This is a genomic window from Nitrobacter sp. Nb-311A, from assembly GCF_000152905.1.
Lineage (GTDB): Bacteria > Pseudomonadota > Alphaproteobacteria > Rhizobiales > Xanthobacteraceae > Nitrobacter.
In genome coordinates this window covers 96,776-153,899 of sequence record NZ_CH672418.1, presented here as the reverse complement: position 1 = coordinate 153,899, position 57,124 = coordinate 96,776, and the positions used below count along the sequence as shown (strand labels likewise).

53 protein-coding genes and 1 pseudogene (1 of these 54 only partly in view) are annotated in these 57,124 nt (G+C 60.1%); 14 read left to right on the top strand and 40 right to left on the bottom strand.

What is annotated here, in order from left to right:
- From ftsZ to ftsW, 8 genes are all read right to left on the bottom strand, one after another.
- Window positions 1-1,683, bottom strand: the 5' portion of a protein-coding gene (gene ftsZ, locus NB311A_RS14020; RefSeq protein WP_009799267.1) for a cell division protein FtsZ. The gene continues 132 nt to the left of window position 1, outside the view; the window shows 1,683 of its 1,815 coding nt (coding positions 1-1,683); it begins with the start codon at window positions 1,681-1,683; its stop codon lies off the left edge, out of view.
- Window positions 1,684-1,773: 90 nt separating this feature from the next.
- Window positions 1,774-3,096, bottom strand: a complete 1,323-nt coding sequence (gene ftsA, locus NB311A_RS14015) for a cell division protein FtsA (RefSeq protein ID WP_009799266.1) — start codon at window positions 3,094-3,096, stop codon at window positions 1,774-1,776.
- A complete protein-coding gene (locus NB311A_RS14010; protein ID WP_040675318.1) occupies window positions 3,093-4,115 on the bottom strand; it encodes a cell division protein FtsQ/DivIB in 1,023 nt (340 codons plus the stop codon). Before NB311A_RS14010 ends, ftsA begins: the two co-directional genes overlap by 4 nt.
- 364 nt (window positions 4,116-4,479) lie before the next feature.
- Window positions 4,480-5,469: an ATP-grasp domain-containing protein gene (locus NB311A_RS14005; RefSeq protein ID WP_009799264.1), complete on the bottom strand. Its 990-nt coding sequence runs from the start codon at window positions 5,467-5,469 to the stop codon at window positions 4,480-4,482.
- A gap of 101 nt (window positions 5,470-5,570) precedes the next feature.
- On the bottom strand, window positions 5,571-6,491 hold the full coding sequence (gene murB / locus NB311A_RS14000; RefSeq protein WP_040675426.1) for a UDP-N-acetylmuramate dehydrogenase: 921 nt from the start codon (window positions 6,489-6,491) through the stop codon (window positions 5,571-5,573).
- A 196-nt stretch (window positions 6,492-6,687) separates the two neighbouring features.
- Complete coding sequence (murC, locus tag NB311A_RS13995; protein WP_009799262.1) at window positions 6,688-8,091, bottom strand: UDP-N-acetylmuramate--L-alanine ligase; 1,404 nt, start codon at window positions 8,089-8,091, stop codon at window positions 6,688-6,690.
- A gap of 109 nt (window positions 8,092-8,200) precedes the next feature.
- Window positions 8,201-9,307: a UDP-N-acetylglucosamine--N-acetylmuramyl-(pentapeptide) pyrophosphoryl-undecaprenol N-acetylglucosamine transferase gene (locus tag NB311A_RS13990; protein WP_009799261.1), complete on the bottom strand. Its 1,107-nt coding sequence runs from the start codon at window positions 9,305-9,307 to the stop codon at window positions 8,201-8,203.
- Window positions 9,308-9,448: 141 nt separating this feature from the next.
- Entirely contained in the window at window positions 9,449-10,600 is a 1,152-nt protein-coding gene (ftsW, locus tag NB311A_RS13985; RefSeq protein ID WP_009799260.1) for a putative lipid II flippase FtsW, read from the bottom strand.
- Window positions 10,601-11,007: 407 nt separating this feature from the next.
- Between ftsW and NB311A_RS13980 the strand changes: the two genes are divergently transcribed.
- The 3 genes from NB311A_RS13980 (at window position 11,008) to NB311A_RS13970 (ending at window position 15,194) form a co-directional block, all read left to right on the top strand.
- On the top strand, window positions 11,008-11,505 hold the full coding sequence (locus NB311A_RS13980; protein WP_040675423.1) for a sigma-70 family RNA polymerase sigma factor: 498 nt from the start codon (window positions 11,008-11,010) through the stop codon (window positions 11,503-11,505).
- Between the two features lie 106 nt (window positions 11,506-11,611).
- The gene (locus NB311A_RS13975) at window positions 11,612-12,574 is read left to right on the top strand and encodes a FecR domain-containing protein (RefSeq protein WP_009799258.1); all 963 of its coding nucleotides are present in this window, start codon (window positions 11,612-11,614) and stop codon (window positions 12,572-12,574) included.
- A 121-nt stretch (window positions 12,575-12,695) separates the two neighbouring features.
- Window positions 12,696-15,194 (top strand): TonB-dependent receptor, encoded by a 2,499-nt coding sequence (locus NB311A_RS13970; RefSeq protein ID WP_009799257.1) that lies wholly within the window; start codon window positions 12,696-12,698, stop codon window positions 15,192-15,194.
- Between the two features lie 124 nt (window positions 15,195-15,318).
- Here the strand turns inward: NB311A_RS13970 and murD are convergent, their stop codons facing one another.
- From murD to rsmH, 7 genes are all read right to left on the bottom strand, one after another.
- Window positions 15,319-16,719 (bottom strand): UDP-N-acetylmuramoyl-L-alanine--D-glutamate ligase, encoded by a 1,401-nt coding sequence (gene murD / locus NB311A_RS13965; protein WP_009799256.1) that lies wholly within the window; start codon window positions 16,717-16,719, stop codon window positions 15,319-15,321.
- Window positions 16,720-16,729: 10 nt separating this feature from the next.
- Window positions 16,730-17,836 (bottom strand): phospho-N-acetylmuramoyl-pentapeptide-transferase, encoded by a 1,107-nt coding sequence (gene mraY / locus NB311A_RS13960; RefSeq protein WP_009799255.1) that lies wholly within the window; start codon window positions 17,834-17,836, stop codon window positions 16,730-16,732.
- 81 nt (window positions 17,837-17,917) lie between these two features.
- On the bottom strand, window positions 17,918-19,348 hold the full coding sequence (locus tag NB311A_RS13955) for a UDP-N-acetylmuramoylalanyl-D-glutamyl-2,6-diaminopimelate--D-alanyl-D-alanine ligase (protein ID WP_040675315.1): 1,431 nt from the start codon (window positions 19,346-19,348) through the stop codon (window positions 17,918-17,920).
- On the bottom strand, window positions 19,345-20,802 hold the full coding sequence (locus tag NB311A_RS13950; RefSeq protein ID WP_009799253.1) for a UDP-N-acetylmuramoyl-L-alanyl-D-glutamate--2,6-diaminopimelate ligase: 1,458 nt from the start codon (window positions 20,800-20,802) through the stop codon (window positions 19,345-19,347). Before NB311A_RS13950 ends, NB311A_RS13955 begins: the two co-directional genes overlap by 4 nt.
- Window positions 20,803-20,828: 26 nt before the next feature.
- Window positions 20,829-22,568 (bottom strand): penicillin-binding protein 2, encoded by a 1,740-nt coding sequence (locus tag NB311A_RS13945; protein WP_009799252.1) that lies wholly within the window; start codon window positions 22,566-22,568, stop codon window positions 20,829-20,831.
- The gene (locus NB311A_RS13940; RefSeq protein ID WP_009799251.1) at window positions 22,565-22,945 is read right to left on the bottom strand and encodes a hypothetical protein; all 381 of its coding nucleotides are present in this window, start codon (window positions 22,943-22,945) and stop codon (window positions 22,565-22,567) included. The genes NB311A_RS13945 and NB311A_RS13940 overlap by 4 nt, the downstream gene beginning before the upstream one ends.
- A gap of 3 nt (window positions 22,946-22,948) precedes the next feature.
- A complete protein-coding gene (gene rsmH / locus NB311A_RS13935) occupies window positions 22,949-23,947 on the bottom strand; it encodes a 16S rRNA (cytosine(1402)-N(4))-methyltransferase RsmH (RefSeq protein WP_040675417.1) in 999 nt (332 codons plus the stop codon).
- Between the two features lie 520 nt (window positions 23,948-24,467).
- Between rsmH and NB311A_RS13930 the strand changes: the two genes are divergently transcribed.
- Complete coding sequence (locus NB311A_RS13930; protein ID WP_009799249.1) at window positions 24,468-25,325, top strand: N-acetylmuramoyl-L-alanine amidase; 858 nt, start codon at window positions 24,468-24,470, stop codon at window positions 25,323-25,325.
- A 359-nt stretch (window positions 25,326-25,684) separates the two neighbouring features.
- Here the strand turns inward: NB311A_RS13930 and NB311A_RS13925 are convergent, their stop codons facing one another.
- Window positions 25,685-26,380 (bottom strand): hypothetical protein, encoded by a 696-nt coding sequence (locus NB311A_RS13925; protein ID WP_009799247.1) that lies wholly within the window; start codon window positions 26,378-26,380, stop codon window positions 25,685-25,687.
- Window positions 26,381-26,637: 257 nt separating this feature from the next.
- Between NB311A_RS13925 and NB311A_RS13920 the strand changes: the two genes are divergently transcribed.
- Window positions 26,638-26,880 carry a CsbD family protein gene (locus tag NB311A_RS13920; protein WP_009799246.1) on the top strand — a complete coding sequence of 81 codons (243 nt, stop codon included), beginning with the start codon at window positions 26,638-26,640 and terminating at the stop codon, window positions 26,878-26,880.
- A gap of 299 nt (window positions 26,881-27,179) precedes the next feature.
- Here NB311A_RS13920 and NB311A_RS13915 read toward each other — a convergent pair whose 3' ends face one another.
- The gene (locus NB311A_RS13915) at window positions 27,180-27,380 is read right to left on the bottom strand and encodes a hypothetical protein (RefSeq protein ID WP_009799245.1); all 201 of its coding nucleotides are present in this window, start codon (window positions 27,378-27,380) and stop codon (window positions 27,180-27,182) included.
- A 389-nt stretch (window positions 27,381-27,769) separates the two neighbouring features.
- On the opposite strand from NB311A_RS13915, the gene NB311A_RS13910 reads away from it, so the two are divergent.
- Window positions 27,770-28,162 (top strand): hypothetical protein, encoded by a 393-nt coding sequence (locus NB311A_RS13910; protein ID WP_009799244.1) that lies wholly within the window; start codon window positions 27,770-27,772, stop codon window positions 28,160-28,162.
- A gap of 162 nt (window positions 28,163-28,324) precedes the next feature.
- On the opposite strand, the gene NB311A_RS13905 is transcribed toward NB311A_RS13910, so the two are convergent.
- The gene (locus NB311A_RS13905) at window positions 28,325-28,504 is read right to left on the bottom strand and encodes a hypothetical protein (RefSeq protein WP_009799243.1); all 180 of its coding nucleotides are present in this window, start codon (window positions 28,502-28,504) and stop codon (window positions 28,325-28,327) included.
- 255 nt (window positions 28,505-28,759) lie between these two features.
- Between NB311A_RS13905 and NB311A_RS21580 the strand changes: the two genes are divergently transcribed.
- Window positions 28,760-29,173, top strand: coding sequence for a hypothetical protein (locus NB311A_RS21580; RefSeq protein ID WP_131522916.1), 414 nt, complete (start codon window positions 28,760-28,762; stop codon window positions 29,171-29,173).
- Between the two features lie 236 nt (window positions 29,174-29,409).
- Here the strand turns inward: NB311A_RS21580 and NB311A_RS13900 are convergent, their stop codons facing one another.
- Window positions 29,410-29,703, bottom strand: coding sequence for a hypothetical protein (locus tag NB311A_RS13900; protein ID WP_009799242.1), 294 nt, complete (start codon window positions 29,701-29,703; stop codon window positions 29,410-29,412).
- A gap of 69 nt (window positions 29,704-29,772) precedes the next feature.
- The gene (locus tag NB311A_RS13895; protein WP_050752122.1) at window positions 29,773-30,144 is read right to left on the bottom strand and encodes a hypothetical protein; all 372 of its coding nucleotides are present in this window, start codon (window positions 30,142-30,144) and stop codon (window positions 29,773-29,775) included.
- A 401-nt stretch (window positions 30,145-30,545) separates the two neighbouring features.
- Here NB311A_RS13895 and NB311A_RS13890 point away from each other — a divergent pair, with 401 nt between their 5' ends.
- Window positions 30,546-30,725, top strand: a complete 180-nt coding sequence (locus NB311A_RS13890; protein ID WP_009799240.1) for a hypothetical protein — start codon at window positions 30,546-30,548, stop codon at window positions 30,723-30,725.
- A gap of 119 nt (window positions 30,726-30,844) precedes the next feature.
- Here NB311A_RS13890 and NB311A_RS13885 read toward each other — a convergent pair whose 3' ends face one another.
- A complete protein-coding gene (locus tag NB311A_RS13885; RefSeq protein ID WP_009799239.1) occupies window positions 30,845-31,048 on the bottom strand; it encodes a CsbD family protein in 204 nt (67 codons plus the stop codon).
- A gap of 114 nt (window positions 31,049-31,162) precedes the next feature.
- On the opposite strand from NB311A_RS13885, the gene NB311A_RS13880 reads away from it, so the two are divergent.
- Window positions 31,163-31,606, top strand: coding sequence for a PRC-barrel domain-containing protein (locus NB311A_RS13880; protein WP_009799238.1), 444 nt, complete (start codon window positions 31,163-31,165; stop codon window positions 31,604-31,606).
- A 294-nt stretch (window positions 31,607-31,900) separates the two neighbouring features.
- Here the strand turns inward: NB311A_RS13880 and NB311A_RS20680 are convergent, their stop codons facing one another.
- Complete coding sequence (locus tag NB311A_RS20680; protein ID WP_009799237.1) at window positions 31,901-32,053, bottom strand: aa3-type cytochrome c oxidase subunit IV; 153 nt, start codon at window positions 32,051-32,053, stop codon at window positions 31,901-31,903.
- A 230-nt stretch (window positions 32,054-32,283) separates the two neighbouring features.
- On the opposite strand from NB311A_RS20680, the gene NB311A_RS13875 reads away from it, so the two are divergent.
- The gene (locus NB311A_RS13875) at window positions 32,284-32,472 is read left to right on the top strand and encodes a hypothetical protein (RefSeq protein ID WP_009799236.1); all 189 of its coding nucleotides are present in this window, start codon (window positions 32,284-32,286) and stop codon (window positions 32,470-32,472) included.
- Window positions 32,473-32,612: 140 nt separating this feature from the next.
- On the opposite strand, the gene NB311A_RS20675 is transcribed toward NB311A_RS13875, so the two are convergent.
- The gene (locus NB311A_RS20675) at window positions 32,613-32,849 is read right to left on the bottom strand and encodes a PilZ domain-containing protein (RefSeq protein WP_083780470.1); all 237 of its coding nucleotides are present in this window, start codon (window positions 32,847-32,849) and stop codon (window positions 32,613-32,615) included.
- Between the two features lie 366 nt (window positions 32,850-33,215).
- Here NB311A_RS20675 and NB311A_RS20670 point away from each other — a divergent pair, with 366 nt between their 5' ends.
- Window positions 33,216-33,743 carry a WbuC family cupin fold metalloprotein gene (locus tag NB311A_RS20670; RefSeq protein ID WP_083780469.1) on the top strand — a complete coding sequence of 176 codons (528 nt, stop codon included), beginning with the start codon at window positions 33,216-33,218 and terminating at the stop codon, window positions 33,741-33,743.
- Between the two features lie 388 nt (window positions 33,744-34,131).
- Here the strand turns inward: NB311A_RS20670 and NB311A_RS13860 are convergent, their stop codons facing one another.
- Window positions 34,132-36,309: a caspase family protein gene (locus NB311A_RS13860; protein WP_009799231.1), complete on the bottom strand. Its 2,178-nt coding sequence runs from the start codon at window positions 36,307-36,309 to the stop codon at window positions 34,132-34,134.
- A 219-nt stretch (window positions 36,310-36,528) separates the two neighbouring features.
- Window positions 36,529-37,260 (bottom strand): OmpA family protein, encoded by a 732-nt coding sequence (locus tag NB311A_RS13855; protein ID WP_245257002.1) that lies wholly within the window; start codon window positions 37,258-37,260, stop codon window positions 36,529-36,531.
- 300 nt (window positions 37,261-37,560) lie between these two features.
- Between NB311A_RS13855 and NB311A_RS13850 the strand changes: the two genes are divergently transcribed.
- Window positions 37,561-39,525, top strand: coding sequence for an autotransporter domain-containing protein (locus tag NB311A_RS13850; RefSeq protein WP_009799229.1), 1,965 nt, complete (start codon window positions 37,561-37,563; stop codon window positions 39,523-39,525).
- A gap of 527 nt (window positions 39,526-40,052) precedes the next feature.
- Here the strand turns inward: NB311A_RS13850 and NB311A_RS13845 are convergent.
- The 13 genes from NB311A_RS13845 to NB311A_RS13785 form a co-directional block, all read right to left on the bottom strand.
- Window positions 40,053-40,370, bottom strand: a complete 318-nt coding sequence (locus tag NB311A_RS13845) for a P-II family nitrogen regulator (RefSeq protein ID WP_009799228.1) — start codon at window positions 40,368-40,370, stop codon at window positions 40,053-40,055.
- Entirely contained in the window at window positions 40,364-41,092 is a 729-nt protein-coding gene (locus NB311A_RS13840) for a DUF1538 domain-containing protein (RefSeq protein ID WP_040675406.1), read from the bottom strand. Before NB311A_RS13840 ends, NB311A_RS13845 begins: the two co-directional genes overlap by 7 nt.
- Window positions 41,093-41,112: 20 nt before the next feature.
- Window positions 41,113-41,808 (bottom strand): DUF1538 domain-containing protein, encoded by a 696-nt coding sequence (locus tag NB311A_RS13835; RefSeq protein ID WP_009799226.1) that lies wholly within the window; start codon window positions 41,806-41,808, stop codon window positions 41,113-41,115.
- A 3-nt stretch (window positions 41,809-41,811) separates the two neighbouring features.
- Entirely contained in the window at window positions 41,812-44,643 is a 2,832-nt protein-coding gene (locus tag NB311A_RS13830; RefSeq protein ID WP_009799225.1) for a cation-translocating P-type ATPase, read from the bottom strand.
- A 113-nt stretch (window positions 44,644-44,756) separates the two neighbouring features.
- Window positions 44,757-45,596, bottom strand: a complete 840-nt coding sequence (locus NB311A_RS13825; RefSeq protein ID WP_009799224.1) for a universal stress protein — start codon at window positions 45,594-45,596, stop codon at window positions 44,757-44,759.
- A 256-nt stretch (window positions 45,597-45,852) separates the two neighbouring features.
- Entirely contained in the window at window positions 45,853-46,566 is a 714-nt protein-coding gene (locus NB311A_RS13820; RefSeq protein WP_050752120.1) for an ABC transporter ATP-binding protein, read from the bottom strand.
- On the bottom strand, window positions 46,563-47,798 hold the full coding sequence (locus tag NB311A_RS13815) for an ABC transporter permease (protein ID WP_009799222.1): 1,236 nt from the start codon (window positions 47,796-47,798) through the stop codon (window positions 46,563-46,565). Before NB311A_RS13815 ends, NB311A_RS13820 begins: the two co-directional genes overlap by 4 nt.
- Window positions 47,795-48,868, bottom strand: coding sequence for an efflux RND transporter periplasmic adaptor subunit (locus tag NB311A_RS13810; RefSeq protein ID WP_245257001.1), 1,074 nt, complete (start codon window positions 48,866-48,868; stop codon window positions 47,795-47,797). The genes NB311A_RS13815 and NB311A_RS13810 overlap by 4 nt, the downstream gene beginning before the upstream one ends.
- A 35-nt stretch (window positions 48,869-48,903) precedes the next feature.
- The gene (locus NB311A_RS13805) at window positions 48,904-49,110 is read right to left on the bottom strand and encodes a hypothetical protein (RefSeq protein WP_009799220.1); all 207 of its coding nucleotides are present in this window, start codon (window positions 49,108-49,110) and stop codon (window positions 48,904-48,906) included.
- Window positions 49,111-49,164: 54 nt separating this feature from the next.
- Complete coding sequence (locus NB311A_RS13800; protein ID WP_009799219.1) at window positions 49,165-49,860, bottom strand: helix-turn-helix domain-containing protein; 696 nt, start codon at window positions 49,858-49,860, stop codon at window positions 49,165-49,167.
- Window positions 49,861-50,193: 333 nt separating this feature from the next.
- Window positions 50,194-51,015, bottom strand: coding sequence for a universal stress protein (locus NB311A_RS13795; RefSeq protein WP_009799217.1), 822 nt, complete (start codon window positions 51,013-51,015; stop codon window positions 50,194-50,196).
- Window positions 51,016-51,063: 48 nt separating this feature from the next.
- Entirely contained in the window at window positions 51,064-51,519 is a 456-nt protein-coding gene (locus NB311A_RS13790) for a host attachment protein (RefSeq protein WP_009799216.1), read from the bottom strand.
- A 50-nt stretch (window positions 51,520-51,569) separates the two neighbouring features.
- Window positions 51,570-53,606, bottom strand: a complete 2,037-nt coding sequence (locus NB311A_RS13785) for a protein-L-isoaspartate(D-aspartate) O-methyltransferase (protein ID WP_009799215.1) — start codon at window positions 53,604-53,606, stop codon at window positions 51,570-51,572.
- A 335-nt stretch (window positions 53,607-53,941) separates the two neighbouring features.
- Between NB311A_RS13785 and NB311A_RS23220 the strand changes: the two are divergent.
- Window positions 53,942-54,978: pseudogene (locus tag NB311A_RS23220) on the top strand (zinc-dependent alcohol dehydrogenase family protein).
- Between the two features lie 234 nt (window positions 54,979-55,212).
- Window positions 55,213-55,563: a cytochrome c gene (locus NB311A_RS20665; RefSeq protein ID WP_083780467.1), complete on the top strand. Its 351-nt coding sequence runs from the start codon at window positions 55,213-55,215 to the stop codon at window positions 55,561-55,563.
- 202 nt (window positions 55,564-55,765) lie between these two features.
- Here NB311A_RS20665 and NB311A_RS13770 read toward each other — a convergent pair whose 3' ends face one another.
- Both NB311A_RS13770 and NB311A_RS22665 read right to left on the bottom strand, forming a co-directional pair.
- Window positions 55,766-56,221: a hypothetical protein gene (locus NB311A_RS13770; protein ID WP_009799212.1), complete on the bottom strand. Its 456-nt coding sequence runs from the start codon at window positions 56,219-56,221 to the stop codon at window positions 55,766-55,768.
- Window positions 56,222-56,411: 190 nt separating this feature from the next.
- Window positions 56,412-57,124 (bottom strand): ABC-type transport auxiliary lipoprotein family protein (locus tag NB311A_RS22665; protein ID WP_009799211.1); only part of this gene is annotated, 713 nt, incomplete at its 5' end.

The following is a 57,124-nucleotide window of genomic DNA, read 5'->3' as shown; positions in this document are numbered from 1 at the left end:
CGGCTCATGGCCCATCTGCTCGGCAACGCTGCGCTGCGGCCGGCGTTCCGGCAACGGCGGCATCTGCGCCATGGCCGGCCCGGCGTCCCGACCCGCGATAGGAGGCTCGGCTTCCTGATCGCGCCGGCCTAGGCCAACATTGGCCAAGCGCTGCAACAATGACAGCCTGCTCTTCTGCGGATGCTCTTCATCGACCTCGCCCCGGGCCTGGCGGATTTCATTCTGCGCCGGCATCGGCAGTTCCTCCATCCTCGGCATCCGCGGCACGCGGACCGGGGCACGTTCGGCCGGCTGCGGGATGAAGTTTTCCGGCGGCGGCGACTCCTGCTGCTCGCGCGGCGCAGGGTCGTGATCCGGGAATAGCGTCGGCTTCTGCGCAATCGGCCGAACGGTGACGTCGCCGTACGAGGCCGGTTGCATGGAAGCCGGAGCGGTCGGCGGCGCCGGCTCGGCGACCGCCGCGGCAATCGCCTCCAACGCCGCACGCTCTACGCTGGCAGCGGCGGGTTGGGCAGGCTGGGCTGGGACCGGAGCTGGAGCCGACTGCGCCGGCTGGGCGGCTGGACGGGGCTCGGCGGGTTTCTGGGCCAGACTGGCCGAAGCCCGCTTGTTGTCCTCGCGAAGCTTCGCGGTCAGTTCGGCTACACGCGGATCGGGAGCAGCCGGCGGGGCCGATACGGTCTTCGCTGGCGGGGTGGCCGCAGTGCGCGCGATCGTGCTCTGGTCGATGCCGGTCGCAACCACCGACACCCTGATGATACCATCGAGACTCTCGTCAAAGGTTGCACCGACGATGATGTTCGCGTCCTGATCGACTTCCTCACGGATCCGCGTGGCGGCTTCGTCGACCTCGAACAGGGTAAGGTCCTTGCCGCCGGTAATCGAAATCAGCAATCCCTTGGCGCCCTTCATCGAACTGTCGTCGATCAGCGGGTTGGCGATCGCGGCTTCGGCGGCGGTGAGCGCGCGCTTCTCGCCCGATGCCTCGCCAGTGCCCATCATCGCCTTGCCCATCTCACGCATCACGGCGCGGACGTCAGCGAAGTCGAGGTTGATCAAACCTTCCTTCACCATGAGGTCTGTGATGCAGGCCACGCCCGAATAAAGCACCTGATCGGCCATCGCGAAGGCGTCGGCGAAGGTGGTCTTCTCATTAGCGACCCGGAACAGGTTTTGATTGGGAATGATCAGCAGCGTATCGACCACTTTGTGCAGTTCGCCTATCCCTGAATCGGCGGTGCGCATGCGGCGCTGGCCCTCGAAGTGGAACGGCTTGGTGACGACGCCGACGGTCAGGATCCCCATTTCGCGCGCGGCCTTGGCGATAACGGGCGCCGCACCGGTGCCGGTGCCGCCGCCCATTCCGGCGGTGACGAACACCATGTTCGCGCCCGACAGGTGATCGCGAATTTCGTCGATGACCTCCTGTGCCGCGGCGGCGCCGACATCCGGTTGCGAACCCGCGCCGAGACCCTGGGTGACCTGCGTGCCCATCTGAATGATGCGCTGCGCCTTGGACATGGTCAGCGCCTGAGCATCGGTGTTGGCAACCACGAAATCGACTCCGACCAGTCCGGCCGTAATCATATTGTTGACCGCGTTGCCGCCAGCGCCGCCGACGCCGAATACAGTGATCCGCGGCTTCAGCTCGTGAATGTCGGGAACGTTGAGATTGATGGTCATGGTTGCCTCTCGATTACACGCGCGGTGTCGCTATGCCGGCGGTCGTCACCCCCGGAAGTTGATGGAAATCTGCAGTCAGCGGAAAATTCATCAGAAGCCCTCCCGGAGCCATCGTCCGACCTTTCCGAAATAGCCGTCGGTCCCTGTCCGGACCTGCCGCGTGCGCCGCGGTTCAACGTGTTCCAGATGTGCGTATTGCGGATACACCAGCAGCCCGGTGGGAACGGCGAACGAAGCGCCTTTGGCCTCACTGGGCAGGCGTCCGAAGCCGAGCGGACGGCCGATGCGGATCTGGCGGCCGAGGATGCGTCCGGCGAGTTCGGGAATGCCGGTCAGCTGCGACGCACCTCCGCTCAGCACAACCCGCGCACGCGGCTCGGCGGCAAATGGGGAATCCGCAAGCCGGTCCCGGACCATCTCAAAAATCTCCTCGACACGCTGACGAACGATGTTGGCGATGGTTGCACGCGACACGACCTGAGGCGCGTCACTATCGCTGTCTCCGGCTGCCGGAACAGTCATCAGCTCGCGGACATCCGAGCCACCCGTGAGCACCGTGCCATATAAAGTCTTGATTCGCTCGGCATCCGCAATGCACACACCCAATCCGCGAGCGAGATCCATCGTGACGTGATGTCCTCCGATGGCAAAACCGCTTGCATGGATAAAGCGCCCGGCCGAATAGATCGCGATGGTCGTGGTTCCCGCTCCCATCTCCACGACTGCGGCGCCGAGATCGACCTCATCGTCGGTCAGCACCGACAAGCCAGCGACATAGGGGCTGGCAGCCATGGCTTCGACGGTGAGATGGCAGCGCTCCACCGCCAGCATCAGGTTTTTCGCGACCGTCGCCTCCGAGGTCACGACGTTCATATCGACGCCAAACCGGCGCGCCACCATTCCGCGGGGATCGCGGATGCCCTTAACGCCGTCGAGCGAATAGCCGACCGGCAGCGCATGAAGCACGGTGCGCCCGGGGGCAGTAGCGTGATGCATTCCGGTCGATGTGACGCGGCTGACGTCGGACGGCGTGACCGCGCCGCCCTGGATGTGGGACGCCGCTTCAATCAACTGTCCTTGCAGCCGTCCGGCCGACACCGGCAGCAGCACGGATTCGACCCTAACCTTTGCCATTTGCTCGGCCAAAGATACGGCCTGGCGAACCGCCTGCTCGCATTGAGCGAGATCGGTCACGGCGCCGGCCTTCATACCGCGCGACTGAATCTGGCTGTAGCCGATCAGCTCCACCGCGTGAGTCCGTCCGCGCAGCGCATCGTTCGGCGCGCTCGGCCGGAGCCTTGCGATCATGCAGGCGATCTTGCTGGTGCCGATGTCCAGCGACGCCACCAGAGCGCCGCGATTGCGCTGCATCGGCCGCGTTTTCGGGACCTGGTTGCGATCGAGGCTGCTCATGCGCTGCCGGCCTTTTTGCTGGACTTCTTGGCCTGCTCTTCGCGCGCCTTCGCGGCCCCTTCCGAAAGCCGCACGGTCAGGCGACCGGGCAGCCGCATGTCGATTGCGGTAATGTCGCGCGACAGCAGCTTGTTTTCCTTGTCATATTTTACGAGCGCGGTGAGCGCGCGGCCGACGTCGTTCTCCGGAAGCCTGATGTCGAGTCCGTCCTTGAAACGCAGGTTCCAGCGCCGCTCGCCGACGAAGATCGCGGCCTTGAGCTGACTATTCAAAACCGGATAGTTCGCGACCAGCGCGAGGAAATCCTTGGCGCGGGTTTCCGCCCCTCTGCCGACCACGAGCGGCAGCGACGCAAAGCGCTGCGCGACGTATGGCGCGAGCACCATTCCGTCGTCGGCGATCACCGCAAGCCTGCCGTTCTCCTGCCACAACGCGAAGGGAAGACGTTCGGTGATGTCGATCCGGAGCGAGCCAGGATAAAGCTTCAACACGGTGGCATCCGCGATCCACGGATTGGCCTTCAGCCTGTCGCGCACCCCGGCGGCATCAAGGAACAGAAGGGATGAACGGCCGTTGACGCCGCCTGCGGCCAACACCTCATCCTGCGTCAATTGCGCACGACCGTTGACGGTGATGGACGTGATCCGGAAGCCCGCGGCGTTGGCAAGCGCATTGCGGGTGTCGTCCAAGGCCGCGATGGCTTCATCAACGTGACCGCCCGCGACCAACCCCAGCGCGGCGCTGCCGCCGATGACGACAATGGTCATGGCGGCGCCAAGCCGGCGCGGAGCGTGGCGTTCGATAAAGGCAATCGCGCGGTTGGGATTCCTGGCGCGCGCATCCAGACGTTCCGCCCGTGCGCGCTTCAGCTTGTCGATCTGTTCGCGCAGCAAGATGGCGGCGCCGCTGGCGGCCCACCTGAGCAGGTTGGCCCGCTTCAGCAGGTCAGACGCCTTCAACTGGACAGATGTGTACCTCGGCAATCTCAACGACCGATCGAGGCGTCCTCCACCATTCATTGCGCGCGCTCGTCATTTCGCCCCGCCCCGCTTGAACGCGGCGCTGAACGCAGGAACCTCGAAAACCAGGGAGCGCGCGCAACATCCCGGCGAATACCGGGCGGGGCGCCGACCTCCGGCAGGTCCGCTATTCCCTCGATGCGGTCGGAAGCGGAAGTTCCGCAACAGTTCGCGCCCCGGCAGCCAAACGCCACACGCGCCGCCAGTGTTAACCTTGGGACGTCCTGGTAAACAAAAGGTAAATGCGGGGCGGACAGGCCGCCTTTTGGCGCGATAAATGAATACCTTGCAGCTTTTCGGACTCACACGGTCCCGATCAACCGTACATCTCTCGCGGTTCCCCGAACCGCGGCGTGCCAGACCCTCAAATCGGACGTACCGCCTTTTGAGCCAGCATAATCTGGTCGCGCAGGAAATCCGCAAACCCGATATTCTGCGCATGAAGCGCCTTGGGATAGAGCGAAGCCGCGGTCAGGCCTGGCAGGGTGTTGGTCTCCAGATAGATCGGTCCCTTGCCGGTCACAATGAAGTCGGTGCGGGAATAGCCGCGGCAGGACAGGGCAAGGTGCGCCCGTAGCGAGTAATCCATGATCTGCTCGGCTATCTCCGGCGAGAAGCGCCCCGGGCAGATCTCCTGCGTCGTCTTTGCGAGATACTTCGCGGCGTAGTCGAACGCGCCCTCGGCCGGCACGATCTCGACCGGCGGAAGCGCGACGACCGAGCCGTCGGAATGCTCCAGCACGCCGCAGGTCGCTTCAACGCCCGACACGAAGGGTTCGATCACATAGTCTTCGGTCTTCGCCGCCTCGCGGACGGTGACGATATCCTGCGGCGCATCGACGAAGATCAGGCCATAGCTCGATCCGTCGCAGGCGGGCTTGGCGACCAGCCGGCCGTGTTCGGCGAGCGCGCGATCGATGGACTGCAGCGGAATATGCGCCGGCGTGGGGACCCCGGCCGAGGCCACGAACCGCTTGGCCGCAACCTTGTCGAACGCAAGATGCGAGGCGGCCGAGCCTGATCCCGTAAAAGGAATGCGGCGGAGTTCGCACATCGCCTGCAGTTCGCCGTTTTCAGCGCGGCCTCCGTGCAGGCCGAGCACCAGCACGCGGCCTTCGGCCTTTGCCTTGTCCAATGCTCGTTCAAGTGGCGCGCCCTCACCGGCAGGGACAAACTCGTCCTCGAACGGCCGCGCATGATTCCGCAGGGCTTCGGGCCGCACGTCGATGACTTCGTCGCGATGGTTCCAGAACCACAGATCGGCCTCCGGCAAAGCGTGATGCAGCGCCTGCGCGCTCGCGACCGAAACGAGACGCTCTTTGTTGCTGCCACCGAACAGAATGGTAATGCGCATCGACCTTCTCGAGAGTCTGATCAACTCGTTGAATCAGCCGCTCGCCTTATCTTTATGAGAGATGATGATCTTATCCGAAAGCGAGGCACCCTTTGCCGGGGTCATGCTCCAACCCCGATCCTCTTGATTTCCCATTGCAGTTCGATTCCGGAATGCCGTTTTACCCGCTCGCGCACGGTCTCGCCCAGGGTTTCGATGTCGCGCGCCGTGGCCTCTCCGGTGTTGATCAGGAAATTGCAGTGCATGTCCGATACCTGCGCGCCACCGACGCGATGGCCACGCATCCCGGCGGCATCGATCAGTTTCCACGCACTTTGACCCGGCGGATTCTTGAACGTCGAACCACCTGTCTTTTCGCGGATCGGCTGCACCGTCTCGCGGTGAGCCTGCACCTCGTTCATGCGCGCGCGGATCGTCTGCGGCTCGGCGATACGGCCGCGAAAGGTGGCGCCGGTGAAGATGACGGAGGGGTCGACTCCGCTCTTGCGATAGTCGAACGCCATGCCGGAATTATCAAAAGTCATTTTGTCACCGCGACGGCCGACCGCGCGGGCTTCGACGAGAACATCCCTGGTTTCGCTGCCGTTGGCGCCGGCGTTCATGCGCAGCGCGCCCCCGATGGTGCCGGGAATTCCGAAATAGAACTCAAGACCGCTGATATGAACCGCGGCCGCGACTTCCGCCACGCGCTTGTCGAGCGCAGCCGCGCCTGCGCGCACGATGTCACCATCGGTCGTAACCTCACCAAATCCGCGCGGAGAAAGACGAATTACCACACCCGGCAAACCACGGTCACGCACCACAACGTTGGAGCCAACGCCGAGGCAGCAGACCGGAATCTCCTCCGGCAGATGGCACAGGAAATAGGCGAGATCATTCTCGTCCGCGGGCGTAAACAGCACCTGCGCCGGACCGCCGACGCGAAACCATGTCAACGGCGCGAGCGGTTCGTTCGCCAGCAGCCGGCCGCGCAACTCCGGCATCTGCGATTTCAGTTTTGTCGTGATGTCGGGGAAGGTCATGGCTGTTTGAACGACGGCGTCGCCGAACGGCATGGCCGGCTCTCTCTCCCCTTGTGGGGGAGAGGTGGAGAGGGGGGTAACACAAAGTCCTGCGCTCGCGGCTTACCCTCCTCCCTGACCCTGCCCCACAAGGGGGGAAGGAACCGAAGGGACAAGCCCGGCCATGACGGCGACATCGATTGAATTCGTTGCCTATTCATCCCAGCGCCTTGAGTTCGCCAGGCAGCGCGTAGGCCCACTGCGTGATGTTGCCGGCGCCAAGGCACACGACATAGTCGCCGGGCTTGGCGAGACTCGCGATGACGCCCGCGAGCGCCGCGGACTCCTGCAGCGACACCACCTCTCGGTGACCGTGGGCGCGCAGGCCAAGCACGAAGTGATCGCGGTCGATGCCCGCGATCGGCGTCTCCCCAGCCGGATAGACCTCCGCAACGACCACGATGTCGGCGTCATTGAAGCAAGTGCAGAATTCCTCGAACAACGCTTGCAGCCGCGTATAGCGATGCGGCTGCACCACCGCAACGACCCTGCCCGCGGTGGACTCGCGCGCCGCTTTCAGCACCGCCGCGATCTCGACCGGATGATGGCCATAGTCGTCGATGATGGTGACGCCCTTCCATTCGCCGGTTTTGGTGAAACGGCGCTTGACTCCGCCGAAGGCCGCGAGCGCGTTGCGGATGGTCGCGTCGGGAATACCCAGTTCGTGCGCCACTGCGATCGCCGCCGTGGCGTTGAGCGCGTTATGGGGACCTGGCATCGGCAACACCAGGTCGGGGATTTCGTGCGCGGCGTCAGTCTTGCGGTTGCGGAACACCACCTTGAAATGCGAGCCGCCCCCGTTCGGCGCGAGATCGACCAGCCTGACGTCGGCCTGCGGATTCTGCCCATATGTAATGATACGCCGATCCTCGATCCTGCCCACCATGGTCTGAACGACCGGATGATCGATACACATCACGGCGAAGCCGTAGAACGGCACGTTCTCCACGAACGAACGGAATGCATCCTGCACGGCGTCGAAGGTCTTGAAGTGGTCGAGATGCTCGGCATCGACATTGGTGACGATAGCGATATCGGTCGGCAGTTTGAGGAACGTGCCGTCGCTCTCGTCCGCTTCCACCACCATCCAGTCACCGGCCCCCAACCGCGCGTTGGTGCCATAGGCATTGATGATCCCGCCATTGATGACCGTGGGATCGAAATCGCCCGCGTCGAGCAGCGTCGCAACCATGGAGGTCGTGGTGGTCTTGCCGTGTGTCCCGGCGATCGCGACGCAGCTTTTCAGCCGCATCAGTTCCGCCAGCATCTCCGCGCGGCGCACGACCGGAATGCGCTGCGCGCGCGCCGCCATCAGCTCGGGATTGTCGCGCTTGATCGCGGTCGAGACGACCAGCACATCCGCGCCGTTCACATTCTCGGTCTTATGGCCGACCGTGACCTTGACGCCTTTCTCGCGGAGACGCGCCACATTGGCGCCTTCGGAGGCGTCCGAGCCCTGCACGGTATAGCCGAGGTTGCACAACACTTCGGCGATGCCGCTCATGCCGATGCCGCCGATGCCGACGAAGTGGATAGGACCGATTTCGCGCGGCAGTCTCATGTTCGTTTCTCGTCAGAGTGATTCCGGCTACCTGTGCCTGGCCTTATAGCGTTTTCGAGCGAGGTGAATACCGGTTCGCGTGAAGAAAACGCGTCTTCATGTCAAGTGATCAAGCACCGGTGCGCGCCACGCGCATCACCAAATCCGCCAGCCGCTCCGCCGCATCGAGGCGGCCCACGGTGCGCGCGGCGGCGGCCATCGTGGCGAGCCGTGCCGGAGCGGCCGCCAGCGCAGACAATTCCGCCGCCAGCCGGTCGGGAGTGAAGTCGGGTTGCACGATGCGGATCGCGCCCCCGGCGTCAGCAAGCACGCCGGCGTTGGCGAACTGGTCCTGATCGATCGCGCCCGGCAGCGGCACCAGAACGGAGGGGCGGCCGATCGCACCGAGTTCCGCCACCGTACCCGCGCCGGAGCGGGATACGACGATATGATTCGACGCCAGCCGCGCCGGGAGATCGGCAAAGAACGAGGCAAGCTCGGCTTCGATCTCCAGCCGGTCATAAATCTCGCGCACCCGCGCCATGTCCTCGTCGCGTACCTGCTGCGTCAAAATCAATCGCTGCCGCAGCGCCGGTTCAAGTCTCTCAATTGCGACCGGCACGACGTCGCTCATGACACGCGCACCCTGGCTACCGCCGACCACGAGAACACGCAAAGGACCGTACACGCTTGGTGCTGCGAACGGAACGGCGGCGGCCGCGAGAATCGCAGGCCGCATCGGCGTGCCGGTCGTCATCGTCTTGCCGGTCAGCGATGTTTCCTTGTCGAGCACGCCCGGCAGCGAGGTGGCGATGGCGCTGACGCGCTTGGACAGAAAGCTGTTGGCACGACCCATCACCGCGTTGGAATCATGGATCACGGTCGGGATGCCCGTGAGTTGCGCCGCGATCAGCGGCGGCACCGTCGGATAACCACCAAATCCGACCACGGCGGCAGGCTTCAGGACGCGCATCAGATTAAGGGCGACGGCCGTGCCGGCCGCGAGCATCAGGCCGGTGCGCGCCAGCGCCCACGGCGAGCGGCCGCGCACCGTCTCGCTCGGAACCACGTCGGTCATGTCTTTCGAAAACAGCCCGCTATAGCGCAGCGCGCGCGAGTCCGTCACCAGCCGCACGCGCAGGCCACGCTTCATCAGTTCGACGCCGAGCGCCTCGGCGGGAAACAGGTGTCCCCCGGTACCGCCGGCGGCGAGCAGGATGAGAGGTGCGGTGGCCATAGATAACGCTATCCCGGAAAAACCCTCTCCGTCATGCCCGGCTTTATGCCTGGCATCCACATCTTTTAGAGCGTTACACGTCAAAGACGCGGATGGCCGGGACAAGCCCGGCCATGACGATGTTGCTAATAGATTCGGAAGTCATGCATAACTCGCGGCGGCGGTTGCGTCGCCGATCGATTCCATTTCCGTGCGCGGCCGCTCGCGTGTCAGCGCCAGCATCAAGCCGACGCCGTAAGCGAGCGAGACCATCGACGAGCCGCCATAGGAGATAAACGGCAGCGTCATGCCTTTGGCGGGAATGAGATGCAGGTTGACCGCCATATTGATGGCGGCCTGCACGCCGAACATGATCGCGAGCCCGGACGCGGCAAAACGCGAAAACAAATCCTCCGACGCATAAGCGCGCGACAGGGTGCGCATGACGATGAAGGTGAACAGCGCCAACAGTCCGAGGCACATGATGATGCCGAATTCCTCGGCGCCGACCGCGAATACAAAATCGGTGTGACTGTCCGGGAGACTCCGCTTGGCGATACCCTCGCCGGGGCCGAGCCCGAACCAGCCGCCATTGGCGAAAGCCTCCATCGCAGTGTCGACCTGGAAGGTATCGCCTGAGGCCGGATCCATGAAGCGCTGGATGCGAGCCGCGACGTGCGGCACCGTCATGTAGGCGGCGAACAAGCCGGCGATCGCCGTGCCTGCCAGACCGAAGACCCAGACGATGCGCATGCCCGCGATGAAGAACAGCGCGCCCCATACCATCAGGATCAGCATGGTCTGGCCGAAGTCTGGTTCCATCACGAACAGCGTGACGAGTCCCAGCAGCAGCGTCAGCGCCATCGAGGTCGCCGGCATCTCAGGCTTGCGCGCGGATTCCGAGAACAGCCACGCCGCCAGAACGACGAAAGCGGGTTTCGCGGATTCCGAAGCCTGGATGTTGACGCCGAGAATCGTGATCCAGCGTTTTGCGCCCTTGACCTCCGGCCCGAACGCGAGCGTGGCGACGATCAACACGACGCTAAGCGCGAATACGATCAGCGCCGAGCGGCGGACCTGGCGCGGCGACAGAAACGACACGCCGACCATCACGACGATCGACGGCAACAGGAACAGCACATGACGATGAAAGAAGTGAAATGGATCAAGCCCGATCCGGGTCGCAACCGACGGACTCGCCGCCAGCGACAGCACCACGCCGGTGAGCATGAGAAGCACCATGGCCGCCAGCAACAGCCGATCCACGGTCCACCACCATTCCGAGAGCGGGGTGCGTTGTTCGCGTGAAATCATGACGGGTCCTGCGGGCGGAGATCGTCCATTGGTCGCCCATCGTGGTTACGGGCGAGTTAAGGCTGTCGGTATATCTTCGGCGTGAATTGCCGAAAGCGCATCTTCGCGCAGAGTATTTTTTAGATTCGCGAAGCGACATGGATGCGGATCACGCTTACGATTTAAGAATCCATCGCGAGCACCTGGCCCGGCGCAATTTTCTAGAACTAATCTAAATTATTGCAGTTGCGAAAGAATTTTGGAAGCAATAACGATTGGACATCACGTGGCGGTGACGCCGCGCCTGAACGTTGGCTGTTTCGCGTTGGCATCATAGTCCTTTCTGCTTCCGGTTCTTTGCGTCTGCGACCGCTGTCACCGGCGTGATCTACGTGCCAACGATGCACAGGTTGGTCCATGAGCCGCCTATGAGCTGGGATTTCCACAACCTGTTCGTCCGGCACGCTCGCGAAATCAATCGCTTCCTGCGTCGTCGCGGCCACAATGCCGAAACGGCTGCCGATATCACGCAGGATACTTTTCTGCGGGTACTGGCCGCACCTCCTGCTGAAGTCCGCACCAATCACAATCCACGGGCCTATCTCTATCAAGTCTCGCGCAGTCTTAGCGTCAACCATCACCGTCGGGAGAGTTTGGTCCAGACGACTGATCTTGACGAGGCTGCCGCCGTGGCCGATCCCGCGCCCACAGCGGAGGCTTTGGTCTACTCACGCCAATGCCTCGAACAGACACGGCGGGCGCTGGCGGAACTTCCAGAGCGCACGCGCAAGGCCTTTGAGATGCATCGACTGGGCGGGCGCACGATTCAGGACGTTGCGGATGAACTGAACGTGTCGACCTCGCGGGCCTGGGTTCTGATCCGAAACGCCTACCGGCATATCCTGACGCGAGTGGACGAGTTCTGAGCTTTTTTCGTCCGGCGGGTGAAATTCGACGCTGCTCCTTTGTATAAGTTATGGGTAGACCCGATGCTCGGCGGGAGGCCGGCGCGCCTGTGTCGAAGGGATATCAATGAGCCAACCCGGGCCAGATCGAAATCAACTCACGGATGAAGCGATCGACCTCGTCATCCGCTTGCAAAATGACCCCGGCAATCCGGTTGCGTCCGAGATGGTGGGGATCTGGCGGGCGCGCAGCCCGGAGCATGAGCGCATCTGGGCGCGAGTGGCCAAAATCCACGGCGCCAGCGGCAAGGTTCTGACCCAACGCCGTAACGCGGAACGCCGCGAAAAACTGGGGCTGACGCGCCGAAACTTCGTGATCGGCGGGATCATCGGGCTTGGCGTTGCCGGCGCCGGCTATTCGATTCTGCCCGATATGCTGCTTCGCGGCCGGGCCGACCATATCACCGCCAAGGGTGAAATCCGTAGCGTTCCCCTTCCGGACGGAAGCGTCGCGACGCTCGGACCGGACAGCGCCATCGCGGTGGATTTCACGGCCCGACTGCGCCGTGTCGAACTGCTTGCCGGGATGTCGTTCTTCGACGTCGCGCCCGAGTCGCAACGCTCCTTCACCGTTCAGGTCGCCGGGCTTACAGCGACGGCGCTGGGGACGGCGTTCGATGTCGCCAACGATGCCGGTATGCTTTCGGTCTCGGTGGATCATGGCGTCGTCGAGGCGCAGGCGTCAGGCTCGACGATCGCGGCAGGCACGAAACTCACCGCCGGGGAGTGGGTGACGTTCGATAGCACGACCTCAGCCGTCGAGCGCGGATCGCGCGAAGCGGGTCAGATCGCATCATGGCGTGACAACCTGATCGTCGCCGAGAAGGAAGCGGTCTCGGCGCTGGTTGCGCGCATCGGCCGCTGGATTCCGGGGAAGATCGTCATGGCCGATCCCTTTATCGGCTCCCAACGGGTCAGCGGCATTTTCGATTTGAAGAATCCCGAACGAGCGCTCGAAGCCGTCGTGCATCCGGCCGGCGCTCATGTCCGGCAGGTCTCGTCCTACCTGACTGTGATCTCTCCCATCTGAAAAAATTTTTGCGAGTACGTGAAAAAACCTCGGCCTCGATTGTACCAGCTACAGGGGCTGGCGCCGTCCAGGCATTCAGGCAACCGCAGGCCCCCTTAACGATACGATTGGGGTGGCACTTATGGGGCACGGGGCTCGGACGTTTTCTGGCGGAATCAATATCAGCAAGGCGTTGGCATCAGCGCTGATGATGAGCACGGCGATCGTCGCCGGCGGCATCATGACGAACCGCGATGCCTATGCGCAAAACGCGGCGCAGACCTCGTTCAATGTGCCGGCGGGTCCGCTCAATCGCGCACTGACGGCATTCGGACGGCAGGCCGGCCTGCAAGTGACCTATCTGACCAGTATCGGCGCCGGGAAAACATCGCCAGGTATCTCCGGCCCGGCCACGCGTGAGCAGGCGCTCGCCCGTATCCTTCAGGGCACCGGGTTGAGCTACCGCTTCACCAACGCCACCACCGTTGCGATCTCGGAGCAGGCAGCGAGTGGCGGCGGCGGTGCGAGTGTGGCCGGCGCGATCGCGCTCGACACCATCGATGTGCAGGGAGCCGCAAATCCCAACTCCACGATGACGGTTCCTCCGGTCTACGCCGGCGGGCAGGTCGCAAGTGGGGGACGGGTCGGGTTTTTAGGAAATCGCAGCGTATTTGATATTCCATTCTCGCAAACCAATTACACCGAACAGTTGATGCGCGATCAGCAGGTGCGGAGCATCTATGATGTCTTTGAAAACAATCCCGCCATGCGGCCCGAATCGTCGCCTTACAATTTTCAGCAGTCCGCATCAGTGCGCGGCTTCACCCTAAACTCAAGAGACTACGCATTTGACGGACTCTATGGCCTCATCAACTTTCGTCGTCCTCAGCTTGAAGGTATCGAGCGCGTAGAGGTCCTAAGCGGACCGGCTACTTTCCTCTACGGCTTTCCGCCGAGCGGTACGAGTGCGGGTCTCGTCAATCTTATCCCGAAGCGAGCCACAGACGACCCAATAGCGCGCATCACCGCGAATTACCTTTCACGAGGGAACGGCGGGCTCGCTTTCGACGTCGGCCAACGATACGGAGACCAAAAGGAGTTTGGCGTTCGCATCAACGGGACGGGTAGCGCGGGCCAAACACCCATCGATAAGAATGAGCTTGGGATCGGTTCGCTCACGGCAGGTTTGGATTACAGAGGCCAGGATTTTCGAGCGAGTCTGGATGCAGGCATCAGCCATCAGGCCTATAAAGCGGTTGTAAACGGTCTGTCGCTAGGAGCCAACGACTTTCCCATCGGACCCGCACCAAGGCTTACAAGCAACTTTCAGCAGCCTTGGGCGGATGTCAAATACAATCAACGTTTCGCTGTTGGTCGAGCAGAATACGATATTACAAACGACTGGACCCTGTTCGGAGCTTATGGTGCGTCTTATCAAGACGAGAAGAATTTTTCGACGTTCGCCGTCTTGAACAATACGGCAGGTGACATAACCCAGACCACCGCTCCATTTCGGACAAGCGTACTGTCCCAGTCCGGTGAGGTCGGGGTTCGCGGTAAGGTCTGGACCGGCCCCATCAAACATAGCGTGTCGCTTGTCTACACTGGCTATCGCAACGACAGCCAGACTGGGGAATCCTATAATGAGGTTTTTGCCAACAACATTTACGCGCCGGTAAACTTCCCGGCCCCGGACCGGGCAGCGCAACTGGCGGCGTTGCAGCAATCGAAATTTAATAGACTACTCACGGGCATCGCATTGATTGATACTATGTCTGTCGCCGACGATCGCGTGCAGTTTTCGATCGGCGGACGCCGACAGCATCTGGAGATCAATCGCTACGACGTCAACGGGCTATTGACATCCCGCGATGACCAAGATGCGAACACGCCCATGCTCGCATTGTTGTTCAAGCCCTGGCAGCCTCTTACGCTTTACATGAGTTATGCTGAAGGATTTGGATTTGGCCCGCAGGCTCCGCTGGGAGCCGCAAACAGCATGGTTTTTCTAGGGCCTCGGCGAACGAAGCAGATTGAGACAGGAGCCAAGGTAGACTTCGGACGTTTCGGCGCAACGCTGGCGTTTTACCGTATTTCCCAACCCTCGGCATTCCTGAATCCAGTGACCAACATCTTTGGATATAACGGCGAGCAGATGAATGAGGGCATCGACTTCACGATGTTCGGCTCGCCGATCGATAATGTGCGCTTGCTAGGTGGTGTGACATTTCTTGATGGGCGGCTGACAAAGACATTAGGCGGCGTGAATGACGGGAAGAGAGCACCCGGCGTTTCAAATGTTCAACTGAGCGTCGGCGCTGAATACGATGTGCCATGGGTCCCTAATTTCACCGTAACGGGCCGCGTGGTTCACGTGTCGGATAATTACCTTGATCCCGCCAACTTTCAACGAGTGGGCGGTTGGGAGCGGCTGGATTTGGGCGCGCGTTATAAATTCCGCGCATGGGACCGTGACATGGTCGCTCGGCTCAATGTCGATAACGTCACCGGCAGAAACTACTGGTTCGCCAACCCGTCTGGGCAGCTATCTCTCGGTGTTCCTCAAACCTTCCGTCTGTCTCTGAGCGCAGACTTGCTGCCGTCGCCGACCACGCCAGTCGCGCCGATGTATCGAAAATAGTTGAATAGGCGTGTATGGCGAGCCTTCTTCACCTCGTTGCATCGATGGGGCAGGTCTTGTCCGTCATCAAATAATTCGAGACTGATCAGACGTGTTGCGAAGGGAGGCTCCGGCTCGTCAGGGATTAGATGACGGGCGTGACGCCCGGCAATGCCTGAACCAATTCGCGGAAATGATCGCCGCGCACTTCGAAATTGCGGAACTGATCGAACGACGCGCAGGCCGGCGACAACAGCACAACCGCCTCCGCAACACCGGCTCCTTCCGCGTCCCGCGCGGCCGCGGGCACGGCAACGTCCAGCGTTCCGCTGATCTCGTAAGCCACCTTGCCCTCCAGCGTCGCCGCGAACTCCTGCGCCGCCTCTCCGATCAGATAGGCTTTCCGGATGCGCGGGAAGAACGCATCGAGCGAGGCGATGCCGCCGCTCTTCGGCTTGCCGCCGGCGATCCAGAAAATGTCGGCGAAGGACGACAGCGCCTTCCCGGTGGCGTCGGCGTTGGTGCCCTTGGAGTCGTTGACGAACAGTACATGAGCCTTGCGTCCCACCTGCTCCATGCGATGCGCAAGGCCGGGGAAACTGCGCAGGTCCTGTTGCAGAATCTCTCGGCTGACGCCGAGCGCCAGCGCCGCCGCCGAAGCGCACGCGGCATTCTGCGCGTTGTGCCGCCCGCGCAGCGAGCCTATGCCGCCGATGTCCGCGATTTCGCTGCGCGCACCACCGGACGCAAGGACGATCCTCTCCTGTTCCACGTTGACGCCGTATGCCAGCGGCTGCCTCACCGACACGCGCACGACGTTGCGGCCGGCCCGCTCCTGACGATCGGCGATCGCGGCGCACCAGCGATCGTCGACGCCGACGACGGCCGTGCCCTGCGGCTGCACGCCGGCGATGAGCCGCTCCTTCACCTCCGCATAATGTTCGATGGTGCCGTGACGATCGAGATGATCGGGACTGACGTTCAGCAGAATGCCGACGGTCGGATCCAGCGACGGCGCGAGGTCGATCTGGTAAGACGACATTTCGATCACATGCACGCGTCCCCTGCGCGGAGCCTCCAGCGACAGGATCGCGGTGCCGATGTTGCCGCCCATCTGCACATCATGCCCGGCCTCGCGCATCAGATGCGCGACCAGGGCCGTGGTGGTGGACTTGCCGTTGGTGCCGGTGATGGCGACGAAAGGCGCGTCGGGCGCATGGCGCTTCCGCTCGCGGCAGAACAGCTCGATGTCGCCGATCACCTCGACGCCCGCCTGTCGCGCCGCCAGCACGCTCCAGTGCGGCGAGGGATGCGTCAGCGGCACGCCCGGCGCCAGCACCAAAGCGGCGAAATTCGTCCACGATACGTTGCGCAGATCCGCGGTGATGAAACCGGCCCGCGCCGCCTTCGCAAGATTGTCGGTGTCGTCGTCGCCCGCAATCACTTCGGCGCCGCCGGCCTTCAGCGCGCGGCAACTCGCAAGGCCCGAGCCGCCGAGACCGAACACCGCGACCGTCTTGCCGGAAAAGGAAGTGACGGGGATCATGGAAGGCCCGTCACCGCAGCTTCAGCGTCGAAAGGCCGAGCAGCGCAAGCATCACCGAGATGATCCAGAACCTGATCACGATCTGCGGCTCGGTCCAGCCGAGCTGCTCGAAGTGGTGGTGGATCGGTGCCATCTTGAAGATTCGTTTTCCCGTGAGCTTGAACGACGCCACCTGCACGATCACCGATACCGCTTCCAGCACGAACAGGCCGCCGATCACGGCCAGAACGATCTCATGCTTCACAGCGACCGCGATCGAGCCGAGCATGCCGCCCAACGCCAGCGAACCGGTATCTCCCATGAAAATCGAGGCCGGCGGGGCGTTGAACCAAAGAAACCCGAGGCCGGCCCCGAGCACCGCGCCGCACAGCACCGCCAGTTCGCCCGCACCGGCGACGTAGTTGATCTGGAGATAGTCCGCGAACACCGCGTTGCCGGCGAGATAGGCGATCATGGCGAAGCTCGCAGCCGCGATCATGACCGGCACGATGGCGAGACCGTCGAGGCCGTCGGTGAGGTTCACCGCGTTGCCTGCGCCGACGATGATGAAGGAGCCGAAGGCGAGGAAGAACCAGCCGAGGTCGAGCACCACGTCCTTGAAAAACGGGATCACCAGCGCCGTCGAGAACGGCTCGCGGCCGAGCCGGGTCAACGCATAGCACGCCGCCAGAGAGATCAGCAGTTCGAGCAGAAGGCGTGTCCGCCCGGCGAACCCGGCATGGGTCTGCTTCGTTACCTTCAGATAGTCGTCATAGAAGCCGATAAAGCCGAATCCGAGCGTCACCGCGAGCACGATCCAGACATAGGGATTGAGCGGATTGGCCCACAGCACGGTTGAGACGACAAGTCCCGACAGGATCATCAGGCCGCCCATCGTCGGCGTGCCTTTTTTGCTGACGAGGTGCGACTGCGGACCGTCGACGCGGATCGGTTGTCCTTTTCCTTGCCGCAAGCGAAGATTGTCGATGATCCAGGGTCCGAACAGGAACACGAACAACGCGCCCGTCACCACCGCGCCGCCGGTGCGGAAGGTGATGTAGCGAAAGACGTTCAAAAGCGGCTTGAAGATGCCGAGCCCCGGGACCGTATTGGAAAGATCGATCAACCAGTAAAACATCGGGTGTCCCGAATCCGAAGTTCGCCAGTTCTCGCAAGCCTCCCTTGAGCGAACTCCGGATTCAAAGGGGCGCCCCGCAACCTACAAAATTTCAGACGCGCTGCCGGAAAATCGCTTCTCGAGCGCGCTCACGATCACTTTCATTCGCGATCCCAGCGAGCCCTTGACCATGATGACATCGCCGGAACGGATCGCCGCCGTCACCTGCGATTCGAGCGCGACCGAGTCCTCTGCATAACCGCCCCGCTTACCGGAGGAAAGCGCATTCCACAGGTTGCGCATCAGCGGGCCGCAGCAAAATATCATATCGACGGCATTGGCATTGATCGCCTCGGCCAGGCCACGATGCAGGTCGGCGCTTTTGGGGCCGAGCTCCAGCATATCGCCCAGCACTGCGATGCGCCGACCCAGCTTCCCGATCCCGGCCCCGCCGAGCACACCCAGCGCCGCGGCCATCGAAGCAGGATTGGCGTTGTAGCTTTCGTCGATCAGGATCGCCTCGCCACCCGGCACGGCCAGCGCTCGGCGCACACCGCGCCCCGCGGCCGGCTGCGCCTGCGACAGCGCAAGACCCGCAAGCGCGAGATCGGCGCCGGCCAGCGACGACGACGCGAGCACCGCGAGCGAATTCATCGCTATGTGACGGCCGGGCATACCGAGCTTGTAGGTCAGCTCATGGCCGAGAATTTCGGCATGCACGGCCGAACACGTAGGATGCAGCGCCACGTCGAGCAGGCGCGCGTCGGCCTTCTCGTCCGCGCCGAACGAGACGATCCTCGCGATGCCGAGTTTCTTTGCACGGCCGTGCAGCCGCGCGAACTGAGCATTGTCGCGATTGAGCACGACGGCGCCGTTCGGCTCGACGCCCTCGAAAATTTCCGCCTTGGCGTCGGCGATCGCCTCGATGCCGGCGAAGAATTCCAGATGCACCGGCTCGACCGTGGTGATGACCGCAACATGCGGCCGCACCATCTTCACCAGCGGCGTGATCTCGCCGGCATGATTCATCCCGATCTCGAACACCGCGAAACGCGCGTCCGCCGGGCAGCGCGCCAGCGACAGCGGAACGCCCCAGTGGTTATTGAACGACGCCACCGAGGCGTGGGTCTTGCCCTGCGCATCAACGACGCTGCGTAGCGCTTCCTTGGTCGAGGTCTTGCCGACGGAGCCCGTCACCGCGATCACCTGCGCCGCGAGGCGCGCGCGCGAGGCCCGCGCCAGATCGCACAAAGCCGCGAGCACGTCGTCGACGATCAATAACGGTGCATCAGCGGCGAATTGATCGCGCTGCGCGGCCTCGACCACCGCCAGCGCCGCGCCCGCCCTCAGCGCGGCATCGACGAAAGCGTGACCGTCATGCACATCGCCCTTGATCGCGAAATAGGCCTCGCCCGGCGCAATGGTGCGGCTGTCGATCGAAATGCCGTTGATCGCAGCAGGCAAGGCCCCTCGCCTGTCCGCGCGCATCGCCGCAGCCATCGCATCCGAAGTCCACAACGGGCACGCGCTCATATCTGCCTCGAAGTCAGCGCCGCGACAGCGGCCTCGTGGTCGCTGAAGGGCAGCACGCGATCACCGACGATCTGTCCGGTCTCATGGCCCTTGCCGGCGATCAGCAACGCATCGCCCGGCTGAAGGCCGGCTATCGCGCCCCGGATCGCCTCAGCGCGATCGCCGATCTCGCACGCGCCGCGCGCGGCCGCGAGAATGGCGGCGCGGATCGCGGCGGGATCTTCGCTGCGCGGATTATCGTCGGTCACGATAACCACATCCGCGTTATCGGCGGCGATCGCGCCCATCAGCGGGCGCTTGCCTGCGTCGCGATCACCGCCCGCCCCGAACACCACGACGAGTTTGCGCTTCGCATAAGGCCTCAACGCCAGCAGCGCCTTGGCCAGCGCATCCGGTTTATGAGCGTAATCAACGAAGACCGGAGCGCCGTTGTGTTCACCGACCAGCTCGAGCCGTCCTCTCGCGCCTTCGAGATGCTCGAGCGCCGCGAATACCTGATCGGGATCGCTCCCGGTGCCGATGACGAGACCGGCCGACACAAGCGCATTCTCGATCTGGAATTCTCCGACCAGAGGCAGACGTATGACACGCTCGCGTCCGGCGTGTTCGAGAGTGACCCGCTGCGCAAAGTCCTCGATAGCCGCCTCGACCAGGCGAATGCCAGCGAGCGCGCCGTCACTGCGGCGGCCGACGCGCATCACCCGCACCTTTCGCGCGTTCGCAGCTTCGATCACCGTGTGTGAGCAGTCATGATCGGTGGAAATTACCGCGATGCCGTCCGGCTCGACCAGATCGCGGAACAGTCGCAGCTTCGTATCGAGATAGTGCGCGACCGTCGGATGATAATCCATGTGGTCGCGTGACAGGTTGGTGAAGCCCGCGGCGCGCACGCGCACGCCATCGAGTCGATATTGATCAAGACCATGCGAGGACGCTTCCAGCGCAAGATGCGTCACGCCTTCGCCCGCGAGCTGATCCAGTTCCCGATGCAATTCAATCGGATCGGGGGTCGTCACCGAACCGTAGACCGTGCGCGATGGCGTGACCACGCCGATGGTGCCGATGCTCGCCGACGGATGCCCAAGCCGCTGCCAGATCTGCCGCGTAAATGCCGCGACCGAGGTCTTGCCGCTGGTTCCGGTGACGGCGGCGATGGTCGCGGGCTGCCGCGGATAAAATCTTGCCGCCGCCAGCGCCAGCGCGCGGCGCGGGTTGGGCGTTGCGATGAACGGAACACGCCCGGTCGCAGGCGCGTGTTCGCCGACGATCGCAACAGCGCCCGATGCGATCGCGGCGTCGATGAACCGCGCGCCGTCCGTTTTCGTGCCTGCGAGCGCGAAGAAAAGGTCCCCGAGCTTCACCGCGCGGCTATCCGCCGCCAGCCCCGTGACGGCAAGCTCGCCGCCCGGCGCGTCCATGGCGGCATCGTCACCGAAAAGCTCGCGAAGTTTCATGATCTCCCCAGAAGGCCCGGTCCGTCCTATTGCGTCGCACCGGATGCCGCAAGAATGAGGCGCTCGGACGGCGGCAAATCGAATCGCGGTTGAACGCCAAGGATCGGGGCAATGCGTGCGATCACCTTGCCGCCGGTCGGAACCGCGTTCCATCCCGAGGTGATGAAGCCATGGGTTTCCTTGAGCGGCTGCGGCTCGTCCAGCATCACAAGAAGCTGGTACTGCGGATTGTCCGCGGGCAGGATCGCGGTGAAGGCATTGAGCACGCGCTTTTTGGCGTAGCGACCGTTGATCACCTTTTCGGAGGTGCCGGTCTTGCCGCCGACATAGTAGCCCTTGACGTCGGCCTTCCTGGCGGTTCCCACCTCGGCGTTCAGCCGCAGCAGAAAGCGCATCTTGTCGCTGGTTTCCTGCTTGATGACGCGCTTGGCGATCGCCATCGCCTCCTGTTCGGTGCGCTTCAGGAAGGTCGGCGGGATCAGCCAGCCGCCGTTGACCAGCGCATCGATGCCCATCACCGCCTGCAAGGGAGCCACCGCCATGCCGTGCCCGAAAGCAATGGTGACGGTGTTCAGCTCGCCCCACTTGCGCGGCAGAATCGGCGACGCGCTTTCCGGCAGTTCGGTGCGCAGCCGATCCATTTGGCCCATCTTGCGCAGAAACGCCTTGTGCGCCTCGACGCCTTGCGCCAGCGCGATGCGCGCCGCGCCAATGTTGGATGAGTAGGTGAACACTTCCTTCATGTTGATGAAGCGGCCCATCCGGTGATCGTCGTGAATCGTGAAGCGGCCGTAGCGCAGCGGAGCGCGCGCATCCCACATCGAGTTCAGACCGTACTTACCGGAATCGAGCGCCATCGCCAGCGTGAACGCCTTGAAGGTCGATCCCATTTCGTACACACCCGTCGTCAGACGGTTGATGCGATCGGGATCATGCGCTTCCTTCGGATTATTGGGATCGAAATCCGGCAAGGAGACCATCGCGATGATCTCGCCGGTCCGCACGTTGGAGACGATACCCGAGGCGGCCTTGGCCCGGTAGTGCTCCTGGGCTTTCAGAAGCTCGTCGCGCAGCGCGTGCTCGACACGCAGATCAATCGACAATTCCACCGGCTTCTGCAGGCGGTCGGTGGCGAAGCCGGCGCGGTGCAGGTCCGCGAGCCCGTTGCTGTCGAGCCACTTCTCCATCCCGGCGATGCCCTGGTTATCGATGTTGACAAGCCCGATCAGGTGCGCCACCTCCCGCCCGCTTGGATAAACGCGTTTATTCTCGCGCAGGAAGCCGATTCCAGGGATTCCGAGTCCGTGAATTTCCTTTTGCTGGGCGGGCGTGATCTCGCGTTTCAACCAGACAAAACCCTTACGGGTGCCAAGACGCTGTCGAACCTCGGCGGTCTCGAGATCCGGCAGCGTCGCCGTCAGCAATTCGACCGCCTCATCCCTGTCGATGAGGCGACGCGGCTCGCCAAACAGGCTCGGCGCCTTGATATCGGTGGCAAGAACCTGGCCATTGCGATCGATGATGTCGGGCCGCGCCGTGGCGATCGCATCCTGCGAGGCGGTGCGATGTCCTCCCCGGTCATCGGAAAATGCGGCAAACATGACGAGACGCGCCGCGATCACCGCATAGATCAGGCTGAATAAGATGATAACGAAGCCCACGCGCACCCGCGCCTTGGCGGCGCGGTCGACGTTGCGCCCGTAGAGCAGGTTGCGGATCAGGCGCTGACTCCAAGGCGTCGACGAAAGCGTGTTTGGGCCACTCATTGCGGGGCCTCCTGCGACGGCAGAGAGCCGGTGATGAGATCGGGATCGATGATCTCGATCATGGCGCCGATCGGATCGGAAGTGCCGGGCGGCACCAGGCTCGGCGGCCGCTCCGGCAGGTTCTTCAGAGAATCGAGCTGGCTAGCTTCAATCGGTTTCAATTTCAAATGCCGTTCGGCCAGAATTTGCAGGCGCCGTGGCGCATCCAATTTCGCCCATTCCGCGCGCAGGCTCGCGATGGCCTCGCGCTGCTCGCGCACCTGAGCCTGAAGCCGCGACACACGCTCGGTGCGGGCGGTCGAATCCATCTTGATGCGGTAGACATACGATGCCGCATAGACCAGGGCGCAGACGACGAGGAAATGGATGATCCGCACCTCTCAGCCTCCGCGCATCACGTTTGCGAGCGATGGCCAGGTCGGACGCTCGGCGCCGTCATCGATTGCGGCAGCATCGATGCGTTCGGCGGCGCGCAGCCTGGCGGAGCGCGCGCGCGGATTGGCATGCATTTCCTCTTCGCCCGGCGTCAGCGGACGTTTGGTCAGAATGGCAAAACTGGGTGATCCCTGTTCGATCTCCGGCCTATGGCGTGAACCGCCGCCCCTCTTGCCTCGCCTGGCCAGGAAATTCTTGACGATACGGTCCTCCAGCGAATGAAAGGACACCACGGCAAGCCGGCCACCTGGCTTCAGCACGCGTTCCGCCGCGGCCAGCGCCGCGACCAGTTCGTCGAGTTCCTCGTTGACGAAAATCCGCAGAGCCTGAAAAGTCCGCGTCGCCGGATGAATCTCGTGCGGCTTTGCTCGAACCACTTTTGAGACGACATCGGCCAGCGCTCGTGTGGTCGCGATCGGCCCGTGCCGGCGTGCCGCGACGATGGCGCGGGCGACAGCACGCGAGCGGCGCTCCTCGCCGAAGATGTAGATGATATCGGCAAGATCGGTCTCGGACGCGTGCGCCACCACGTCGGCGGCTGTCGGCCCATGCCCACTCATGCGCATGTCGAGCGGCCCGTCGAGACGAAAGGAAAAGCCCCGATCGGCCTCGTCGAGTTGCATCGACGATACGCCGACATCCATGACGACGCCATCGACCACGGCGACGTCCTGCGCCGCGCAGACCGAGGCGAGATTGGAAAAGCGATCTTCGACCAGCGTCAACCTGCCGCCCGACTCCTCCACCAGAGCGGAGCCGCCAGCAATGGCGGCGGGGTCGCGGTCAATCCCGATCACGCGGGTATCGGCAGTGGCGAGAATGGCGCGTGAATAGCCCCCGGCTCCGAACGTCGCATCGACGTAGACGCCGCCGGCCCGCAGAGCCAGCATGGCGACAGCCTCTCCTCCGAGCACGGGCACATGACGAACCGGCGGCTCGGTCATGATCGCGCCTTCATCCGCAAATGCCTCGCTCTCACCGCGCGCGCGCCCATCCGACTCCGACTGCCCGGGATTCAGCCATCTTTTCCGGACCCGTGGCCGGCTCACCCCTGCAAAGCCGCCCGAACCGGTTCCCAAACGCTCGTCAAAAGAAAGATGAGCTGACAAACCCGGGCTTCCGCATGGAATTTGAAGGGCTGCCATGAGGATTTCGAACGCAAATGGGACCTCGGCCGTCCCGGTGCCGGTTCGGCTCTTCACCACTTAGTAACGGCGTTTAGCGTTAAGAAAGCGTTGATAGCCTCCGCGGCAATCAAGCCACCGCTTCCCCGCCCCGTAGGTGGTGCAGCGCTCACACACTTCACGGAAAAGCCAGAACCGTTAACAGGAAAACGCGTAAAGACGTCTCGCGTTCGATTGCATGCCAGATGGCGTCTCCGGATAATGATCCTAATGATTCGTCGACGAATCGACTGTGCGGCCCCGTTTTCCGCACCTCCTGTTGCCTGTTTTGGATCGTTGCATGTTCGCGTCCGTCAGTCTTGACTTGAAACGTCGACGCCCTCTCCCGATCCCCAAGGCCATTGTTGGAATGCCGACCTTCGTCCCGGACTCATCCCTCGTCTCCGACACGGTGCCCTCCTTGAATTTCGGCGACCGCGCCAAAGGGCGGCAGCCGGATATGATCGTGCTGCATTATACCGGGATGCCGGACGTCGAGGGCGCGCTGGCGCGGCTGTGTACGTCTGGGACGGAAGTTTCCGCCCACTACGTCGTGCTGGAAGACGGTCGCGTTGTGCAATGCGTTCAGGAGGCCAAGCGGGCCTGGCACGCTGGTGTCGCATCATGGGCGGGCGAAGAGGACATCAATTCCTGCTCGATCGGAATCGAGATCGTCAACCGCGGCCACGACTGGGGCTACCCGGCTTTCCCGCTACGACAAATCGCCGCCGTCATCGCGCTATGTCGCGGTATTATTCATCGACGGAATATTCCGGCTCATCGCATCGTCGGCCATTCTGACGTCGCACCTGCCCGCAAGAAGGATCCTGGCGAAAAATTTCCATGGCATTCGCTGGCGGATTCGGGCGTCGGCCATTGGGTCCGGCCAGCGCCAATCGTGGCCGGCGACGTGCTGAAGACCGGCAGCGAAGGCGACAATGTCCAGGCGTTGCAGCAATCGCTGGCGCGGTACGGCTACGGCATCAAGGCAACCGGAAAATTCGATACCGCGACGACGGAAGTGGTCACAGCCTTTCAGCGTCACTTCCGGCCCGAAAAGGTCGATGGCCTCGCCGATCAATCGACGTTGACCACGCTGCAAGCGCTGCTCGAGAGCCTTCCCGCCCAAACCGCCGAGGCATCGGGCATCACCAGATAAACTGGAGCCACCGGTGGGCGCGCCGACCTCAAACCGCGCGCTTGAGAGCGCCTTCTGAATCCTGTTCGACAAGGCTGTTGAGCTGTCATCGCTTCCTGCGTTGCAGGTTCCACCTATCAACGTTTCGTGGGGCTGCATCATAGCGATGGAAAAGCCAGCGGAAGAGTCGTACCATTTCGCTCAATGGCACACGCCGGGTGACAACCGGCCGCGACGGGGATGATGGACGTAGCCTATTTTGCCGGTTTCAGGCTGCGGCACCAACGCATCGGCACGCGTTTTGTCTAACCCGTTCCCGGCGTGTGCAGCCTTCCCACCACTTTGGCGCCAACCGACCCGATGGATTGCAACGCATTGCATCAAGCCGGCAGGTCCGCGACGAATGCGGGCGCCTCGAGACCGGAATCGGCAAAGAACGACATGACAGCCGCCTTCGACCAATACTGCTCGATAAGCAATCTGGCGAAGCGCTCCTTTTCCCGCGAGAACCTTGCCATGAGCGCATCGATACTGTCCGGCTTCTTGCCGAACAGCTCATTGTTCCATGGCTGCTCGTTGAGAAAATCCTGCTCAAGGACCATTCGTTCCGATACGTTGTGGCCTTCCGCCTCACTGCGGGCGCGCACGGCTTCCGATACTTCTGTGATCAGGGTGAAAAGCCGCGCCTGTTCCATGAGTAAATCTTGCGTTGGAAAAACGTTCTCCACCCGCAGTCCGGGAACGAAGTCTCGCGCCAGCGATGTCGCAAGTTGCATCCAGGCGTCCTCGGGCGCGCGCGCGGTAATTTTGTAGAAATCGAACAGTTCCATCCATCGGGCGCGCAATTCCTCCACCTGGCAGGCATACCATCGCGACCAGAGGGAGAGCCCGCCGATCCCGTCGGCTTTTTGGGCAGCGTCAATCCGCGCCAGCAATGCCAGGTCAACCCGCATCGGACCCTTCAACCGTTCCGGAAAATCCGGCGCACTATATTCCTCAAGATCGTGGGTGAACTCCGTGGAGTCAGGATCAGGAAAAGACGTTCGGTATGTTCCGCTTCCAGCCTTCTGCACCATGCGATAGCTCCTGATTTACAGCCCGCTGATCCGAGACCCCAACGACAGTTCTCGGCAGCTTTCAACGCTCAGAACGATATCGCGAATTCGGCCAGACAGCGTTCCCGGCGCGCGCGCATTGAGGACGCGGGCGACGTATCTCATCGAGGCAAACCGTCTCCCCCGCCGGTGCGACCATTCGTCCTTCCACTTGGCGGAACAAAGTTCGAATTCGTTGATTTTCCTCTTTCGCGGTAATTAGCGAAGGAGGGATTACTATGGACTGGGACCGGATTGAACAGAACTGGGATCAGGTCAAGTACAAGGTCAGAGATCAGTGGGGTAAGTTCACGTTCGACGATCTTTGGGAAATTTCCGGCCATCGCGAACAACTCGAAAAGAAATTGATGGAGCGCTACGGGTATCAGGAAGACTTCGCCAAAAAGCAAGTCGACAACTGGTACGAAAAGGCGCAAACGTGGCCTGACATGAAAGAACCGCCGCGCTGGGCGGGATACTAGACAGAGCCTTCGCGGCCAAGTGGATTCCAGTTAGCTGTAAGAAGATGCTCTGAATAATGGCGCGCATTCCGATCCCGAGCCGGTTCGCTTTTCGGGATGCGCGTCGGGATGCGCGAGCGTTCACCCCCGTGTGCGTTCACCCGTTGTCTCTTCGATCCTTGGTGTCCCCGCCTCTTCGATCCCACTACGAGATCCCCCTACGATAAGCGGCCCTCACTGGTCCGATTGACAACGCTATGACTCCCCCGGCCCGCCTTAAGCGTAGGTCCCCTGCTGCATGTATTTACTGCTGCATGTGTTTACTTCGGCCGCTGCATTTTCGGGGAGTTCGCCCATGCATCGATTCTTGCAGCCGTCTTGGCGCTCTCGATTTTCTTGATCATTTTCTCGCGCTCCATGCCCTCGGGCGTGTGCTCGGCTTTTTGTCGCGCTTCCGCAAGGAAATCAAAAAGACGGTCCTGAAAAGGCTTGGTCTGTTTGTAACGGCGCCGATGAGGCATGGCGGTCTCCCTTCGCCCCTGGGCAAGCTAGATTTGCTTGCTCACTCTATTATCTGCTCATGGAAGCTTACGAGCGCGTGCGCTTACGAGCGCGTGCATCGACGCGCCTGCCACTCCAATGTACGGCAAGCCTTATGGTTCCAAACGCTCGTGGACCAGTTCCGGTGGCGGCCCCGCGGAAGGCAAGGCCTCCTGAGAAACAATGGTTCCGCCCGCCGCTGTTACTGGCCCCGACCTTGTGGTAGGCTTGCCGACGTGGTTGCGGATTGCGGCATTGTTCTCCGATCGATCACGCAAATCACGCACGCGGCCAGGCGGGAATCCGTGTTCAAGAAGTCAGCCAGTACAAACCCTTATTTTTCCTACGAGAACAGAGCGCTCAAGAAACAATGAACTTCATATTGACTGGCGTATTTGGCCTGATCGGACTTGTTCTGAGTTATGGATTTTTTGCTCCCTCGGAGCCCTCTGCGTTTCGACTCATAGCGCCTGTTGGAGTCATGGCGGGATATCAGGCTGGCCAGCTGATCGGCAGGCTCATCAGACCACGACCTAAGAGGTTTCTCATCTTAAGCGTGGGCGTACTGTTTTGCTTTTACTTTACGTTTGCCTATGTCCAGTTGGGAAAAGTCAACCCGTCGGATGTCGTGAACCTGGGCGTGCTGTTCGGCCTGGCTTTCTTCTGGCTGGGATTTTTCTTGCCTTTCACGCGCGCTCCGAACGAGATGACAGTCCTGTTGTCCAAGGCTGCTGACGCATTCGGAAAGCGTTCCCGAGATTAAACATGCTCGAGATTAGCATGGGCGCCTGACGCGGCCGATCAACCTCAACCCGTCCCACAAAACGATAGCATGGGCAACGATAGCATGGGCAATGACTGTTCGTCCTTAGCGAGAGCGCCAGCCCGTTAGGGCTGGCTACGCCATTCACTCACGCGCGACGCTTTAAGGCAGAACCTGATTCGTGCGGATTTTGATATTTTCATCGCCGCCGTTTTCCACCTTCTTGTCGAGTTCTTTCCGTTTCTCGTCGGTGAGTTCTTGCATCGTTTTGCCGGTCTTCTTTTTAGCGTCCTTGTCGAGCGTTCCACCCGAGATATTGTTGACGCTGGTTGCATCTGACATCAATCATTTTCCCTTTCGCTCTTCGCGTGGGGAATCAATCCATACACTCGGCATGCGTTCCGAAAGAGCCATCGTTCCTTCGTGAAGCTTCTTCCATCTTTCCATCGATTCATCGAGCCGTCGATTCATCGAGCATGCGAACGGACCGGAGGTTTCGAGCCTGTGTGATTCATCTCACGGCACCAACCAATGAAGGGGTTTCATGATGCAGGTCATGGGAGACCAAGAGGTCTCCTCTCAGAAGGAGGAACGACCATGGCCTGTGGAATGCGAGAGACCGTTACGGTTAGGTACTGGGGCGTGTGCTGGAAGTGGGGCTTTATCCCTTATCCCTGCAGGAAAACAAAAACAGAGGTCAAATACCGCTACGATTTCCTGCCCTGGCGCACCAGGTTCAGCTGGTCTCCGTTCCGCCGCAGTTACGAAGGGTGCTGCAACGGCACGCTCTTCGAATGGTCGTACTGGACCTGGTCGCCGTTCGGCACCGGCAATGGTCCCTGGATCAACCAGACGCTGACCTATTTCTCCGGCTCAACGATTGGTTCGATCGGTTCGTGCCCCTTCAACGAGAATACAGCCACTCCGCCCGTATCTATCGTAGCCAGCGGCTCCATCGTACCGGCTGAAGCTGCGGAGAAACTTAAAGAGGAGAGCTGTTCTTGCAGCTAAGGGCGTTTTCAAGCGAAGGAAGTGGACACCGGTTCACGTGAAGAGAACGCATCAAACCAAATCATAGAGCCCCGCTTCTGATTCAAACAGAAGCGGGAACGGCTCCAGGACATGCCCGACATCAGCAGCATGAATAGCTGTTCTTCGGCGGAACAAAAAACTGCGACGACCGGCCCGAAGAATAAGCTTCGTCGCCGCATCCCTTGAAGATGTCGCGAAGCGGGCCGGCCGTCGCGTCATTGTTTCGACTGTCCCAAGACGATTACCGTTCCCGTTAGAACCGGGTCGTGTGGCTTCAGGCTGCTGAACTTTCCATCGTTCCAGTTGGCGAGACTGACCACCGAACCCGTTTGAGCTTCCGCCGCGACTGCCTCAGTCGATTCCAAAACCTTTAATCCGCTCTCATCAACAAAGAAGGTGTGGTCACCAAATAACTCGCCGAGTTTACGAGCCGCCGGATGATCGTCTGGAAGAACCTGTGCGTCCATCTGTTGCAGAGTTTGCTGCACCTGCGCCGTATTAAGTTTCATGGTTACTCCTGGGCTGGTTCAAAAGCTTGTTTGTTGCCGACCTCTATGAACAACGACGTTCGTCGTTGATCAGGTGGCCTTCTTCGTAAACATGGTTAGAACCCCTTCCTTGTCGATATTGATGGCGACAACCTGTGCCGAGTTGCGGCCCTTTGCTTTTAGTGCCGATACGGCCTCCGGGATTGCCTCAATGGAAGCCCGCAAGGATCTGATTTCCTCCTGCTTCGTATTCGTAACGAGGACATCGACCTTTGAGCGCACGTCTGCCTTCAGCTCATCAAGGTCGACAACCTGGATGCTTCGAATCGCGACTCCTTGCTCGGACTTTGTCTGAGACTGGGAAGGCGTTTGAGACTGAGACGACGCAGGTGGGGTTTGCGCTGTCGCCACGGACGATCCAGCTAAAAGCAAAATGGCGACTGCTGATAATGACGTATGCATGAGTCCGCTCCGGTTTGAGTGAGGATGCATGTGAAATGTATCGTCGAACATTGTCGAATGCCGGAGGTTTGTGCGTTCATTCGGTGAATCTCATATGGCTATAATGTGCAAGTGCTCGGGCAGACCAGCGGTACTTGCCGGAAATTGCGAGGCACAACGGAACCAACCCATTTCACGAGTGATGGCGCGGCCCATCCGCCATCAGGAACGATTTCGTCGTCCTCCTTTCAGTCACTGGGAACATCGCCGTCACAACAGCCATTTGCGCTGAAGATATTTTTTGCGCGTCGATAATTTCAACTCCGAGCTTTCCTTACCGCAACGGCAAACAGCGTCCTCAAAAGGAACCAAGGGACCGGTTGGCGAATTGATCACGTCCTCACATGTGAAGGAGCGCTTTGATGAATAACGATCAGCAAAAGAACCAAGGCGGTAGCGAAACGCGTCCCGGCGGAGGAAATTCGCAAAAGACAGGACAAAAGACCGACCAGAAGTCAGAAATCAGAAAGGGTGTGGAGGAGGATAATCCGAACAACAAACCTCAGGGTCAGGAAAAAGTCGGATACAGCGGCGGCACTTGATAGAGCCGAGTCGCGTCACCCTATAAGTCTATAAGTCGCGTCACCTTATATAAAAGGCCGCCCGAAGGGCGGCCTTTTATATAATAGAAAAAGCCCCCGCCGGAGCGGGAGCTTTTTGATTACCAGTTTTGACGACCAAACCAGTCGTCGACTTCTTTCTTCGCCCGATCTTTCTGGTAGCCATAACGCTCCTGGATTCTTCCCTCAAGCTGCTCACGATTGCCATTGATGACATCGAGATCATCATCGGTGAGCTTGCCCCATTGCTCCTTGAACTTTCCTTTCATCTGCTTCCAGTTTCCTTCAACACGATTCCAGTCCATGACGTAGTTCTCCTTTATCAGAGCAGTCAGAACACCTCAGGGAGGCAAGTCGTTCCTATGCTTACGTCTGATACAGGAACCATTGCGCATGGTCGCTGTTTTCAAGGGTCATCAATGGAGGGTACTTTGAAAACATTTTCCACGACACTCGGCACCACACTTGCGCTTCTCATGATCTCGACAGCATCGTTCGCCCAAACACCTGCGCAAACGCCTTCGCAAGCCGCAGCTCCTATCGCCGCTGCCGGCGACTGGAGCGCTTCGAAAATGTCCGGTGTGAACGTCTACAACGAAGCTAACGACAAGATCGGGGAGATCTCCGATGTGATCATCACTGCGCAAGGGCAAGTTAAAGGCGTGGTCATCGAAGCCGGCGGCTTTCTTGGAATGGGAAAGCATTATGTGCTGGTCGCCATGAACAGCTTGAAGTTCTCTAACGAGGCCGGAAAGGCATCTACAGGGAAAACGTCTGCGACGAAGAGAGAATGGTATCCAGACCGCGCCGTCCTGAACGTCACGAAAGATAATTTAAAGGCGATGCCTGAATTCAAGTATTAGGTCGCGTCAAGGGTTCCAAAGCATTTGTTTTGGAGCCCTTTGCTTGCACGCACAATCGAATTCGCAGCCGAAACACTCTCGCCGCTCGATGCGCTTCCACTCATAATTGGGTGAGGTTTCGCGGCCGGGGTGCGACTAAGTTTCGTTCAGCCCGTGGTCCGCTTCTTTTCCGAATAGCCGCGCGCGACGATACATGGAAAGCCGTGGATCACGCGCGCGACCGACTAACAACTGGTTCATATTGCCAATGAACTCAAACCAGGGACGCCGACGCCGAAGAGGCGACCGGGGCACTCAGGTGAGGAAGATTGCCATCAGAATGACGATGGTGGCCACAGCCGCTGTGACGACCATTCCTATCTTGATGAACGCCTTATACTGCCGCTCGTGTGCGGGATAATCCATTCCTTCCGACGTCGAGTACACGATTTCGCTATGGTCAGACATGTCAAGTCTCCCAAGGCAGTGGGGTTAACGCGGAAAGGTTAGCGCAATCCCGATGGCTGTCGATCCTTCCGCGCGTCACGATCTTGTGACGCTGGGGCGGCCTCGGTCCCTGACCGGCCTCAACCCGTCGCTCCGTCGCATCACTGTCATGCATTGCATCGCGTTTTTTTGGAACGCGTCCCGAGCACGCCCGTTTACCCGCATCAACGGCATAAAAAGGGAGAACGAGTATGGCAGACGCAACTGGTGTCGGCAGCATTTCCGGCGGAACACTCGATGCCGACGCGAAGAAGAAAACCGGCAAGACCATGGAACAGCTCACCGAGGAGAAGCGGAAAGAGCTGGACGAGAAGATAGCGAAGGGCGGTGACGAGAATATCAAGTACGCCAAGCCAGGAAAGAGCGACATCCTGCCGTAAAGATTTTGGTGGAGAGAAAGCCGTCAGTCCCGTAGCGGAGCTGACGGCTTTCGTTCACGACCAACACGGAACGATGGTACGCCGCCCCGTTTGGGTTTCGTTATGAGACATGAGTGGCTTCGCCACGGGATCACGCCGCCCTATTCGAAGGCGACGCCAATCCGGTTCCGCTTGATCCAGACGATTCGGCAGTTGATCACGACGCGGCCATGCTCTGTTACCAACTGAAACCGATCGGGAACGTCGCGCGGATTTGGTACATCGATAGCGCCCCCATCAGCGGAAATATTTACGACGCTACAGCCGATGCTCGCCCCATCGCTACATATTTGCGCGGGATGATCGATTCCTGTCCTTGAAGACTTCCGATCAGTCATGACGAGCCTCCGTGGGGATGCAAATCGCCGACGCGGGAGTTTACCGAGGCGCGGTTTAAAGAAATCTTGTCAGGGCAAATGTTCGTCACCGTGCGATAACAGAATCAATCATGGAGCGCATATCAAGATACCCATCAGATTCGATCATTCACTCATAAGCGTCCGTCGCCAACACCGAGCACACCCAGCTCCTGAAACATTCGCTTTAACGCCGTCTTTCTCACCAGCGGCTGCCATAGCAAAGGCCGCGCAATTCGCGCGACGTCACCGGAGCGGCTATGTCAGCAGGCACACCACCATTATACTGAAGGCTAACGCACTGGATCGACGATCAGGCAGCCTCAATTATGATTTGGATCGATTTTTATGAACTTCTTTGATTGGACAACCAGAGTGGACGGTTTCGTGTCAGTGGAAGCCAGCACTTGCGACAGGCTTCTGAGCGACGCGGGAGTATCTCCGCGCAAGCGATCCCACCTGCTCCTCCATGAAAGTCATGCCGATCCCACGCAACGGTTGCTCGTTGCTTTCGAACAAAGCACCTATATCCAACCGCATCGCCATCCAGAGCAATGGGAAATGATAATTCCGATGCGGGGGGTGTTCGCCCTGTTGTTATTTTCCGATGACGGCTTTGTCGCCGATAGAATCGAACTGACCGCAGGATCGATCCCGATATCGCAGATCACCGTGGGCGCGTGGCACACCCTCGTCGCCCTGACGTCTTCAGCGCTCATGCTCGAGATCAAGCCGGGGCCGTTCCGAGTCGCGGAGTTTTCTGAACGATTTCCCGCCGAGAACTCGCCGGAGGCAGAACGAGCTGCGAGATGGCTAGCCTCCGCGAAAGTTGGAGATCGATATCGCCGACCATCATCCGCTTCGATGACGCCGTAGTGCCTCCAGAGGAGGTTTCAACTGCGGCGATAGGATCAGAAACCGATGCCAAGCATCAGCATGGCCAATGGACCGCACCACAAGCTGTTGCAGGCGTCAGGTGGCTCGCGGAAGCGCGGCGGCGCGGCAAGTGGAGCGATCCTGCGGACTGCGTGAGTGTTTGCCGTTCGGGCCGTTATCCTTGGCGACGAAGCAACGCGCGGGATCGGTCTCGATCTTGCGGCAACAGTCGTTTGTGGTGTCGAAGCTGCGCGCGCGAATAAGCCTTCGCTGCCCGCAGCGGGCGCCGCAAGCGCGATTGCCATGCCAAACGCGGCCGCGAGGTAAAGCGGGGAAAGCTGTGCTACGGTCATAGGCGGTGCCTTTCCTGATCCTTCCGGGCGGCGTGTCAAAAGCCGACGCCGATCATGGCGGGGCTCGCGCCATACGAGGAGGCTGGACGCGATGCTTCCTGACGGGCGCGCGGCGCGGGCTCACGCCGACGGCTGGTCTGTGTGCGCTCGGAGCGGCGGGCGGGCTTGCTCGCCGTTGTCTTGTCGTCGCGCTTGTGTTGCGCGGTGGCCGGCGGCTGCGGCTTGATCACGGCGACGCAAGTGTCGTCCTTGACCGCCTCGCCAGCCTTGCATTCAAGCGGACAGACCCGGCCGTTCTGCTCGCCAAGCTCCTTTATCACGTCGTCGGTGAGAGCGATGTTGCCGTTACTGCGGCCCTTATCCGATCGGCTCTTATCGGAAAGGTTTTTGGCGGCTTGGTAGCGGCCAAGCGCCGCCTTGGTGGCGGGGCCGAGCTGACCGTCAACCTTGCCGGCAAAGCAGCCGATACGGCCGAGCGCGACTTGCGCGGCCGTGACCAGGCGTTTGGCGGTTTCGTCCTCGAAGGCTTTGAGCGTGCTTGCGACCTGTGGCTGCAGGCGCTCGCAGGTCGCCTCTTTGGCAAAAGTTTTTACATTGTCGAGCCCCTTGCCCTCGCTGCCTTTGGCGATCAGCTCCTTAAAGCGGGTTTCCTCGGCCTTGCAGGCCTCCTCCTTCTGCTTCGCAAGCTCGGCCTTGCGGCGCTCTTCCTCCGCCTTCCGCCGCTCCAGTTCGGCCTGACGCGCGGCGCGCTCGCTCTCGGCCTTCTGACGCGCGGCTTCCGCCGCCTTCTTGGCGGCTGCGAGTTCTTCAGCTTTCCGCTGGGCTTCCTCGGCCTTGCGTTTGGCCTCGGCCGCTTTGCGCTCGGCCTCCGCTGCGCGGGCCTGCTGTGCCGCTTCCTCCGCCTTGGCGCGGCGTTCTTCTTCTTCGCGTTTCTTCGCGGCAGCCAGCTCCGCCTTCTTGCGCTCGGCCTCGATGCGCGCCTGTTCGGCGGCGAGCCGAGCCGCTTCGCGCTCGGCGCGTTGCTTTTCCTCACGCTCGGCGGCGGCGCTTCGTAACACCTCGAGGCGATGCTGAACCTGCAACGCCAGCGGCGAATCCGGATAGCGCTTGATGAACCGCTTCAGCGCCGCCTGGTCGGTGGAATCCTTCAACCGGTCGAATTCGAGTCGCTCGCGGGACGATGACTCGTATACCGGCGCGGGCGTATCCTGCGGCAGCGACGCCACGGAGACGTTGCCCGTATCGCGGACGACGCCGGGTGCGGTCTTACTGGTCAGGCTGGCGAGCTGCGCCCGCGCCAGATCGGCATAGAAGCCGGTCTTGTAGGTGTTGATGAACACCTCCCACGCGCGCGGCGAGTTGATCTTGGCGACGAGCTCGAAGTCGCCCTTGACGTCGGCCACCTCCGGCTCCTTCTCGACCACCGGTGGTGGAACCAACGAGATATTGCCGCCGCCGAGCGAGCCATAGACGAACGGCTCCTGCCGGGCGCCCGTCAGCTTCATCACCTCGTCGCGCACGCGGCCGAAGGCAAGGCGAATATCGAGACCGGGCACGGTAAGGTTCTTGAGCAACGCCGTGGTGAACGGGCTGTGCTTGCCCTCGCCGTCATCGGCCGTCGATCCTGCCTTCGCGGCGTAGGCGATCAGGGTATCGGTCGAGGTCGGTTCGACCTTGCCGAGGCCCGACGAAATCGCGCGCAAGGCGGCGCGACGCTCGCGGCGCATCTTCACTGTAAATGGATTGTCGCGGCAGGCATCAAGGATAATGACACGCAGTTTCTTCGCGCCGTCGGCCGACAGCACCATGCGCTCGAGCCGGATCGCCTCGTCCTCCGCGTCGCGGTCGCTGACGAGCCGCGCATCGACCGGGATCAGGAAGTTATTGCCGTTCACCTCGATGCCGTGGCCGGCATAGTAGATCACCGCGATATCGGCTTGATCGGCATCGGTCTCGAACTTGCGGATGGCGCGCTTGAAATCAAGATTGCCGAGGTCGAGCAGCACTTCCACCGAGTCAAAGCCGGCGTCCTTGAACATCTGGCCGACGGCCTTGGCGTCGCGTGCGGGGTTAGGAAGCTGCGGCACCGTCTGATAGCTGGAGTTGCCAACCACCAACGCGATGCGCTTGTCGGCCCATGCCGCGCCGGAGGACAGCGCCATGATAATGGCTCCTCCGATCATTGCCGCAATGAGGCCGAAACGCTTGAACATTGTTGTGCCGCGCACGCCGAACGTGCGCCGTTCCTTTGTGTGAGTTTGGATGCGATCGAAACGGTTCGATCGCTCTCCGGCCGGCGCAACTCGGCCATCGCCTCCTTAAGTTTGCCCTGTCCGCTCGCGGCGGAAACGCAACCTCCGGCATTTGTCCAAATTTATCGGCTTTGGCGCGACTGATCAATCGGCGGACCGTTGACAACGATGGCCGTTATGTCAGCGGGCGGCCTGTTCCTTGGCGGCCGCGTTGACGATTTCCACCCTGCGGTTTTCCGCCGCATCGGGATCGGCCTTGTTCTTCAGACGCGATTCTCCGTAGCCAACCGCGACCAGGTTCTCCGGCGAGATCTTATAGCGCTCGATCAGGAAACGCTTGATGGTCTCGGCGCGGCGTTCTGACAGCGACTGGTTGTAGCGATCGCTACCTTTGGCGTCGGTATGACCGCCGAGCATGATCACGGAGCCGGCCAACTCGGGGCTGGTCAGCGCCTGCCCGAGATTGTTGAGCTGCGGCTCGGCTTTGGCAGAGAGTTCGGCCGAATCGAAGTCGAAATAAATCTGCAGATCGACCCCGGGTCGCTTGCCGGCGATCTCGGCCATCTGCGCCCGATCACCGCTCGACAGCGAGCGGGTGCGCCGGATACGGGTGAGGTTGGTAAGCTCGTCAGCCGACAGCGAAGGCCGCTCCTCAACGCTCAGGCTGCGGGTTCTGGGGGCTTTGAGGCTGTCAACGATCTGCCGCGCCGACAATTCGCCGGCGAGAGCCTGGTCCTTGGCGCCGAAGGCGGCGGCGCCGGCCAGCAGGACCAGTCCAAGCATTTTTGAGGAGAAGAATCGCTGCGTCATGTGAGATCTCCGTGCTCGAGGGCCGGCGGCGAGGTGAGATTCTGCCGACTCGTCGCGATCATTTTGTCCAGACCCTTTCCGCGAGACCGTGCGGCGAATCACAGAGGTCTCTCCGATTAAGTGAAGGAATCGGCACGAAAGGTTCACCCGATGATCGCTTCAGGGCGGATCGGCAGATCGGTTCAAATATCGTACCGCACCTTCGCGCCATGGGACAATTAATAATGTGGCTTCTCGACCACAGGCGGGAGGAAAGTATGTCCTTATCGCGGCGAGAGTCCCGTCATGCGCTTTCGATGTTCCCGACTCCACGTTATGTTCGACGCATACCGCGTATTATTGCGCATCTATCTATTTACTATACAGGCCGGCACGAGCGTCGGTCGCTGGGGGTGTTGATCAATGAACGTTGTCATCCGCGCATCCATCGCTGGAAATGGCACTCTTAGCCGTCGTATCGTGGCCGGTGGCGCGTTCGCTTTCGCGCTATCGGCGTCATCAGGAGCGTTTGCAGCTTGCACGGGAACGGGGTCGCTTGTCGGTCTTGGCGCCCAGGTTCTGCCGTTTTCGGCGGGTGGAGCAGCCGTAAACTCGCTGGTCTCAGCCATTAACGCGACCAATACAGTCTTTCTTACCCAGTCCACCGCTTTTGTCAGCGCGCCCCCCAATCCGGCGCCGGGGCAGGAAGGTGGCGGCGTCTGGGTGCGTGGCATCGGCGGCGAATTAAACACCAAGAATACCACGACGACATCCAACGTTTCGGTCGGCGGCGTCACCAATCCCGGCCAGATCGACTGCAATAACTCCTCCCAGCTGAACTTTGCCGGGATGCAGATCGGTGCCGACGCCGCACGGCTCAACTGGAACGGCTGGAACGTGCATCTCGGCACCACCATCGGCTATCTCGGCGCCAGGTCCAGGGATACCTCCTCGGCCGGACCGGAAAATCCGATGGGCGGCACCTTTCAGAATTCGCTACAGGTGCCGTTTGTCGGCGTCTATGCCGCCGCGACCCGGGGCGGCTTCTTCGTCGATGGTCAGGTTCGTCTCGATTACTATCAGAACGCCCTGAATGATCCCATCGTCAGCGGTATCTTCAACCAGAAGCTGGATGCGCGCGGCCTCTCGTTTGCCGGCAACTTCGGCTACCATCACCAGCTTCCGAACAACTGGTTCATCGAGCCGTCCGCGGGAATCATTGTCTCGCGGGTTCAGGTCGATCCGCTCAACATCACCGGTACGTTGGTCCTGCCGTCGGCCGGCGGCATTTCCCTGCCGGGGACGCTGCGCGTCGACGATATGTACAGCACGCTCGGCCGCTGGAGCCTGCGCGCCGGCACCAGCTTCGTCTCCAACAATATAGCGTGGCAGCCCTTCGGCACCGCCAGCATCTATCATGAGTTCCAGGGTAGAGCGAACGCATCATTCACCGGCTATTTCCCGATTCCGGGCTTTGATATCGCCGGCAATGTCAGCACCACTTCGATTGGCACCTACGGTCAATTCGGCCTTGGTATCGCGGCTCAGGTGTTGAATACCGGCTGGCTTGGCTATCTGCGGGCCGACTACCGCACCGGTTCGAACATCGAGGGCTACAGCCTGAACGGCGGCCTGCGTTATCAGTTTAGCCCCGACCAGATCGCCGGCGCGCCGATGTTCACCAAGGCGGTCAAGGCGCCGGTCATGGCGGGTCCCTATAACTGGACCGGCCTCTACATTGGCGCCAGCGCCGGTGTTCTTAATGGCAGGAACGACTGGAGCTTCCCGGGCCTCGGCACCAGAACCAATCCGCGCTATGCCGGCTTCGCCGGTGGCGGCCAGATCGGCTATGACTGGCAGATCGGAACCTGGGTGGTCGGTCTCGAAGGGTCGCTCATGGGCAGCAACGCCCGCGGTGCGCGTTCGTGCCCCAACGCATTATTCTATACCTGCGAGAACGAGATGAACTGGCTGGGCACGGCCACCGCTAAACTCGGCTACACGATATGGAACCGGTCGTTGGTTTATCTGCGTGGCGGCGCGGCGTTCGGCAACACCAGGATCGTCACAAACTGCAATACCGGGCCGGATCGCGGGTATATCGATTACAGCATCCCCGCCGTGATCGCACAGCCGGGCTGCGGCGCCAACAGCAGCAAAACCGCCGCAGGCTGGACCGTCGGTTTAGGCACAGAGTTCGCGCTGACCCGCAGCTGGACGGTGCGCGCGGAATCCAACTACTTCGACCTCGGCACCGAGCGCTACAGCTTGGCCCAAGGCGGCGGCATACCTCCGCTCCAGATCGATACCCACAACAACGGCTTCATCTCGACCATCGGGCTGAACTACCGCTTCCCCATCGAGCCGGTGATGGCGGCTCGCTACTGAATCGAGCGCTTCCACCGACAGCAACGGTCACACGTTGCTGTCGGTGGATAACCTGATCTCTTCCCAACTTTGTCCCATGATCGAAGCAGGGGCTCTTCTTTGAAGAGCGCTTTCGAACGCCGTGGATGCCGGTTCGCGTGAACGCAACGCGCCAGTTAACGAGCCACGTTCTTGCTTCTGACAGAAGCGGAAAAGTCTGGCCGGTTTCTTCTCCCTGAAGCAAGCGGCATTATGTATGTGGCCGTATGGATCATTTCCTGAGCCGGAAACCTATGCCGATCAGGCTGCTCCATCAAAGCTTGGGACTAAACATCTAGGGCTTCTCCGCTTCTGATGGAATCAGAAGCGGGCTCTATGATTTTGATTTGACGCGTTTTCTTCACGCGAACCGGCGTCCACTTCGCTTGAAAACGCTATAGCTAAAGACGTCCCTGGCTTTAATATTCGGGATCTCGCGCGCCCAACGCATAAACTCATTCAACCGGGTAGCAGGATACAATTGGAGGCGCCCGTTTGAATCTGAACCGTCAGTCATTCATGTGCGGTATGCCAAGAACCTTCTTGACCGGCATGACAAATGCCAGCCCATGACCGGGCTGGTCCAACTCGGCGGCGCGAACGATCTCCTGAAGGATCGCATCAATTTCGTTCTCCTGAACGAGTGTCAGGATGATTTCCTTCTCCGGCTCGATAGGTATGCCGAATATCGACTCCTTTTCGTTGACTCCGGCTCCGCGGCCGAGCAACACCGTTCCCCCGGTCGCGCCAGCCTTGACGGAGGCTTCCAGAACGGTGTTGCCCCATCCCTTGCGCACGATGCTCACGATCAACGAAGGGTTCAACATTGCTTTGCTCCCTTACTGGATGCCTGACGAGACTCCTTCAAGCGCAACAGAAGGCCCAAGGTCATGACCGAGGCGATCGGCGCCAGCGTGACCACCGCGACGAACCCTAGGCCATGAATGACGGGATCCTGTTTATCCATCGAAGACGAAACGCCCAAGGCAAGCGCGAGCAGGAACGTGTTCGCAAGCGGACCTGTGGCCACTCCGCCGGCATCTACAGCAATGGCCACGAAATTCTGATTACTAAACCACATGATGACGAGTATCAGCATATAGCCAGGGACAAGCAGATTCAGGAGCGGAATTTCGTAGCCGATCCGAAGCAATCCCAATGCGCAGCTCACCGACACGCCTATGCAAATCGCATAAAGGACCAGAGATCGATGAATTGAACCATTTGATGCCTCGTCGACCTGGTTCGCCAGGATTCGAACGGCCGGCTCGCCCCAGGTGGTGACAAAGCCGAGAATCAGACCAGCCGGCAGCAGAAGCCATTTCTGCGAGACCGCGCCAAGGGCGGCGCCGACCGCCCGGCCAAACGGAATAAAGCCGATCGCAACCCCCAAGAGAAAAAAGAACAATCCAACAGCCGCAAGAGCGGTACTGGTCAGAATGTTGCGAACGTCCCGGCGCGGTAATCCGAGTACGAATATCTGAAAAAGCAAAAATAATACCACGAGCGGCAATACCGCCATGATGACGCTTCGCGCCGTGATGATCACTTCCTCCAGTAGGGCAGCGGTCACTTCAATATGACTCCCATGATCAGGATCGCAATGATCGGACCGATCGAGGCAAGGCCGAGCAACCCAAATCCATCGGACACCGCGGAACGGCCTGCCAGCACCGAGCTTAATCCCACCGCTACGGCGATGATCACTGGCGCAGTGAGAACGCCGGTGGTGACGCTGCCGGCGTCGTAGGCCAACGGCACGAACGCCGCCGGTGCGAGAAACGAGAGCAAAATCACCGAAACGAGCAAGCAGGTGAGCAGCAGACGCAACGATATCCCGTATACTATCCGCGCCATCGCAAGCGCCGTGCAGAGGGCGACGCCTATTCCGATCACGTAGAGAACGGTCGTGCCATCGATATTCTTTTGCGAAATCTCGTCAATCTGACGGGCAAGGACCAGCACATCCGGTTCGGCAATGGTGGTTGCAAGGCCCATTGCGAAACCGACGCTGATAATCAGCGCAATTGAACCCTTTCTCGGCATTTCAGCGCCGATGAACCGGCCCATCGGTAAGATTCCGAAATCGACCCCGAGAAACAGCAGAAGCAGCCCAAGAATGACAAGCATTGAACCTGCCAGAAACTGGATAAATAGCGCCGCGGGGGCCTGAACGAGCACGATCTGAAGCAAGCAAATCAGCCCGAGCAGTGGCCAAAGGCTCCGGAGCACTTCCAGCAATCGGCGTCTCAGTTCCGTCAACATCGATCACGTCCGCGTCGAGATCCAATCGCGACGGCGGGATGAGCCCGCCCGAACCGCAAGCTTGCCAAGCTCGCGCGACCACAATACCGAGCTCGCGACCACCGTACAGATCAACCAGTCGCCCGGCCCCAGAGCTGTCGTCGAGAACGCTTCCTGAAGAAACGGCACATAGACGACAGCGATGTGGAGGATCAGGGAAAACACGACGGCCGCCGACAGCCAGTTGTTCCTGAACAGCCCGACGAATGCGCTCTGCTCATCGGAGCGGGCATTGAACACATTGAACAGCTGAAACATTGTCAACGTGGTGAATGCCATGGTCTGCGCATAGGCGACGGATCCCTTGCCTTCGATCAGGCCGCCGGGAAGCGAAGCGTCGAGCACGAGAAGCGTTCCGGCCGCCATCACGGCGCCGACGAAAAAGATGCCTCTCCACATCCGGCGGGTGATCACGCCTTCGCCTCGAGGGCGCGGCGGACGAGTCATGGTTCGGGCGTCGACCGGATCGACCCCGAGGGCAAGCGCAGGACCGCCATCCGTCACCAGATTGATCCACAGGATCTGCGTTGCCATCAGGGGAAGGATGAGCGTGTCCTCGTCCCCGCCAGGCGCTGAAAGGCCGATCACGCTAGCGAGCAGCACGCCGAAGAACATCGTCATGACTTCGCCGATGTTCGACGACAGAAGATAGCGTAGAAATCTTCGGATATTGGCGAAGATTGCCCGTCCCTCCTCCACTGCAGCCACAATCGTCGCAAAATTGTCGTCGGCGAGCACCATGTCGGCTGCCTCCTTGGAGACATCGGTGCCGGTGATCCCCATGGCGATGCCGATATCCGCCCTCTTCAGGGCCGGTGCGTCATTGACGCCGTCGCCTGTCATCGCCACCATCATTCCGCTCCGCTGAAGCGCCTCGACGATGCGTAGCTTGTGCTCCGGACTGACCCGGGCGTAGATTGAGGTCTCCGCGACCGCCCGGTCGAGCGCGGCGTCGCTCATTGTCTTCAGCTCAAGGCCGGCGACGATGTGGCCGCCGGATGCGATGCCAAGTTCGGCAGCGATCACGGCGGCGGTCTTCGGATGATCGCCGGTAATCATGATCGGTCGGATACCTGCCCTTTTCGCCTTGGCGATGGCGATTCTTGCTTCTTCGCGCGGCGGGTCCATCATTCCGATCAACCCCAGGAAGACGAGATCCTGCTCGATGCTTTCGTCAAAGCCCTCTCGCCCCTCCAGGTCGGGTGACAGCGAGCGGAATGCCACTCCCAGTGTCCGAAGCGCGTCCGCAGCCAGCGCTTCATTGCTCATCAGGATTTCAGCGCGGCGCGCATCGGTCAGCCGCCTCGCCTCTCTGCCCACAAGCTCGTGCGAACAGCGGGTGAGCAGAACGTCCGGCGCACCTTTCGTCAGAGCAATAAGCCGCTCGCGCTTCTTGGCATCGGCGTGAATCGTGCTCATGAGCTTGCGCTCCGACGAGAACGGAACCTCGGCTACGCGCGGAAAACGCTTGTCCAGCGCCTCTGCCGTCAGCCCAGCCTTGCGCGCCGCAACAATCAGCGCGCCCTCGGTCGGATCACCAAGAATCGTCCATCTGCCATCGTCCTCCCGGAGAACTGCATTGTTGGCCCGGTCGGCCGCGCGCAGCGCGCGGCTCAGCTCATGCTGAAGGGCGGTGTCATTCGACGACTGAAACTCCAGGTCCCCGTCCGGGACATAGCCGGTGCCGCTCAAATTGGTGCATCCACTGGCCGTAACGATACGGCGGACGGTCATCTCGTTCTTCGTCAGCGTTCCGGTTTTGTCGGAAGCGATAACATTCGCCGAACCCAGGGCCTCGACGGCGGCAAGCTTACGAATGATGGCGTTTCGCCCGGCCATCCGCTGCACGCCAAGAGCCAGCACGGCCGTCACGATGGCTGGCAAGCCTTCCGGGACCGCTGCCACGGCAAGCGCAACGCCGAAGATCAAGGCATCGAACACATCGGAGAGTCCGCGAATCTCGCTGAGGAGCAGAATGATCCCGATCATTGCCGACGCGATCACTACGACGATCACCGCCAGCAGCTTGCCGACTCGATCAAGCTCCTTCTGAAGGGGGGTCGTCTCTTCCGGCGCCCTTTCGAGCAGACCGGCGATGCGGCCGATCTGGGTCTGTATGCCGGTAGCCGTGATCACGGCGCGACCGTGCCCATAAGCGACGGTCGTCCCGCTGAAGACCATGTTGTGCCGGTCACCTAATTCCGCCTCGGTTGCGATTGGCCGCGTGTCCTTCGAGACTGGAAGGCTTTCTCCGGTTAGCGCTGCCTCCTGGAGCTGCAGCGCGGTTGATTGAACAAGCCGCGCATCGGCGGGGATGGTGCTGCCTTCCTCGATGAAAATGATGTCGCCCGGAACCAGCTCCGCCGCGGAGATCCTCTGCGGCGCGCCCTCCCGAATGACATTGGCTCGCGTCGCCGCCATCTGGCGCAGCGCCGCCATGGCCTTCTGAGCTCGAGATTCCTGAACATAGCCCAGCACCGCATTCAGAAGAACGATGATGAAGATCGCAATGGCTTCGTAAGGCAGCGCGGAACGAGATTCATAGAACCAAAGGCCGGCGGAGATTACCGCCGCGATGATTAAAAGGACCACGAGAATGTTGGCGAACTGATCAAGGAATTTCAGCCAGGCAGGCCTGGGCGGCTCCGCTTGCAGTTCATTACGGCCATAGCGAGCGAGGCGTCGCTTAACCTCGTCGTCGCTCAACCCGAACTGCACCGTCGTGCCGAGCGCTTTGACTACCTCGTCCGCAGGGAGGCGATGCGGATCTCTTGGTTGCTGCCACTGCTGCTGCAAGAAAAACCCCGCTCAGAACTTGTTCGAAATTTTCCTAGAACATTCTCGTTTCTGATTGAATCAGAAGTAAAGATCTGGATATCGCTTTGACGCGCTCACCTCGCGCGAACCGGTCAATGCGAGAAGAAAACCGGAATCGGCGGTTTCGACAGCAAGCTCCTGGTTGCACCTCCAAGTACGACCTCGCGCCATCTGGATTGCCCGTAGGCTCCCATTACAAGCAGGTCGATCCCATGTGAAAGCACGTATGCTTCAAGGACCTCGCCAATCGGCCTGCCCTCGGAGTCCACCTCATCCACAATGACATCGATCCCGTGACGGGCGAGATTTTTTGTCAGTTCTTCGGGAGAATGTTGGGAATCAAAAGATTTTTCATTCGTAACGACAACGGCGCGGACTTTCTTCGCCTTTTCAAGAAGGGGGAGCGCGTCCGAAACCGCACGCGCCGCGGTACGGCTGAAATCCCAGGCTACGCCGACGGTGTCGAGCTGGAACGAGCCTGATCGCGGGGGCGCAGGCACGATCAGCGCCGGCCTGCCCGATTCGAAGATGATCTCCTCCGCGCACCACAGGTCATATGATTCCGGTACCGGCATGATCGTGAGATCGCGAAGCCGCGCATAGCCGACCAGCAGCGCCGCCGTCCTATGGGTTGCGCATTTCTCGAAAATAGTCTCATGCGGAACGCCGAATTTGGTGGCCGCCGCTTCGAACGCGGCGAGCAGCTCTTTGGCATTCTTTCGGCTCTTAGCCGTCTCGTGAGCCGCGATCCCGGGTATGTCGATGATCGCCCTGGCGAGGAAGTTGCCCGGCACTTCCACATGGACTTCGCAGGAGATCGCGGTCAGATGAGCACCGAGGGCGGCGGCTATCGAAACTGCATCCTCCGCCACCGAGACGGGCGCCGGCTTCGGGTAGCTCGTCAGTGTCAGAAGAACGTCCTTGAAGGCCATGAATCCCTCCTTTTGGAGTTTTTAACCTAGCCTCCAAGAGACTCCGTGTTTTGATCCATCGCAATGGACAGCGACTGATATCTGCGCTCTGCGTAGTCGAATGAATACCGAGGCATTTTTCGCGACAGGACTCGAGCCGCATGACGGCGCACCGTCATCTCAGCCTTGCGATGAATTCATATTCTGCTTGCGAAGTAAGTTGGTTCGGGTTGACCGTAATCCTGTAGAACAGCCATGCTCTCGATGAGCGGCTTTTTCATGCTTGCGGAATGCTCGCCACCGACGCCGGAGATTCGAATTGTGCCAATTTTCCGTCAACAACATGAATGCGCCGATGCATTTGTACGGCGAGATTTATATCGTGGGTGACCGCGACAACAGTCTTGCCGCGGAGCGTCACGAGGTCACGAAGGATGCCAAATACCTGGGCGGTCGCGAGCGAATCCAGACTCCCGGTCGGCTCATCGGCGAGAATGACCGGAGGGTCGTTGGCCAGTGCGCGAGCCACGGCGACGCGCTGTCGTTGTCCACCCGATAATTGGTCAGGTGTTTTGCGAAGGTGATCTCTCAACCCGAACGATATCAGTAATTCCTCTGCGCGTAAGGTGGCGGCGCGCGACGACAATCTGCCCAGCGCGCGCATCGGCAGCGCGACATTCTCCGTGATGCTGAATTCCGGCAGCAGGAAATGAAACTGGAAGACAAATCCGATCCGGCTTAAGCGTACTTCCGCGCACTCGTCTTCCGTCATGAGGTTCGTCGAGCGGCCATCGATTAAAACATCCCCGATTGTCGGCAGGTCAAGCAACCCGAGGAGATACAGAAGAGATGATTTTCCCGAGCCCGATGGGCCAGTGATGGCGATGAATTCGCGCTGCATGATGGCGAGATTGATATCCTTCACGAGAGTAACCGGTACGACACCCTCCAGAATTTTAGTTACACCACGTGCCTCGATCAGCGGAGTCATGTCGCTCCCCTGATGATGTCCACGGGGTGCAGTCGCGCCGCGGTGCGTGCCGGAAAGTAGCCGGCGATCAGGCTGGATGCTAAGGCGACGCCAGTGGCCAGTAAATAGTGCTTTATTGAGTATAGCACCGGTAGATGGGTATCGTCCGAAAACGGAGTCTTGAATTCCAGCAAGGCCACCCCCCAAGTGAGGAAATAGCCAAAACCCCAGCCAAGAAGGGCGCCGACCAGCCCGACCAGTCCGGCCTCGACGATGAAGATTGATAGAATTGTTTTGTTGTTGAAGCCGAGCGATTTCAGGATTGCGATGTCGCGCGTCTTCTCGTGCGTGATGGTGGAAATGATGTTGTAGGTACCGAAGCTCGCAACCAGCAGAATGGCGCCGACTATTGTGTACATCAGTACGTTGCGCAGCGTAATTGTCGATAGCAGATCTTCTTGGGATTCCTGCCACGAAATGGATTTATAGCCGGTCTGCTCGCCGATCCGCTCGCTGATTAGGCGAGCGTTCATCGGATCGCTGGTTCGTACGCGAATCTCGTTGACGATGCCGGTCTGCATTTCCAGGATTTGCGCGGTCTTGAGCAGGACGTATCCCGTCGTTTCGTCGGTTATGCGAAAGCCGGAGTGAAAGGTGCCGACGACCCTTGCGGTCATAACAGCGCCTTCGGCCGAGACCAAGGTCACATTGGAATTGACCCGTGCGCCGATCTTGTTGGCCAGGCGGTCGCCGAGCAGGATCGCATTCGACGCTCGATAGAGCGAAGACAGCGTTCCCTGACGCATGTGTGTTGACAAGTTTGATACGCCGACTTCAGTGCGGGGATCGATTCCGACAATCGAAATGGTCAGGTTCCGGCGGGCATAGCGCAGCACGGCCTTCGATTGTACTGAGGCCGTCAACGCGCCGGGAATCCAGGTCTGAAGCGATGCTATGATAGCCATTGGATTCTTGATGCCGGGACGGCGAGCTTTCGGCGTCAGGCCGTGGAATTCGGCGGCGCGATAAACGATGTTGGCGGGCTGCCGTGTCGGCTCGCGCAGTTCATCCGTCACCGAAATATGCGGCAGGGCATCGACCAGCGTTTTGATGAAGTCGTTCTGGGAGCCTTCCATCATGGCCGCCATCATGATCGAGAAACCGACTCCGGTGATGACGCCCGCGATTGCCACCATCGTCTGGCGGGTGCGATGGCGGATATGTGTCCACGCGATGGTCAGGATAAGGGTCACGGCGGGATGCTCTCCGCGACTTGAGGCCGAACACGTGCGCCATCCTTGATGTCCGCTGTCGCCGGGGAGGCGACGAATTCTTCCTCGGTGACGCCATTGACGATTTCAATAAAGCCGGTTCCCCGAATGCCAACCCCGACCTTGCGGCGCAAAGCGCGGCCGTTCTCGACAACAATCAAGCCATTGTTGACAACGGCATTAGCCGGAACCAACAGCACATCGTGCGCTTCACGGCTGACGATATTCGCTTCGACGCTCATTCCCACCTGAAGTGGCGTGTCATCCGGCAGCCCGATCCTAATACGGAACGTCTTTGCGGCGGGATCTCCCGCGGGCGTGATCTGCTTGACGAAACCAGGCAGCACATGGTTGGCAAATGCGTCGGTTCGTAGCAGGGCCTTTTGTCCGACGCGGACGCGAGGGATATCCTCTTCGTTGACTTCTGCGACGACCCAGAGCGGCTTTTCGAGACCAATCCGATACAGGACCGTGCCGGGGTCAACCATGTCGCCGACCTCGCCGTCTTCTCTCAGGACGATCCCGTCCATAGGAGCGACTAATTTATAGTAATTTAGCCGCTGGGCCTGGGCCGCGATCTGGGCGCGAACACGCGCCAGCTCGCTCTCAACTCTCTGGTAAGTCTGGGAGGTGGTCGCCCCGCGTGCCAACAATTGCGTCTGACGGTCGAATTCGCGATGCTGGAATTCCTCGAGTGCCCGCAGATCATTCAATGTGGCGATTGCTTCCTTGTCATCAAGGCGGGCAAGCAGATCGCCTTTCTTGACTGTCTTGCCTTCGCACCTGCAGCGCTCGACTATGTGGCCACGGACGAGTGGCGCCGAACGTGACCAGGTCTCCGGTTCGACCGCTCCCGTTGCATAGACGATTTCCGCGGCTGTACCGCGGGTGACAGCAACGACGGTGATCGCTGGTCCGCGCCACCACCACCAAGCCGCTGCCGACAACCCAATGACAATCGCGACGATGATGCCTGATTTCCACGGGTACGAGCGTGCGTCCACCGATCGCGTAACGGCCGCTTCTCTCGCTTCGATAGGTGCGACCCTCATATCCATGGTTGCACAAGCCATATCATCGCGAGGTACTAATCGGCGACGTGAGAGTCGTGCGCCAAGCTCTCCACTTCGACACGGTCGATGTTCAGCCGGTCGTCGCCGATTTTCTTTTTTGCCAACACCAGCGCCTGAGATGGATCATCTGATTCAACATCGATCTGACGCTGAAGGCATCTGAAGTTATGTCCGTCTGAATTCAGCAAATCCTTGTAAAAAGAGACGCGATAACCGTTCATTGGAAACTCCTCGTGTTCTGGTGGATGCGGCCGAGAAACCGCAGGTCGAAGCCCTCAAGCCTCCATGGCGGTCAGCCGCTGTCGGTTGCGCAGCGCGATTTCGCGAGCGCTCGAAAACATCAGAATGCCCTGATCGTTGAGCTGCGAGAGCGCCCGCGAGACAGTCTCAAGGGTCAAACCGAGGTAATCGCCAATGTCACGACGGCACATCGGGAGCGCCATCATGCCGGTTTTAGCGAGCCGGCGATCCATTTCCAGGAGGAAAGTCGCAACGCGCTCCATTGCAGTCTTGCGGCCAAGGAGCAGCATGTGATCTTCAGCATGACGAAGATCACATGCTGTCATCGTCCAGAGATTGCGGGCAACCTGGACATTCGATGCTGCGGCCTTTTCGAGGCTGCGACGAGGCACCAGGCGGACAATGGTATCGACGATTGCTTCGGCGGTGAGCCGGTGCTCCGAGCTGGGGTCGAGGCCAAAGACATCGCCCGGCAAATGGAATGCGCCGATCTGCCGTCGTCCGTCGCTCAGCAACTTATAGGTGCGAACTGCGCCCCGGATGATCTGGTAGAGGTATTCGGAAGGCTCGCCTTCGCCGTAGACTTCTTCATCCTTTCTGTAGGTATACTCGGTTGCGACCACTCCCGAGCAGTGGGCGATCGCGCCGAATGGATCGGTCGGTTCAGCCATGACGACGTGCGGGATGTCGAGAGCCTTGGCAGTTGGGGCGGTAATCGTCCGAGTATGCATGTCGCCATCTCCTCAATGCGATCTAGCTCGGTTTACCGGAGACGCGCGTGCCAGAATATTTCGGTCGATATCCTAAGGGGAACCGCCTAAGGGACTCTACGGAGGTCCTCGCTGGTTTCAATCTCATTCCGTCCATTCCAATGGACGGCGGTCGCGTGCTGCGTGCGCCGCTTGCTTCGCAATTGGAATTCAAAATTGGCCGCACATATCGGCCAGTGGATCGCATTTGGCATGGGCTTCTTTGACCTGCCCGGCAATCCGATGCTTATCATCATTGCGCGACGGCGATGCCGTTCAGCAGCCTTGTCGGCAATGAATTATGCGCGCATTATCTCAGTGAGACATCAGGCAGCAGATCGGACTCGTCGTGAGTAGATCGCGGGTCATCCCGCCGAACATCCATTCGTTGAGCCGGCTATGGCCGTAAGCTCCGGTTACCAGGAGATCAACTGTTTCGTCATCCGCCCACGCGATGATCTGATCCGCACGAGAACCAAGAGCTTGTACTTCGACCCGAGGTTCTGCCTTTATCCTGTGCCGCGCGAGATAACGAACGACATCACCGACATGATCGCGCGCAGTCTCCATCTGCTCTTCCTTGCATATCTCCAGGACCGTTACGCGTTTCGCCTCGTGAAGAAACGGTAACGCGTCCAGAATCGCTCGCCGCGCCTCCCGCGTGTCTTTCCACCCAATCATAACATGATCGGCGGCAAAAGATTTCACTGCTGCAGGCACTACCAGGAAGGGGCGACCGGCCCCCAGAATTGCGGCTCCGACATCGGCGCTTCGATACACATCGTCGGCGGACCTACCACTTTCAATCACGATCAAATCGGCGCATCGCGCCTCACTGATCAACGTCTCGGTGGGATACGCGATGGCTGAACGCCATTCGATCTGACGACCCCTTCCTACAACGGCTTGAACCTTGCTTCCAGCCTCCGCAAGAGTGGCTTTCGTTTTGTCGATATCGAACTCGGTTGCATGGTCAACGATGACGACACCTTCGGCGATAAAAGGCGGAACCATCGCAACAGCGGACAATCCAATCAAATGAGCCGCGAACTTGTCCGCCACATCTGCTGCAACGCCAACGAACTGTTTCGAAACATGGTCGATATTGACCCAGACCATCAGCGTTGCGTAGGACATAATAACCTCCACTTCGGCGATTCAGGCTTGGAAAACCTGCCGTCCGGTTCAAGTTGAACCATCATTCATAAGATGCTTTTCAATTTCCGCGACCGAATGCTTGGTCAGATCCTTGTCTATCTCGGCGACAATGCAAGCCTTTATCTCAGGATGAAATGCGGTCCGCAAATCGGCTAATGTTTTTGGTGGTGCGACCACGATGAGAACTTTCGTCTTGCTGGTTCGAACCATATGCTCCATCGCTGCAGCAACCGTCTGCGCGAACCGGTGTTCCTCGATGTCATGCCAATCGGTCTGCTCGACAGCACTTCTACGACCGGGTAGGGAGGCCTCAATGACCCGCCCCGGCCGATCGCTCCCCTGCTCGTGGGTCATCGGATTTGTGTCTTCGAAGACTTTCTCTGTCTTGAGATTGGGGGATATGGCGTCGCCGGCGTTTCGCAGGAACAACGCCTTTCTGCCGTCGCCGACAAATACCAACGCATCGCGGGGAATTTTAAACATGCTTACATGCTCCTCGGAACAATCGCGTCTCCAACATGCTCGCCGCAACGTCACACGCCAAACGGATATGTATCCGGAAGGCCCTTGATCATCGCCGTCTTCAGCGGGGTCACAGCACGCGTTTCATCGAACCAGATATATTCATCGAACTGCTGCGGCAGGCTGGCCCGGAAGTAGTGGCTCGCACGTTCCGTTTCCGGCCGATAGATGACCCCGATGGCCCGCTCGAGGCGCTCTTTGCCAAGACCGGACGGCCCATAAAGATCATCGCAACCGCGCAAACCCAGCATGAAACGCGCCAGCCCGGTCGCGTGACACATCTGTTCGTAGCTCCTGGGCAGCGCCGGCCGCACGGTTTTAATCTCCATCGGCCCGTCCCATCCGGACGCCGCGGCAACCGTTCCGCTGTGGGTTCCGAACCCAACCAGGTAGGCTTGCACGCCAAATGCCTTGCGGCAGAGTTGACCCAGATTGTACTCGCCCCGCGCAGCCATTTCAGTCGCTTCGGCATCGCCAACGTGGGAGTTGTGCGCCCATACGACGGCCTTGCTGTCCGGCCCGTGAAAAGCGAGCAGATTCTTCAGCGTTGCAAACATGTGGCTGTCGCGCAGGTTCCAGGATGCTCGCGAGCCGTAATACATGATGCGATAATAGCGCTCTGCGTTGGCGACGAGACGCGCGTTTTGCTCCGCGTCGAGAAACCGTTCGCCGTCATGTTCAGCATAGGCCTGACGTTTCGCGAGGAGGTCGGTCAGTGCGCGCACCACATGCGACTCGCACTTCGGGTACGATCCCGTCAAAGCCGCATGGCCGTATGTCGCTGGATCGCGCTGCCATGGCGTCAGGCAGCCGTAACGTTCGCGAGCTACCCGCGCAGAATCCGGATCGACCTCATCGAGATAGTTCAGGACCGATCGGATCGAATCATAGAGGCTGTAGAGATCGAGACCATGAAACGCGACACGCTCGCCGCGCTCGACCGTACCGTTATGCTTGCGTAACCAACTCACGAAGTCGTGCACCTCGGTATTTCGCCACATCCACGTCGGAAACCGCGCAAACGCTGTCCATTCGGACGGCGGATATTGAAAGTGCCGCACGTAGTGATCGACGCGCGCAGCGTCCGGCCAATCGGCCTCAATGGCAACAAAGCGAAAGTTCTTTGTGACGATGAGATCGCGTGTGATGCGCTCGCGCATCCGATAGAATTCGGAAGTGCCATGGGTTGCTTCGCCCAACAGGACGATGCGCGCCGAACCGATCCGGTCCATCAGCGGGTTGAGATCGGCAGCTTCGATCGACGAAAACGACTCGGCAGCATCCGCCAGCTCACGAACCAGGATATCCTCGTCCGGATAGATTGGATGAAGTTTGCCGCGGGCTTTCCTGCCTCCTCTGGCGGTTGCCCATCCCTCCTCTCCGATCAATGGGACGAAGCGCACATCGGCAATGTCTTCGCTACGGTACTCGTCCGCCGAAATCCGGGTCACTCGCACCAATTCCTGACTACGCAAGTCCCCGCCAATCGGGATCACCAGCCGACCACCGATTTTCAACTGCTGCTTGAGCGTTTCAGGAACCTGCGGGCCGCCAGCGGCGACAACGATCGCATCATAAGGTGCGTGCTCAGGCCATCCCTTTGTGCCGTCGCCATGCAGAACGTGAACATTATTATACCCTAGTTCGGCGAGTAAGGTCGCCGCCTTCTGGGCAAGAGGCCCGAGCCGCTCCACAGTGTGGACGTCGGCGGCGATTTCCGACAATACGGCGGCGGCGTAACCGGACCCGGCGCCGATTTCGAGAATTTTTTCGCCACCCTTCAATAGCAGGGCTTCAACCATGAAGGCCACGATGTAGGGCTGGGAAATCGTCTGCTCTCCGGCAATCGGAAGCGGCGCGTCCTCGTAGGCAAATTCACGGAGATTCTCCGGCACGAACAATTCGCGCGGCACCCTGCGCATAGCGTCGAGTACCAGTTCGTCTCGCACACCTCGCGCGGCGATATGACGCTCAACCATCTGTTTGCGAAGAGTCAGGAACGAAACTCCTTCCTCGGAAGGAATTTCTTTGGAGACCGGATTTCCCATGACAACGGCTCCCTCGTAGTTCAGCGCAACTCCAAGATAACTACGCCAATGGACCGTCGTTGCTTCCCTCACTACGCCGATCTGTAGCGGAAGTCGGAACAGCACCGCCTACGTGACCAAGGCGACTGTATCTGCATCATGAAATCCGCCCGGGCAGCTTGATCAGTATCAAGGACCAAATTCGTCCAAACGACGTCTCATCAGGCGCTGAAAGGCTTCCCTATGCCGGGTTTATACCTCCTGGTATCCGACAAGGTCGGTTTTGATCAAAGTCAATATGCGACGTGGCGAACCGGATCTTATTAACATCAAAAGTCATTGGATCGGAGCATTCCATGAAAGCGCTCGTCTACCATGGACCCGGGCACAAGACGCTCGAAGAGCGTCCCAAGCCGGAAATACAGTCTGCCGGAGATGCTATCGTCAAGGTGACGAAAACGACCATCTGCGGCACCGACCTACATATTTTGAAGGGCGACGTGCCGACTTGTAAGCCCGGTCGCATTCTCGGACACGAGGCGTGGGTATCATCGATTCAATTGGCGCCGGCGTCACGAACTTCAAACCAGGCGACCATGTTCTCATTTCCTGCATTTCCTCCTGTGGCAAATGCGAATACTGCCGTCGAGGTCTCTACTCCCACTGCACCACCGGGGGCTGGATCCTGGGCAATGAAATCGACGGGACGCAAGCCGAATATGTTCGGACCCCGCATGCCGATACAAGCCTCTATCCCATTCCGGCCAATTCGGATGAAGAAGCGCTCGTCATGTTGAGCGACATCTTGCCGACCGGCTTCGAATGTGGCGTTCTGAACGGCAAGGTGGCTCCGGGATCAACCGTCGCGATTGTCGGAGCCGGGCCGATCGGTCTTGCCGCATTGCTGACAGCGCAGTTCTATTCTCCCGCCAAGCTCATCATGATCGACCTCGATGACAAGCGTCTTACGGCCGCCAAGATCTTCGGCGCATCGCAGACGATCAATAGCGCGAGCGGGACGGCTGCCGCCGAGGTGAAAGCATTAACCGATGGCAAAGGTGTCGATACCGCGATCGAAGCGGTCGGCGTTCCCGCCACCTTTGTGCTTTGCCAGGATATCATCGCCCCCGGAGGCATCATCGCCAACATTGGAGTGCATGGCAGCAAGGCCGATCTGCACCTGGAGAAATTATGGTCGCATAATATCTCAATTACGACTCGGCTGGTCGACACCGTCACGACGCCGATGCTCCTCAAGACGGTGCAGTCAAATAGAATCAATCCTGCTCAATTGATCACGCATCGATTCTGCCTCGACCAAATCATCGAGGCGTATGACATATTCAGCCGCGCTGCGGACACGGGTGCGCTGAAAGTGATCATCGCGGCCTGAAGCCCGCCGAAAAAAGCACGTTCGATGTTCGCTTTGTTGAAATGTTTGGTGTTCATCTGACGGGTGAATCAATAAGACCTTTCCTGGCGCTTTGAAATGATGCTGGCGAGCTGGCAAAATAACGTACTTCAACGCAAAATTCATCCTTTAGCGTCGTTGCTTTGATCTGCGTCAACAAAGCCGAGATGGCATTCTGTTAGAAGTATTGGGTGCTTCCTTTTTGTGGCAAAAACGATGCGCGTTGTTGACTTATCATTACTTCTGACATTGTCTCTGACCCTTGGCTTAGGATCATCACAACGCATAGAAGCCGCCAGCGTCGAGCAAGGTCGACGCTTGGCGTTGCTTTATTGCGCAGGATGTCACGCGATTGACAAGGTGAGCCCCAGCCCGCTTCGGATTGCACCGCCATTTCGTAGCTTGCACCAACGCTATCCCGTCGAAACGCTTGAGGAAGCCTTGGCTGAAGGGATCATAACCGGGCATCCCAGTATGCCACAATTCCAATTCGAAGCTGATCAGATCAACGATTTTATTGCGTTTCTTAAATCCCTGGAGCGATCCGTTCCACCCATTACGAGATAGCATGACGCATGTTCACGGCGGCTCATAAGGCGATGCAAATTCGGAGTCAATCAAGCACAGACGGCGTCACAATCCAGGTTGCGTAACGAGCGGGGCGTATCGTACATCGACGGCGCGATCCTATCGGCAACCACTCGGGGCGGCGAATATTAATCGGAAGAGTTGGCGACAAATCCTGCGATGAAGGCCTACCGCAGCGGCCTCATGGTCTTGCGGCCGGCTCGAAGACCTGGTTGCTGAATGGAGAAGATGTCGGCACCTTGATCACGATGAATCCGCGGCCGATCGCCTGATGACAACCGTTACATGCCGCTGTCAGTTCACTGAAGGCGGCTGCAAATTTCTTGGGTTCTTTCTTCTGAATAGCCTCGCCAAGCCGTCGGACTGGCTCCGCCATAATTGTCATGTCGGCAACCGGGATCCCCGGATAAAGCGTCGCCGCATCGTGAAAACTCTCCTTAATCTGATCCAACTCATAGGCGGCGAGCTCCCAGTTCCGCAACTTACCCGCAAACGATAGCTTGAAATGGCGGAGCTGCATCGCTCCCATGATGTCGCCAAGGTGCGGAATATAGTTCGCACTTGGCAATCCGCCCGTCGATTGCGCAGCAGCGAACGATGCGAAGATCGCGCCGGCGCACGAAACAATAATCAACATACGAGATCTCGATGCCATCGCTGCGCTTCCTCATGTCCAGGTACTTTGAGCTTACAGACCTGGTTCGCCACGACGCTGACCTAGGTCAAGGAGCATGCGGCGCCGATCGCAAGCGCTCGTCGAACCCTTGCATCAAACCCAGTAATCCGCAGGCCACCATTATTGATCCAGGAAGGTTCGAAGCCACGCTCTACAATGCCTTAACGGTCCACGCGATCATGTCCTTTGCGATTCGTTCGAATGCATCGTTGAACGCTGCGCTGGCCGCCCCCGGTTCGATTTTGTCCAGCTTCCGGGCGTCCTGGAACAATCGCGCTGCAACCACCTTGCCATTCTTGTTCAGGATGCGTGCCGACAATCCGATGTCTGCGACCGGTTCTGGATCGGTGGTGATCTGAAAACGCCTGATGTCGATCAGGAGTTGATAATCCGCCTTCACTCCATCCATTGATCGCAGGGGGGCATGGGCGATGTCGTAATTTTCGAAACTCTCGAGTAGCTTTGCCTGCAGCAGATTTGGAATGCTGTCAGCCCACATTGCCTCGGCAAAATCTGGATATTCCTTGGCCGGCGAAAACAGAAAACGCTGCGTATCGAGCTTGATCACCGCAGTCGGCTCTGGAATGGCGAGACTCTTCTTGAGGGGCCGGTCCGGCGGGTTGGGAAAGCCGCTCGCTGCACGGAGGTCGTAAGTGATTTTCTTCGCAGGCGTCGTTCCTCCTCCTGTCAGACGTTCAAGGCCGGCCACGATGCCATCGAGCTTGTCGGTGTTCCGGGCCAGTCCTTCGGAGAAGACCTGCAAATTCGCGATGGTGGTCTTTATCGGTCCGGCATTTTCCGTCAGCACGGCATCGACATGCCGCAACGCATCGCGCGCAGCCTGAGTCATGCTTTGGCCCGCAC

Bases quoted from the DNA above. Each gene is read 5' to 3' on its own strand.
- ftsA (WP_009799266.1), bottom strand. From the start codon at position 3,096: ATGAGCAGCCTCGATCGCAACCAGGTCCCGAAAACGCGGCCGATGCAG.
- NB311A_RS14010 (WP_040675318.1), bottom strand. From the start codon at position 4,115: ATGAATGGTGGAGGACGCCTCGATCGGTCGTTGAGATTGCCGAGGTAC.
- NB311A_RS14005 (WP_009799264.1), bottom strand. From the start codon at position 5,469: ATGCGCATTACCATTCTGTTCGGTGGCAGCAACAAAGAGCGTCTCGTT.
- murB (WP_040675426.1), bottom strand. From the start codon at position 6,491: ATGACCTTCCCCGACATCACGACAAAACTGAAATCGCAGATGCCGGAG.
- murC (WP_009799262.1), bottom strand. From the start codon at position 8,091: ATGAGACTGCCGCGCGAAATCGGTCCTATCCACTTCGTCGGCATCGGC.
- NB311A_RS13990 (WP_009799261.1), bottom strand. From the start codon at position 9,307: ATGGCCACCGCACCTCTCATCCTGCTCGCCGCCGGCGGTACCGGGGGA.
- ftsW (WP_009799260.1), bottom strand. From the start codon at position 10,600: ATGATTTCACGCGAACAACGCACCCCGCTCTCGGAATGGTGGTGGACC.
- NB311A_RS13980 (WP_040675423.1), top strand. From the start codon at position 11,008: ATGAGCTGGGATTTCCACAACCTGTTCGTCCGGCACGCTCGCGAAATC.
- NB311A_RS13975 (WP_009799258.1), top strand. From the start codon at position 11,612: ATGAGCCAACCCGGGCCAGATCGAAATCAACTCACGGATGAAGCGATC.
- NB311A_RS13970 (WP_009799257.1), top strand. From the start codon at position 12,696: ATGGGGCACGGGGCTCGGACGTTTTCTGGCGGAATCAATATCAGCAAG.
- murD (WP_009799256.1), bottom strand. From the start codon at position 16,719: ATGATCCCCGTCACTTCCTTTTCCGGCAAGACGGTCGCGGTGTTCGGT.
- mraY (WP_009799255.1), bottom strand. From the start codon at position 17,836: ATGTTTTACTGGTTGATCGATCTTTCCAATACGGTCCCGGGGCTCGGC.
- NB311A_RS13955 (WP_040675315.1), bottom strand. From the start codon at position 19,348: ATGAGCGCGTGCCCGTTGTGGACTTCGGATGCGATGGCTGCGGCGATG.
- NB311A_RS13950 (WP_009799253.1), bottom strand. From the start codon at position 20,802: ATGAAACTTCGCGAGCTTTTCGGTGACGATGCCGCCATGGACGCGCCG.
- NB311A_RS13945 (WP_009799252.1), bottom strand. From the start codon at position 22,568: ATGAGTGGCCCAAACACGCTTTCGTCGACGCCTTGGAGTCAGCGCCTG.
- rsmH (WP_040675417.1), bottom strand. From the start codon at position 23,947: ATGACCGAGCCGCCGGTTCGTCATGTGCCCGTGCTCGGAGGAGAGGCT.
- NB311A_RS13930 (WP_009799249.1), top strand. From the start codon at position 24,468: ATGTTCGCGTCCGTCAGTCTTGACTTGAAACGTCGACGCCCTCTCCCG.
- NB311A_RS13925 (WP_009799247.1), bottom strand. From the start codon at position 26,380: ATGGTGCAGAAGGCTGGAAGCGGAACATACCGAACGTCTTTTCCTGAT.
- NB311A_RS13920 (WP_009799246.1), top strand. From the start codon at position 26,638: ATGGACTGGGACCGGATTGAACAGAACTGGGATCAGGTCAAGTACAAG.
- NB311A_RS13915 (WP_009799245.1), bottom strand. From the start codon at position 27,380: ATGCCTCATCGGCGCCGTTACAAACAGACCAAGCCTTTTCAGGACCGT.
- NB311A_RS13910 (WP_009799244.1), top strand. From the start codon at position 27,770: ATGAACTTCATATTGACTGGCGTATTTGGCCTGATCGGACTTGTTCTG.
- NB311A_RS13905 (WP_009799243.1), bottom strand. From the start codon at position 28,504: ATGTCAGATGCAACCAGCGTCAACAATATCTCGGGTGGAACGCTCGAC.
- NB311A_RS21580 (WP_131522916.1), top strand. From the start codon at position 28,760: ATGGCCTGTGGAATGCGAGAGACCGTTACGGTTAGGTACTGGGGCGTG.
- NB311A_RS13900 (WP_009799242.1), bottom strand. From the start codon at position 29,703: ATGAAACTTAATACGGCGCAGGTGCAGCAAACTCTGCAACAGATGGAC.
- NB311A_RS13895 (WP_050752122.1), bottom strand. From the start codon at position 30,144: ATGCATACGTCATTATCAGCAGTCGCCATTTTGCTTTTAGCTGGATCG.
- NB311A_RS13890 (WP_009799240.1), top strand. From the start codon at position 30,546: ATGAATAACGATCAGCAAAAGAACCAAGGCGGTAGCGAAACGCGTCCC.
- NB311A_RS13885 (WP_009799239.1), bottom strand. From the start codon at position 31,048: ATGGACTGGAATCGTGTTGAAGGAAACTGGAAGCAGATGAAAGGAAAG.
- NB311A_RS13880 (WP_009799238.1), top strand. From the start codon at position 31,163: ATGGAGGGTACTTTGAAAACATTTTCCACGACACTCGGCACCACACTT.
- NB311A_RS20680 (WP_009799237.1), bottom strand. From the start codon at position 32,053: ATGTCTGACCATAGCGAAATCGTGTACTCGACGTCGGAAGGAATGGAT.
- NB311A_RS13875 (WP_009799236.1), top strand. From the start codon at position 32,284: ATGGCAGACGCAACTGGTGTCGGCAGCATTTCCGGCGGAACACTCGAT.
- NB311A_RS20675 (WP_083780470.1), bottom strand. From the start codon at position 32,849: ATGACTGATCGGAAGTCTTCAAGGACAGGAATCGATCATCCCGCGCAA.
- NB311A_RS20670 (WP_083780469.1), top strand. From the start codon at position 33,216: ATGAACTTCTTTGATTGGACAACCAGAGTGGACGGTTTCGTGTCAGTG.
- NB311A_RS13860 (WP_009799231.1), bottom strand. From the start codon at position 36,309: ATGTTCAAGCGTTTCGGCCTCATTGCGGCAATGATCGGAGGAGCCATT.
- NB311A_RS13850 (WP_009799229.1), top strand. From the start codon at position 37,561: ATGAACGTTGTCATCCGCGCATCCATCGCTGGAAATGGCACTCTTAGC.
- NB311A_RS13845 (WP_009799228.1), bottom strand. From the start codon at position 40,370: ATGTTGAACCCTTCGTTGATCGTGAGCATCGTGCGCAAGGGATGGGGC.
- NB311A_RS13835 (WP_009799226.1), bottom strand. From the start codon at position 41,808: ATGTTGACGGAACTGAGACGCCGATTGCTGGAAGTGCTCCGGAGCCTT.
- NB311A_RS13825 (WP_009799224.1), bottom strand. From the start codon at position 45,596: ATGGCCTTCAAGGACGTTCTTCTGACACTGACGAGCTACCCGAAGCCG.
- NB311A_RS13820 (WP_050752120.1), bottom strand. From the start codon at position 46,566: ATGACTCCGCTGATCGAGGCACGTGGTGTAACTAAAATTCTGGAGGGT.
- NB311A_RS13810 (WP_245257001.1), bottom strand. From the start codon at position 48,868: ATGAGGGTCGCACCTATCGAAGCGAGAGAAGCGGCCGTTACGCGATCG.
- NB311A_RS13805 (WP_009799220.1), bottom strand. From the start codon at position 49,110: ATGAACGGTTATCGCGTCTCTTTTTACAAGGATTTGCTGAATTCAGAC.
- NB311A_RS13800 (WP_009799219.1), bottom strand. From the start codon at position 49,860: ATGCATACTCGGACGATTACCGCCCCAACTGCCAAGGCTCTCGACATC.
- NB311A_RS13795 (WP_009799217.1), bottom strand. From the start codon at position 51,015: ATGTCCTACGCAACGCTGATGGTCTGGGTCAATATCGACCATGTTTCG.
- NB311A_RS13790 (WP_009799216.1), bottom strand. From the start codon at position 51,519: ATGTTTAAAATTCCCCGCGATGCGTTGGTATTTGTCGGCGACGGCAGA.
- NB311A_RS13785 (WP_009799215.1), bottom strand. From the start codon at position 53,606: ATGGGAAATCCGGTCTCCAAAGAAATTCCTTCCGAGGAAGGAGTTTCG.
- NB311A_RS20665 (WP_083780467.1), top strand. From the start codon at position 55,213: ATGCGCGTTGTTGACTTATCATTACTTCTGACATTGTCTCTGACCCTT.
- NB311A_RS13770 (WP_009799212.1), bottom strand. From the start codon at position 56,221: ATGTTGATTATTGTTTCGTGCGCCGGCGCGATCTTCGCATCGTTCGCT.